The sequence below is a fragment of the Pseudomonas paraglycinae genome (genome assembly GCF_021601625.1).
GTDB lineage: Bacteria > Pseudomonadota > Gammaproteobacteria > Pseudomonadales > Pseudomonadaceae > Aquipseudomonas > Aquipseudomonas paraglycinae.
The window spans coordinates 286,637-344,307 of the sequence record NZ_BQHR01000004.1 but is presented as its reverse complement, the minus strand read 5'-3'; the positions used below and the strand labels follow the sequence as shown (position 1 = coordinate 344,307).

General features: G+C 61.9%; 41 protein-coding genes (2 of these 41 running past the window's edge). 12 read left to right on the top strand and 29 right to left on the bottom strand.

The features are described from left to right. Together L6D82_RS08270 and L6D82_RS08265 are read right to left on the bottom strand one after the other, a co-directional pair. Nucleotides 1–908, bottom strand: the 5' portion of a protein-coding gene (locus L6D82_RS08270) for a J domain-containing protein (protein ID WP_236188680.1). The gene continues 739 nt to the left of window position 1, outside the view; only the first 908 of its 1,647 coding nucleotides appear in the window; the start codon lies at nucleotides 906–908; the stop codon falls past the left edge of the window. 149 nt (nucleotides 909–1,057) lie between these two features. Beyond that, the gene (locus L6D82_RS08265) at nucleotides 1,058–1,483 is read right to left on the bottom strand and encodes a YciI family protein (RefSeq protein WP_085604104.1); all 426 of its coding nucleotides are present in this window, start codon (nucleotides 1,481–1,483) and stop codon (nucleotides 1,058–1,060) included. Between the two features lie 270 nt (nucleotides 1,484–1,753). Here L6D82_RS08265 and tpx point away from each other — a divergent pair, with 270 nt between their 5' ends. From tpx to L6D82_RS08230, 7 genes are all read left to right on the top strand, one after another. Beyond that, entirely contained in the window at nucleotides 1,754–2,254 is a 501-nt protein-coding gene (gene tpx, locus L6D82_RS08260) for a thiol peroxidase (protein ID WP_102686276.1), read from the top strand. A gap of 175 nt (nucleotides 2,255–2,429) precedes the next feature. Next, nucleotides 2,430–3,737, top strand: coding sequence for an MdtA/MuxA family multidrug efflux RND transporter periplasmic adaptor subunit (locus L6D82_RS08255; protein ID WP_102686275.1), 1,308 nt, complete (start codon nucleotides 2,430–2,432; stop codon nucleotides 3,735–3,737). After that, nucleotides 3,734–6,838, top strand: coding sequence for an MdtB/MuxB family multidrug efflux RND transporter permease subunit (locus L6D82_RS08250; RefSeq protein ID WP_236188678.1), 3,105 nt, complete (start codon nucleotides 3,734–3,736; stop codon nucleotides 6,836–6,838). Before L6D82_RS08255 ends, L6D82_RS08250 begins: the two co-directional genes overlap by 4 nt. Continuing rightward, the gene (locus L6D82_RS08245; protein WP_236188676.1) at nucleotides 6,835–9,942 is read left to right on the top strand and encodes an efflux RND transporter permease subunit; all 3,108 of its coding nucleotides are present in this window, start codon (nucleotides 6,835–6,837) and stop codon (nucleotides 9,940–9,942) included. The genes L6D82_RS08250 and L6D82_RS08245 overlap by 4 nt, the downstream gene beginning before the upstream one ends. Continuing rightward, complete coding sequence (locus L6D82_RS08240) at nucleotides 9,939–11,408, top strand: efflux transporter outer membrane subunit (RefSeq protein ID WP_236188675.1); 1,470 nt, start codon at nucleotides 9,939–9,941, stop codon at nucleotides 11,406–11,408. The genes L6D82_RS08245 and L6D82_RS08240 overlap by 4 nt, the downstream gene beginning before the upstream one ends. 189 nt (nucleotides 11,409–11,597) lie before the next feature. Then, nucleotides 11,598–13,679: a putative bifunctional diguanylate cyclase/phosphodiesterase gene (locus L6D82_RS08235; RefSeq protein WP_085745833.1), complete on the top strand. Its 2,082-nt coding sequence runs from the start codon at nucleotides 11,598–11,600 to the stop codon at nucleotides 13,677–13,679. A gap of 85 nt (nucleotides 13,680–13,764) precedes the next feature. Then, a complete protein-coding gene (locus L6D82_RS08230) occupies nucleotides 13,765–14,511 on the top strand; it encodes an SDR family oxidoreductase (protein WP_007955033.1) in 747 nt (248 codons plus the stop codon). Between the two features lie 174 nt (nucleotides 14,512–14,685). On the opposite strand, the gene mapR is transcribed toward L6D82_RS08230, so the two are convergent. The 3 genes from mapR to L6D82_RS08215 all read right to left on the bottom strand — a co-directional run bounded on the left by mapR (nucleotide 14,686) and on the right by L6D82_RS08215 (nucleotide 18,252). After that, nucleotides 14,686–16,095, bottom strand: coding sequence for a GntR family transcriptional regulator MpaR (gene mapR, locus L6D82_RS08225; RefSeq protein ID WP_039772397.1), 1,410 nt, complete (start codon nucleotides 16,093–16,095; stop codon nucleotides 14,686–14,688). A 282-nt stretch (nucleotides 16,096–16,377) separates the two neighbouring features. Next, entirely contained in the window at nucleotides 16,378–17,808 is a 1,431-nt protein-coding gene (ccoG, locus tag L6D82_RS08220) for a cytochrome c oxidase accessory protein CcoG (protein ID WP_236188674.1), read from the bottom strand. 195 nt (nucleotides 17,809–18,003) lie between these two features. Continuing rightward, nucleotides 18,004–18,252, bottom strand: coding sequence for a DUF3203 family protein (locus tag L6D82_RS08215; protein WP_007952135.1), 249 nt, complete (start codon nucleotides 18,250–18,252; stop codon nucleotides 18,004–18,006). Between the two features lie 123 nt (nucleotides 18,253–18,375). Here L6D82_RS08215 and L6D82_RS08210 point away from each other — a divergent pair, with 123 nt between their 5' ends. After that, a complete protein-coding gene (locus L6D82_RS08210) occupies nucleotides 18,376–18,912 on the top strand; it encodes an MgtC/SapB family protein (protein WP_085745831.1) in 537 nt (178 codons plus the stop codon). Here the strand turns inward: L6D82_RS08210 and L6D82_RS08205 are convergent, their stop codons facing one another. Next, nucleotides 18,913–19,071 carry a hypothetical protein gene (locus tag L6D82_RS08205; RefSeq protein ID WP_165369575.1) on the bottom strand — a complete coding sequence of 53 codons (159 nt, stop codon included), beginning with the start codon at nucleotides 19,069–19,071 and terminating at the stop codon, nucleotides 18,913–18,915. A 218-nt stretch (nucleotides 19,072–19,289) separates the two neighbouring features. Between L6D82_RS08205 and L6D82_RS08200 the strand changes: the two genes are divergently transcribed. The 3 genes from L6D82_RS08200 (at nucleotide 19,290) to glgB (ending at nucleotide 27,041) form a co-directional block, all read left to right on the top strand. Further along, the gene (locus tag L6D82_RS08200; protein ID WP_236188673.1) at nucleotides 19,290–21,287 is read left to right on the top strand and encodes an alpha-1,4-glucan--maltose-1-phosphate maltosyltransferase; all 1,998 of its coding nucleotides are present in this window, start codon (nucleotides 19,290–19,292) and stop codon (nucleotides 21,285–21,287) included. Between the two features lie 178 nt (nucleotides 21,288–21,465). Continuing rightward, nucleotides 21,466–24,807, top strand: a complete 3,342-nt coding sequence (treS, locus tag L6D82_RS08195; protein ID WP_236188669.1) for a maltose alpha-D-glucosyltransferase — start codon at nucleotides 21,466–21,468, stop codon at nucleotides 24,805–24,807. A 2-nt stretch (nucleotides 24,808–24,809) separates the two neighbouring features. After that, nucleotides 24,810–27,041, top strand: a complete 2,232-nt coding sequence (gene glgB / locus L6D82_RS08190) for a 1,4-alpha-glucan branching protein GlgB (protein WP_236188667.1) — start codon at nucleotides 24,810–24,812, stop codon at nucleotides 27,039–27,041. Between the two features lie 52 nt (nucleotides 27,042–27,093). Here glgB and L6D82_RS08185 read toward each other — a convergent pair whose 3' ends face one another. The 18 genes from L6D82_RS08185 to L6D82_RS28845 all read right to left on the bottom strand — a co-directional run bounded on the left by L6D82_RS08185 (nucleotide 27,094) and on the right by L6D82_RS28845 (nucleotide 50,033). Further along, the gene (locus L6D82_RS08185; protein ID WP_236188663.1) at nucleotides 27,094–28,164 is read right to left on the bottom strand and encodes an autotransporter domain-containing protein; all 1,071 of its coding nucleotides are present in this window, start codon (nucleotides 28,162–28,164) and stop codon (nucleotides 27,094–27,096) included. Nucleotides 28,165–28,554: 390 nt separating this feature from the next. Continuing rightward, nucleotides 28,555–29,352 (bottom strand): endonuclease/exonuclease/phosphatase family protein, encoded by a 798-nt coding sequence (locus tag L6D82_RS08180; protein ID WP_236188655.1) that lies wholly within the window; start codon nucleotides 29,350–29,352, stop codon nucleotides 28,555–28,557. Nucleotides 29,353–29,443: 91 nt separating this feature from the next. Then, on the bottom strand, nucleotides 29,444–30,205 hold the full coding sequence (locus tag L6D82_RS08175; RefSeq protein ID WP_085745826.1) for a PIG-L deacetylase family protein: 762 nt from the start codon (nucleotides 30,203–30,205) through the stop codon (nucleotides 29,444–29,446). 177 nt (nucleotides 30,206–30,382) lie between these two features. Next, nucleotides 30,383–31,042, bottom strand: a complete 660-nt coding sequence (locus L6D82_RS08170) for a glycosyltransferase family 2 protein (protein ID WP_085745825.1) — start codon at nucleotides 31,040–31,042, stop codon at nucleotides 30,383–30,385. After that, on the bottom strand, nucleotides 31,039–31,638 hold the full coding sequence (locus L6D82_RS08165; protein ID WP_085745824.1) for an SAM-dependent methyltransferase: 600 nt from the start codon (nucleotides 31,636–31,638) through the stop codon (nucleotides 31,039–31,041). Before L6D82_RS08165 ends, L6D82_RS08170 begins: the two co-directional genes overlap by 4 nt. Next, nucleotides 31,635–32,393 (bottom strand): PIG-L deacetylase family protein, encoded by a 759-nt coding sequence (locus L6D82_RS08160; protein WP_236188654.1) that lies wholly within the window; start codon nucleotides 32,391–32,393, stop codon nucleotides 31,635–31,637. The genes L6D82_RS08165 and L6D82_RS08160 overlap by 4 nt, the downstream gene beginning before the upstream one ends. Then, nucleotides 32,390–33,388: an acyl-CoA dehydrogenase family protein gene (locus L6D82_RS08155; RefSeq protein ID WP_236188653.1), complete on the bottom strand. Its 999-nt coding sequence runs from the start codon at nucleotides 33,386–33,388 to the stop codon at nucleotides 32,390–32,392. The genes L6D82_RS08160 and L6D82_RS08155 overlap by 4 nt, the downstream gene beginning before the upstream one ends. Nucleotide 33,389: 1 nt before the next feature. Next, the gene (gene glgX, locus L6D82_RS08150) at nucleotides 33,390–35,549 is read right to left on the bottom strand and encodes a glycogen debranching protein GlgX (protein WP_129972792.1); all 2,160 of its coding nucleotides are present in this window, start codon (nucleotides 35,547–35,549) and stop codon (nucleotides 33,390–33,392) included. 221 nt (nucleotides 35,550–35,770) lie between these two features. Then, complete coding sequence (locus L6D82_RS08145) at nucleotides 35,771–36,103, bottom strand: DUF2934 domain-containing protein (protein WP_085745820.1); 333 nt, start codon at nucleotides 36,101–36,103, stop codon at nucleotides 35,771–35,773. A gap of 29 nt (nucleotides 36,104–36,132) precedes the next feature. Then, nucleotides 36,133–38,910, bottom strand: a complete 2,778-nt coding sequence (locus L6D82_RS08140) for a malto-oligosyltrehalose synthase (RefSeq protein WP_236188652.1) — start codon at nucleotides 38,908–38,910, stop codon at nucleotides 36,133–36,135. Continuing rightward, nucleotides 38,907–40,985 carry a 4-alpha-glucanotransferase gene (malQ, locus tag L6D82_RS08135; protein WP_236188651.1) on the bottom strand — a complete coding sequence of 693 codons (2,079 nt, stop codon included), beginning with the start codon at nucleotides 40,983–40,985 and terminating at the stop codon, nucleotides 38,907–38,909. Before malQ ends, L6D82_RS08140 begins: the two co-directional genes overlap by 4 nt. Then, nucleotides 40,982–42,784 (bottom strand): malto-oligosyltrehalose trehalohydrolase, encoded by a 1,803-nt coding sequence (gene treZ, locus L6D82_RS08130; protein ID WP_236188648.1) that lies wholly within the window; start codon nucleotides 42,782–42,784, stop codon nucleotides 40,982–40,984. The genes malQ and treZ overlap by 4 nt, the downstream gene beginning before the upstream one ends. Before the next feature lie 18 nt (nucleotides 42,785–42,802). Then, entirely contained in the window at nucleotides 42,803–44,389 is a 1,587-nt protein-coding gene (gene glgA, locus L6D82_RS08125) for a glycogen synthase GlgA (RefSeq protein ID WP_236188644.1), read from the bottom strand. Between the two features lie 529 nt (nucleotides 44,390–44,918). After that, complete coding sequence (locus L6D82_RS08120) at nucleotides 44,919–45,872, bottom strand: D-2-hydroxyacid dehydrogenase family protein (protein ID WP_236188643.1); 954 nt, start codon at nucleotides 45,870–45,872, stop codon at nucleotides 44,919–44,921. A 13-nt stretch (nucleotides 45,873–45,885) separates the two neighbouring features. Further along, complete coding sequence (locus tag L6D82_RS08115) at nucleotides 45,886–46,911, bottom strand: alpha/beta fold hydrolase (RefSeq protein WP_236188642.1); 1,026 nt, start codon at nucleotides 46,909–46,911, stop codon at nucleotides 45,886–45,888. 85 nt (nucleotides 46,912–46,996) lie between these two features. Next, a complete protein-coding gene (locus L6D82_RS08110; RefSeq protein WP_011333971.1) occupies nucleotides 46,997–47,431 on the bottom strand; it encodes a YqaA family protein in 435 nt (144 codons plus the stop codon). Next, nucleotides 47,431–47,877, bottom strand: a complete 447-nt coding sequence (locus L6D82_RS08105; RefSeq protein ID WP_007957572.1) for a DUF411 domain-containing protein — start codon at nucleotides 47,875–47,877, stop codon at nucleotides 47,431–47,433. The genes L6D82_RS08110 and L6D82_RS08105 overlap by 1 nt, the downstream gene beginning before the upstream one ends. A 164-nt stretch (nucleotides 47,878–48,041) precedes the next feature. Further along, the gene (locus L6D82_RS28845) at nucleotides 48,042–50,033 is read right to left on the bottom strand and encodes a methyl-accepting chemotaxis protein (RefSeq protein WP_236188638.1); all 1,992 of its coding nucleotides are present in this window, start codon (nucleotides 50,031–50,033) and stop codon (nucleotides 48,042–48,044) included. Between the two features lie 383 nt (nucleotides 50,034–50,416). Here L6D82_RS28845 and L6D82_RS08095 point away from each other — a divergent pair, with 383 nt between their 5' ends. Then, nucleotides 50,417–50,950 (top strand): hypothetical protein, encoded by a 534-nt coding sequence (locus L6D82_RS08095; RefSeq protein WP_085745811.1) that lies wholly within the window; start codon nucleotides 50,417–50,419, stop codon nucleotides 50,948–50,950. A gap of 40 nt (nucleotides 50,951–50,990) precedes the next feature. Here L6D82_RS08095 and L6D82_RS08090 read toward each other — a convergent pair whose 3' ends face one another. The 5 genes in view from L6D82_RS08090 to L6D82_RS08070 are tightly spaced (at most 15 nt apart) and all read right to left on the bottom strand, a layout consistent with a single transcriptional unit that may run on beyond the window. Next, on the bottom strand, nucleotides 50,991–51,935 hold the full coding sequence (locus L6D82_RS08090) for a GNAT family N-acetyltransferase (protein WP_236188636.1): 945 nt from the start codon (nucleotides 51,933–51,935) through the stop codon (nucleotides 50,991–50,993). Further along, nucleotides 51,935–53,224, bottom strand: coding sequence for a phenylacetate--CoA ligase family protein (locus L6D82_RS08085; RefSeq protein ID WP_085745809.1), 1,290 nt, complete (start codon nucleotides 53,222–53,224; stop codon nucleotides 51,935–51,937). Before L6D82_RS08085 ends, L6D82_RS08090 begins: the two co-directional genes overlap by 1 nt. Further along, nucleotides 53,208–55,658 (bottom strand): aldehyde dehydrogenase family protein, encoded by a 2,451-nt coding sequence (locus tag L6D82_RS08080; protein ID WP_236188633.1) that lies wholly within the window; start codon nucleotides 55,656–55,658, stop codon nucleotides 53,208–53,210. Before L6D82_RS08080 ends, L6D82_RS08085 begins: the two co-directional genes overlap by 17 nt. A gap of 1 nt (nucleotide 55,659) precedes the next feature. Continuing rightward, nucleotides 55,660–56,790, bottom strand: a complete 1,131-nt coding sequence (locus L6D82_RS08075) for a LuxE/PaaK family acyltransferase (protein WP_236188632.1) — start codon at nucleotides 56,788–56,790, stop codon at nucleotides 55,660–55,662. Between the two features lie 15 nt (nucleotides 56,791–56,805). Continuing rightward, nucleotides 56,806–57,671 carry the 3' portion of an MFS transporter gene (locus tag L6D82_RS08070; protein WP_236188630.1) on the bottom strand. 382 nt of this gene lie beyond the right edge of the window, so only the last 866 of its 1,248 coding nucleotides appear in the window; its start codon lies beyond the right edge, outside the window — the gene reads right to left on this strand; its stop codon occupies nucleotides 56,806–56,808.

Sequence of the window (57,671 nt, the reverse complement as noted above, 5' to 3'; positions counted from 1 at the left end):
TCGCTCAGGCGTCGGGCCAGTGCGCGGCGGGCGCTGAACGAGCCGGTGCCCAGCAGCAGGCGGGCGGCGCGGTGTTCGGGGGTGACGGCGGGCTCCGTGGCCAGTTGTTGCTGGTGAGCCAGGAAAAGCGGCGCATTCTGGCGAGCCAGCAGGCGTTGCCATTCGCCGTCAGGGCAGGGATTTCCGGTGCAGCCGTGCCAGCCCTGACCGGTTCGCACCCGTTCGAAAATCTCGGGAAACCAGACCGGGGCATCCAGCAGCAAATGGCTCAGGGCACGGTTGAACCATTCCTGATGTTGCTGAATCGCCAACCAGTTGAAATCCGCGCAGCGGGCATAGGCCTGGAGAAATCCGTCGACGTCTTCCCGTTCGAGCGCATCACGCATCGGTTGCGCAATGCGCGCGCGTTGTTGATCCAGCAACAGGTCAATCGATATTTCGTCCAGCTCCAGGCGTTGCCAGGCGCTGAACCAGAAGAAGGTCGGGATGGCCCAGTCCACCAACGTCTGCGAAGTCTCAGGGTGTTCAATGCAATGATGCAGCACCGTGTCTTCGAAGAAATGTGCGCAACCCTGTTCGAGGGTGACGGCATGGCGATGATTCAGCTCTTCAACGCTGAGCCCGTCCAGCGAGCGGGTCGCCAGTTGCAGGGCATCGACCTCGACCACGGTGAGGCCGCTCAGGTCCCAGGATTCTTCAATACCCTGTTCCTGCTCTTCATCCTGATTCTGCTCGTGATACTGCTGCCATTCCTTGTACGCCAGCGCCTGCTCATAGGCATCACGCAGCCGCTGGAAACCCTCGGGGTCGTCGTCGGGGCGGGTCTGTTTGAGCAGGACGGCATATTGGCGTTTGATAGTGCGCACATCGGCGTCGGCCGACAGGCCAAGGACGGTCCAGCAACTCATTGCGATGACAACTCCATAACAACCGCGACGCGATCCAGTGGTGGCATTGTGATGTTGCGCACCCTACCTGTTTCGCGTCGAAAAGTCCTCGTGTCTCGCTCAGTCGTCATCGGCCATGCAGAAAATGCTCACGCTCCCGATTCGGGGCCTCAGTGTTTTTTGGCTTGTTCGCGGATGCGTTCTTCCTGCTCGCGCAGTTCCGGGGTGAACTCGGCGCCGAAATCTTCCGGGCTGAAGACCTGGCGAATCTCGATTTCCGATTCAGTGCCCGGCATGGGATTCGGGCAACGCTTGACCCACTCGATGGCCTCCTCTTTCGACTTCACGTCCCAGATCCAGTAACCGGCGATCAGCTCCTTGGTTTCGGCGAACGGGCCGTCGATCACGCTGCGGTTTTCACCGCTGAAGCGCACACGGGCGCCCTTGCTGCTGGGGTGCAGGCCGTCGGCGGACACCAGAATGCCGGCCTTGGCCAGTTGTTCGTTGTAGTTGCCCATGTCGGTCAGCAATTGTTCGCTGGGCATCACGCCGGCTTCGGAGTCGTGGCTGGCTTTGACAATGATCATGAAGCGCATGGTGTTTCTCCGCAGATAGGTGAGGGATTCATGGCTTAGTCGAACGGCCGGGGTCTGAATCGACAGGTCGTTAAAGAAAAGACGCAGACTTGCGTTTTAACAAGCATCACCCTCTTTGAGGGCGGGGATGTGGGGCTACTGGAGAATGTGTATCCAGTTTTGCGTGCCAGCACATGACAATTTCAGTCCAGGCATAGGTCGTCGGACAATTTCGTGGTTAACTTCTGCCTCTTGCATGCTTTCCCAACAACGTTAAGAAGGACTCCGTTCATGGCTCAAGTCACGCTCAAAGGCAACCCGGTTCAAGTCAACGGCCAACTGCCACAAGCCGGTTCCAAGGCGCCAGCCTTTTCCCTGGTAGCCGGCAATCTGTCCGACGTCACCCTGAAAGACTTCGCCGGCAAGCGCAAAGTGCTGAACATCTTCCCAAGCGTCGACACCCCGACCTGCGCCACCTCCGTGCGCAAGTTCAACGCCCAGGCCAACGACATCAGCAACACTGTTGTGCTGTGCATCTCGGCTGACCTGCCGTTCGCCCAGGCTCGCTTCTGCGGCGCCGAAGGTCTGGAAAACGTACAAAACCTGTCGACCCTGCGCGGCACCGAGTTCCTCGAGAACTACGGTGTGGCCATCTCTGACGGCCCGCTGAAAGGCCTGACCGCCCGTGCGGTGGTTGTACTGGACGAAAACGACAACGTCCTGCACAGCGAACTGGTCAAGGAAATTGCCGAAGAGCCTAACTACGAAGCGGCACTGTCCGTTCTGAAATAAGCGCTTTTACAATTGTTAACGGCCTGGCTCTGTCCAGGCCGTTTTCATTTGTGTATCAGTGTTTTGCCTCACACCTTGAAACGTAAGTGGAAGGTAAATTGCCGGTAAAGCTGCTTTGCTAAATCCCCACCAGTGCTTATCGTTCAGCCTCCCGTAAAAGAAGCCCACGCGCCCAATGGTTAATCACTCCATGCAATCGTCTTCCCGAAACTCCCGTCGCTGGCTGTTGAGCCTGCTTGTCCTGCTGGTCATTGCCGGTCTGTGCTGGAAATTCTGGCCCGCCGGTTCGACCCACAAGGAGGGCGGCGAGAAGGCGCAGGCCGGTCACACCGGCCGTTCGGGGATGATGCGTCCGGGCTTCGGCGGTGCGGCAGGGCCGATTCCAGTGCGCGTGGCGCCGGCGGTCACCGGGGACTTCCCGCTGTACTACAAGGCCCTGGGCACGGTGACGGCGCTCAACACCATCAATGTGCGCAGCCGGGTCGGTGGCGAACTGGTGAAGATTTATTTCGAGGAAGGGCAGATGGTCAAGGCCGGCGACCTGCTGGCAGAGATCGACCCGCGCCCCTACCAGAACGCCTTGCTTCAGGCCGAAGGCACCTTGCTGCAGAACCAGGCGCAGTTGAAGAACGCCCAGGTCGATGTCGAGCGTTATCGCGGTCTTTACAAGGAAGACAGCATCGCCAAGCAGACACTGGACACCGCTGAAGCGCTGGTCGGCCAATACCTCGGCACCGTGAAAACCAATCAGGCGGCGGTCAACGACGCCAAGCTCAATCTCGAATTCACCAAGATCCGCGCACCGATTGCCGGTCGCGTCGGCCTGCGTCAACTCGACGTCGGCAACCTCGTGGCGGCCAACGACACCACGTTCCTGGCGGTCATCACTCAGACCCAGCCGATCAGCGTGGCCTTCACCCTGCCGGAAAACAGCCTGGAAACCGTACTCGCCCGCTACCGCAGCGGCGCCAAACTGCCGGCCGAGGCCTGGGATCGTGGCGACACCAAACTGCAAGCCACCGGTGTACTGCAAAGTCTCGACAACCAGATCGACGTGACCACCGGCACCCTGAAATTCAAGGCGCGCTACGAGAACCGCGATCAGTCGCTGTTCCCCAACCAGTTCGTCAACGTTCACCTGCTGGCTGACACCTTGAAAGGTGTGGTGCTGGCGCCGTCGGCTGCCATCCAGTTCGGCACCAACGGCACCTTCGTCTACGCGCTGGACGGCGACAAGAAAGTCACCATCCGCCAATTGAAGATTGGCGCCAGCGATGGTGAAAACACCGTGATCACCGAAGGCCTGGCCGCCGGCGACCGCGTGGTGCTGGAAGGCACCGACCGCCTGAAGGAAGGCAGCGAAGTGGAAGTGGTCAATGACAGCAAGGATGTGCCGACCACTCCGACCGAACACCTGCAAGGCAAGTCCGCCGCCACCGCGCCTGACGCCACCGTCACTGACAAGGCCAAGAAGGGCGCATGAACATTTCGCGTCTGTTCATCCTCCGCCCGGTCGCCACCACGCTGAGCATGCTGGCCATCGTGCTGGCCGGTCTGATCGCCTATCGCCTGCTACCGGTTTCGGCTCTGCCGCAGGTCGATTACCCGACCATCCGGGTCATGACTCTGTATCCGGGCGCCAGTCCGGACGTGATGACCAGCGCCGTCACCGCGCCGCTGGAGCGTCAGTTCGGGCAAATGCCGGGCCTGACGCAGATGGCGTCGACCAGTTCTGGCGGCGCGTCAGTGCTGACCCTGCGTTTCAGCCTCGACATCAACATGGACGTCGCCGAACAGCAGGTGCAGGCCGCGATCAACGCCGCGACCAACCTGTTGCCGACCGACTTGCCGGCGCCGCCGGTGTACAACAAGGTCAACCCGGCGGACACCCCGGTGCTGACCCTGGCCATCACCTCGAAAACCATGCTGTTGCCCAAGCTCAATGATCTGGTCGATACGCGCATGGCGCAGAAGATCGCCCAGATCAGCGGCGTCGGCATGGTCAGCATTGCCGGCGGTCAGCGTCAGGCGGTGCGGATCAAGGTCAACCCTGAGGCCCTCGCGGCCAACGGCCTGAACCTGTCGGACGTGCGCACGCTGATCAGTGCGTCCAACGTCAACCAGCCCAAGGGCAACTTCGACGGCCCGACCCGGGTGTCGATGCTCGACGCCAACGACCAGCTGACGTCGCCCAAGGATTACGCCAACCTGATCCTGGCCTACGCCAACGGCGCGCCGCTGCGGCTCAAGGATGTCGCGCAGATCGTCGACGGCGCCGAAAACGAGCGTCTGGCAGCGTGGGCCAACCAGAATCAGGCTGTTCTGCTGAACATCCAGCGTCAGCCGGGCGCCAACGTGATCGAAGTGGTAGACCGGATCAAGGCGCTGCTGCCGAGCATCACCGACAACCTGCCGGCCGGTCTCGACGTGGTCGTGCTGACCGACCGCACCCAGACCATCCGTGCCTCCGTCACTGACGTGCAGCACGAATTGCTGATTGCCATCGCGCTGGTGGTGATGGTGACGTTCCTGTTCCTGCGGCGTGCCAGTGCCACGATCATTCCGTCGGTGGCCGTGCCGCTGTCGTTGATCGGCACGTTCGGCGTGATGTACCTCGCCGGATTCTCGGTTAACAACCTGACGCTGATGGCATTGACCATCGCCACCGGTTTCGTGGTCGACGATGCGATCGTGATGCTGGAAAACATCGCGCGTTTCATCGAGGAGGGCGACAGCCCGATGCAGGCGGCGCTCAAGGGCGCGAAGCAGATCGGTTTCACCCTGATTTCCCTGACCCTGTCGCTGATCGCGGTACTGATTCCGCTGCTGTTCATGGCGGACGTAGTGGGGCGGTTGTTCCGCGAATTCGCCATCACCCTGGCGGTGGCGATCCTGATTTCCCTGGTGGTCTCGCTGACACTGACGCCGATGATGTGCGCGCGTCTGCTCAAGCGTGAACCGGAAGCACATGAACAGGGCCGTTTCTACCGTGCCAGTGGCGCGTTCATCGACTGGATGATCGCCGCTTACGGGCGCAAGTTGCAGTGGGTGCTCAAGCACCAGCCGCTCACCCTGCTGGTAGCCATCGGCACGCTGGCCCTGACCGTGTTCCTTTATATGGTGGTGCCCAAGGGCTTCTTCCCGGTGCAGGACACCGGGGTGATCCAGGGCATTTCCGAAGCGCCGCAGTCGATTTCCTTCGCGGCGATGGGCGAGCGTCAGCAGGCGCTGGCCAAGGTGATTCTCGAAGATCCGGCGGTGGAAAGCCTGTCGTCCTACATCGGTGTCGACGGCGACAACGCCACGCTCAACAGCGGCCGGCTGCTGATCAACCTCAAACCCCATGGCCAGCGTGATTTGACCGCCACCGAAGTGATTGCCCGCCTGCAACCGCAGCTGGACAAGCTTGTCGGCATCCGCCTGTTCATGCAGCCGGTGCAGGATCTGACCATCGAAGACCGCGTCAGCCGCACGCAGTATCAGTTCAGCATGTCGTCGCCGGATTCCGAATTGCTCAGCCTGTGGAGCGGCCGTCTGGTCGAGGCCCTGGCCCAGCGCCCGGAACTGACCGACGTCGCCAGTGATTTGCAGGACAAAGGCTTGCAGGTGTTCCTGGTGATCGACCGCGACGCCGCTTCACGGCTGGGCGTGTCGGTGTCGAACATCACCGATGCGCTGTACGACGCGTTCGGCCAACGGCAGATTTCGACAATTTACACCCAGGCCAGCCAGTACCGCGTGGTGCTGCAAGCACAGGCCGGGGAGAAGATCGGCCCGCAGGCGCTGGATCAGATTCACGTCAAGACCACCGATGGCGGTCAGGTGCGGTTGTCGAGTCTGGCCCACGTCGAGGAGCGGCAGGCGCAACTGGCGATCACCCACATCGGCCAGTTCCCGGCGGTGATGATGTCGTTCAACCTCGCGCCCGGCGTGGCGCTGGGGCATGCGGTGGACATCATCGAGCAGGTGCAGAAGGACATCGGCATGCCGATCGGCGTGCAGACCCAGTTCCAGGGCGCCGCCGAAGCGTTCCAGGCATCGCTGTCGAGCACCTTGCTGCTGATTCTGGCGGCGGTGGTGACGATGTACATCGTGCTGGGCGTGCTTTACGAGAGCTACATTCACCCGATCACCATCCTGTCGACCTTGCCGTCGGCGGCGGTCGGGGCCTTGTTGGCGTTGCTGCTCAGTGGCAATGACCTGGGGATGATCGCGATCATCGGCATCATCCTGCTGATCGGTATCGTGAAGAAGAACGCGATCATGATGATCGACTTCGCCCTCGACGCCGAACGCACTCAGGGTATGGCGCCGGAGCAGGCGATCTATCAGGCGGCGCTGTTGCGTTTCCGGCCGATTCTGATGACGACGCTGGCTGCGCTGTTCGGCGCTGTGCCGTTGATGCTGGCCACCGGTTCCGGCGCTGAATTGCGTCAACCGCTGGGTCTGGTGATGGTCGGCGGGTTGCTGGTGAGTCAGGTGCTGACGCTGTTCACCACGCCGGTGATCTACCTGTACTTCGATCGTCTCGGCCGGCGCTGGGGCCGTGCTCCTTCGGCCGCGGAGCCGGTGGAACAGCCATGAACCTGTCCGGTCCTTTCATCAAGCGTCCGGTGGCGACCATGCTCCTGAGCCTGGCGATCATGCTGCTGGGCGGTGTGAGCTTCGGCCTGCTGCCGGTGTCGCCGCTGCCGCAAATGGACTTCCCGGTGATCGTGGTGCAGGCCAGCCTGCCCGGCGCCAGTCCGGAAGTCATGGCGTCCACCGTGGCCACGCCGCTGGAGCGCTCGTTCGGCGCCATTGCCGGCGTCAATACCATGAGCAGTCGTTCCAGCCAGGGCTCGACCCGGGTCATCCTGCAATTTGATCTCGACCGCGACATCAACGGCGCGGCGCGGGAAGTGCAGGCGGCGATCAACGCCTCGCGCAACCTGCTGCCGAGCGGGATGCGCAGCATGCCGACCTACAAGAAGGTCAACCCGTCGCAGGCACCGATCATGGTGTTGTCGCTGACGTCGGACGTGCTGGAAAAAGGCCAGCTCTATGACCTGGCGTCGACGATTCTGTCCCAGAGCCTGTCCCAGGTGCAGGGCGTCGGCGAAGTGCAGATCGGCGGCAGTTCCCTGCCGGCGGTGCGCATCGAACTCGAACCCCAGGCGCTGAACCAGTACGGCGTGGCGCTCGACGATGTGCGCAAGACCATCGCCGAAGCCAACGTGCGCCGGCCCAAGGGTTCGGTCGAGGACGACCAGCGTCTGTGGCAGATCCAGGCCAACGACCAGTTGGAGAAAGCCAAGGATTACGAATCGCTGATCATCCACTACAACGGCGGCGCGGCCCTGCGTCTGAAAGACGTGGCCAAGGTCAGCGACGGCGTGGAAGACCGCTACAACAGCGGTTTCTTCAACGATGACGCGGCGGTGCTGTTGGTGATCAACCGCCAGGCCGGTGCCAACATCATCGAGACGGTCAACGAGATCAAGGCCCAGTTGCCGGCGTTGCAGGCGGTGCTGCCGGCCAGCGTCAAACTGAACCTGGCGATGGATCGTTCGCCGGTGATCAAGGCCACCCTGCACGAAGCGGAAATGACCCTGCTGATCGCCGTGGCGCTGGTGATTCTGGTGGTGTTCCTGTTTCTCGGTAACTTCCGCGCGTCCCTGATTCCGACGTTGGCGGTGCCGGTGTCGCTGGTCGGCACCTTTGCGGTGATGTACCTCTACGGATTCTCGCTGAACAACCTGTCGCTGATGGCGCTGATTCTCGCCACCGGGCTGGTGGTGGACGACGCCATCGTGGTGCTGGAAAACATTTCCCGGCACATCGACGAAGGCGTCAAACCGATGAAGGCCGCGTACCTCGGGGCCAAGGAAGTCGGTTTTACTTTGCTGTCGATGAACGTCTCGCTGGTGGCGGTGTTCCTGTCGATCCTGTTCATGGGCGGGATCATCGAAAGCCTGTTCCGCGAATTCTCCATCACCCTGGCCGCGGCCATTGTGGTGTCGCTGGTGGTTTCCCTGACGCTGACCCCGATGCTCTGCGCCCGCTGGCTCAAACCCCATACGCCGGGCGAGGAAAACCGCCTGCAACGCTGGAGCCGCCGCACCAACGACTGGATGGTCGGCAAATACGCCACCAGCCTCGACTGGGTGTTGCGCCACCGTCGCCTGACTCTGCTGAGCCTGATCATCACGGTCGGGGTGAACGTCGCCCTCTATGTAGTTGTGCCGAAGACCTTCATGCCGCAACAGGACACCGGCCAGTTGATCGGTTTTGTGCGCGGTGACGACGGTCTGTCGTTCAGCGTGATGCAGCCGAAAATGGAAGTGTTCCGCCGCGCCGTGCTCAAGGACGCAGCGGTCGAGAGTGTGGCCGGGTTCATTGGTGGCACCAACGGCACCAACAACGCGTTCATGCTGGTGCGCCTGAAACCGATCAAGGAGCGCAATATCTCGGCGCAGAAGGTCATCGAGCGCCTGCGCAAGGAAATGCCCAAGGTGGCCGGTGCGCAGTTGATGCTGATGGCTGACCAGGACCTGCAATTCGGCGGCGGTCGCGAGCAGACCACTTCGCAGTACAGCTACATCCTGCAAAGTGGTGATCTGGGCGCCTTGCGCGAGTGGTACCCGAAAGTGGTCACCGCATTGCGCGCCTTGCCGGAACTGACTGCCATCGACGCCCGTGAAGGACGCGGTGCGCAGCAGGTGACGCTGATCGTCGACCGCGATCAGGCCAAGCGCCTGGGCGTGGATATGAACATGGTCACGGCCGTGCTCAACAACGCCTACAGTCAGCGGCAGATTTCCACGATCTACGACAGCCTCAACCAGTATCAGGTGGTGATGGAGGTCAATCCGAAATACGCCCAGGATCCGGTGACGCTCAAGCAGGTTCAGGTAATCACCGCCGACGGTGCGCGGATTCCGCTGTCGACCTTCGCCCATTATGAAAACAGCCTGGAAGACGACCGGGTCAGCCACGAAGGGCAGTTCGCCTCCGAGAGCATTTCCTTCGACATGGCCGAAGGCGTGACAGTGGAGCAGGGCAGTGCGGCCATCGAGCGGGCGATTGCCAAGGTTGGCCTGCCCGAAGACGTGATCGCAAAAATGGCCGGTACAGCCGACGCTTTCGCCGCCACTCAGAAGAGCCAGCCGTTCATGATCCTCGGTGCGCTGCTGGCGGTGTATCTGGTGCTGGGTGTGCTGTATGAAAGCTACATTCATCCGTTGACGATTCTGTCGACATTGCCGTCGGCCGGGGTCGGTGCGTTGCTGTCGATCTATGTCCTGGGCGGCGAATTCAGCCTGATCTCGCTGCTCGGGCTGTTCCTGCTGATCGGTGTGGTGAAGAAGAACGCGATCCTGATGATCGACCTGGCGCTGCAACTGGAACGCCATCAAGGCATGGCGCCGCTGGAGTCGATTCGCAGCGCCTGCCTGCAACGCTTGCGGCCGATCCTGATGACCACGCTGGCGGCGATCCTCGGCGCCTTGCCGTTATTGCTCGGCCGTGCCGAAGGCGCGGAAATGCGCCAGCCGCTGGGCCTGACCATCATCGGCGGGCTGGTTTTCAGCCAGGTGCTGACCCTTTACACCACGCCTGTGGTTTACCTCTATCTCGACAAGTTGCGCCATCGTTTCAACAAATGGCGTGGCGTGCGCACCGATGCCGCTCTGGAAACTCCGCTATGACTGACCGTTCGCTTATCAATCTGGCTACCGTTCGCGGCTCGCGTCTGCTGAGCCTGTCCCTGTGCGTGGCGATGCTCAGTGCCTGCGCCGTCGGCCCGGACTACCAGCGCCCGCAGACCGCCGAAATCGCCCAGTACAAGGAAGCCGAAGGCTGGCGTCAGGCCAACCCGAGCGATTCCCTGGCACGCGGTGCCTGGTGGGAACTGTATGGCGACCGTCAGCTCAACGAGCTGATCGAGAAACTCAACAGCTCGAACCAGACCGTCGCCCAGTCCGAAGCCCAGTACCGTCAGGCCCAGGCCTTGGTGCGCAGCGCGCGCGGAGCGTTTTACCCGAGTGTCGATCTGAGCGCCGGCAAGACCCGTTCCAGCCAGGGCACCGGCAGCAGCAGTTCGAGCCTGAGCAGTTCCTCCAGCGGTATCCGTGACACTTACAACGCGCAACTGGGCGTGAGTTGGGAAGCGGATGTCTGGGGCAAGTTGCGTCGTGGCCTTGAAGCCAGTGAAGCCAGCGCCCAGGCGAGCTACGCCGATCTGGCGGCGATGCGCTTGAGCCAGCAATCGGAACTGGTGCAGAACTACCTGCAATTGCGGGTGATCGATCAGCAGAAACGTTTGCTCGAATCGACAGTGGCCGCTTACGAGCGCTCGCTGAAAATGACCATGAACCAGTACAACGCCGGGGTTTCCGGACGGGACGCGGTGGCGCAGGCGCAGACCCAGCTGAAAACCACCCAGGGCGATCTGGTGGACCTGATCTGGCAACGGGCGCAGTTCGAAAACGCCATCGCGGTGCTGACCGGCCAGCCGCCCGCCGAATTCAACATTGCCGAAACCCAGAACATTCCCAAGCTGCCGCAGATCCCGCTGAGCCTGCCGTCGCAATTGCTCGAGCGCCGCCCGGACATCGCTTCGGCCGAGCGCTCGGTGATTGCGGCCAACGCCAACATCGGCGTGGCCAAGGCCGCGTACTACCCGGACTTCAGCCTGAGCCTGAGCGGCGGCTACAGCAGTAGTACCTCGCAGAACCTGATCAGCCTGCCGAACCGCTTCTGGTCGGTGGGGCCGAAAATGACCCTGCCGCTGTTCGACGGCGGCATCCGCTCGGCCGAAGTCGACCGCACCGAAGCCGTGTACGACCAGACCGTGGCCAAATACCGCCAGACCGTGCTCGACGGTTTCCGCGAAGTGGAAAACTATCTGGTGCAATTGAAGGTGTACGAAGACGAAGCGGCCGTGCGCCAGGAAGCCCTCGATGCAGCACGGGATTCGTTGCGTCTGACTGAAAACCAGTACAAGGCCGGGGTGATTGCTTATCTCGACGTGGTGACGGTGCAGGCGACGGCGTTGAGTAATGAACGCACTGTCCTGAATATCCTGCAGAGCCGTTTGATTGCCAGCGTGCAGTTGATCGCAGCGTTGGGCGGTGGCTGGGACGGGCAGCTGGAAACCACTGATAACCGGTGAAACCGAGCTGGTAACGATCTGCTCAAGACCCTGAATTAGAGCCTTGTCAGACGATCAAACAAGCGTTTCATCGGGTTGATGGCCATTTGATTACTTTGTCAGTGAATTCTTTTACGTAATCAGTACAATCGGCGCATTTGGCCCCGCTGAGAACGGACGCAGTACGGCGGGGTGGTCACGAGAATTCTCATGCTCATCGGTAGCTATTCCTTCACGCTGGTTTTCATTTCGCTGTGTGTGGCGATCCTCGCTTCCTACACCGCGCTCGATCTCACCGGGCGCATTGCCACTGCCAAGGGCCGCGCCGTGCATTTATGGACGGCCGGCGGGGCGTTTGCCATGGGCATCGGCGTCTGGTCGATGCACTTCATTGGCATGCTGGCGTTCAAGCTGCCGATCAGCCTCGGTTACGACATTTCGATCACGGCGCTCTCATTGTTGATCGCCGTGCTGTCCTGCGGTTTTGCGCTGTGGCTGGTCAGCCAGCCGAAACTGCCAGCCTGGCAACTGGCCTTTGGCGCGTTGATCATGGGCGCCGGCATCAGCGCCATGCACTACACCGGTATGGCCGCGATGCGCATGCAGCCAGGCATCGACTACGATCCGACACTGTTCGGCGCCTCGTTGTTGATCGCTGTCGGCGCGTCCGCGGCAGCGCTGTGGATCGCTTTCCGACTGCGTCAACACTCGCCTTACGTGCGGGTGTTTCGGGCCGGGGCGGCGATTGTCATGGGTGTGGCGATTGTCGGCATGCACTACACCGGCATGGCGGCGGCGCGGTTTCCCGACGGGAGTTTCTGCGGCGCGGCACTCGGCGGTCTGAACGGCAACGGCCTCGACAATCTGGTGCTGATCACCACGCTGGCGGTGCTGGCCATCGCGCTGCTGACCTCGATTCTCGACGCGCGTCTGGAAGCCCGCACGGCTGATCTGGCCCATTCGTTGACCGTGGCCAACCGCGAACTCACCCAACTGGCCTTGCACGACACCCTGACCGGCCTGCCGAACCGCATGTTGCTGGACGACCGGATCAATCAGGCGATGAAAAAGGTCAACGAACAGGGCGGCTGTTTTGCGCTGATGTTCATCGATCTGGACGGCTTCAAACCGGTCAACGACGCTTTCGGTCACCACATGGGCGACCAGTTGCTGCGCGAAGTGGCGGTGCGACTGCGTGAGGACTTGCGCAGCCTCGACACGCTGGCGCGGATCGGCGGCGATGAATTTGTCTTGCTGGTGCGCCTGACCGAGCCCAACGATGCGTTGGGTCTGGCGGCGCGTCAGGTCGGCCTGATCGCGCAGTCGTTCCGGGTCGCCGAACATGAACTGCAGATTTCCGCCAGCGTCGGCATCGCCCTGTATCCGGGCAACGGCCAGAACGCGCAGGAACTGCTGATGAACGCCGACGCCGCGATGTATCACGCCAAGGGCGGCGGCAAGAACGGCTACAGCTTCTTCGACGCCTCGATGAACAGCAACGCCCGCAAGCAGCTGCAATTGCTGCAGGACTTGCGGGCGGCGCTTGAGCACGGCGAGTTCAGCCTGCATTACCAACCCAAATTCCATGCGGCCGATGGTCGTCCGGTCGGTGCCGAGGCGCTGGTGCGCTGGGAACATCCGACCCAAGGCATGCTGATGCCGGACAAGTTCATCGATCTGGCGGAGAAGACCGGACTGATCATTCCGATTGGCGAATGGGTGCTCAACGAAGCCTGCAGGCAGATGCGCGAATGGTACGTGCTGGGTTACACCGACTGGCGGATTGCGGTGAACCTGTCGGCATTGCAGTTCTGCCACTCAGGACTGGTGCGCAGCGTGGCCAAGGCCCTGGCCACCCACCATTTGCCGGCCAACAGCCTGACCCTGGAAATCACCGAAACCACCGCCATGAGCGACGCCGATGCGAGCATGACGGTGTTGCAGGAGCTGGCCGACATGGGCGTCGACCTGTCCATCGATGATTTCGGCACCGGCTATTCGAGCCTGATGTATCTCAAGCGTCTGCCGGCCAACGAGCTGAAAATCGACCGCGGTTTTGTCCGCGATCTGGAACACGACAGCGATGACGCGGCTATCGTCTCGGCGATCGTCGCCCTCGGTCAGGCACTGGGGCTGCGCATCGTGGCTGAAGGTGTGGAGACCGACTCGCAGCAGGATTTCCTGACGCAACTGGGCTGCGATTCACTGCAAGGTTATCTGCTCGGTCACCCGATGCCGGCGGATCGCTTTCTGCAGGACATCGCGCGCGGCAAACCATTGGCGGTGAGCTGAGCCGCTAATCGCAGGTCATGCAAAACCCTGCAATGACGGTTATTCTTGCCCCGACTGTCACGTGTGCATCGGGGGAAAGGCCAGCATGGATAAAGTCATTGTGATCACCGGCGGCGGTCGAGGAATCGGCGCCGCCACTGCATTGTTGGCTGCCGAGCAAGGCTACCGGATCTGCATCAATTACCAGACGGACGAACAGGCCGCTCACCACGTGCTCGATCAGGTGCGTGAGCGCGGCGCCACGGCCATCGCTGTGCGCGCCGATGTCAGTATCGAAGACGAAGTGATCGCGCTGTTCAACCGGGTCGACAGCGAACTGGGCCGCGTCACCGCCCTGGTGAACAACGCCGGCACCGTGGGGCAAAAATCCCGGGTCGACGAAATGTCCGAATTCCGCATCCTCAAAATCATGAAAACCAACGTCCTGGCGCCGATTCTCTGCGCCAAGCATGCGATCCTGCGCATGTCGCCCAAACATGGCGGGCAGGGCGGGAGCATCGTCAACGTTTCCTCGGTCGCCGCGCGGCTGGGATCGCCCAACGAATACGTCGATTACGCAGCGTCCAAAGGCGCGCTGGATACGTTCACCATCGGCCTGTCCAAGGAAGTGGCGGGCGAGGGGATTCGCGTGAATGCGGTGCGTCCGGGTTACATCTATACCGACTTCCATGCGTTGAGCGGCGACCCGGATCGGGTCAGCAAGCTGGAGTCGGCGATTCCGATGGCCCGGGGCGGCCGGCCGGATGAGGTGGCGGAGGCAATTGTCTGGTTGCTGTCGGACAAGGCTTCTTATGCCACCGGGACTTTTGTCGATCTCGGCGGCGGCCGTTAATGATCGTTCCCACGCTCCGCGTGGGAATGCAGCCCGGGACGCTCCGCGTCCCTTCCAGAGCTGGAACGCGGAGCGTCCCTTGAGGCATTCCCACGCGGACGGTTCGACGCCTCGACGTGGGAACGATCATCGTCTAGGCGTTGAACTGGTTGCGTGGGAACGATCAGCGGTCTTTCAGAACGACCGCACAATCCGCCCCAACGTTTCCATCGCCTTCTCCGCATCCTCGGTCCACGGGCTGCCGTAGTTCAATCGAATGCAGTTCCTGAATCGCTGGGTCGGCGAAAAGATCGGCCCCGGCGCAATGCTGATCCCCTGCGCCAACGCCATCTGAAACAACTTCAACGAATCCATCTGCGGTGGCAGTTCCAGCCACAGGAAGTAACCGCCGGCCGGTTGGCTGACGCGTGTCTGCGCCGGGAAATAACGGGCGATGGCTGCGAGCATCGCGCTTTGCTGCTCTTCCAGGGCGTAGCGCAGTTTGCGCAGGTGACGGTCGTAGCCGCCGTGTTGCAGGTAGTCGGCGATGGCGGCTTGCGCGGGCATCGAGGCGCACAGCGAGGTCATCAGTTTCAGCCGTTCGATCTTTTGCGCGTAGCGGCCGGCGGCGACCCAGCCGATGCGGTAGCCGGGGGCCAGGCTTTTGGCGAACGAACCGCAATGCATCACCAGACCTTCGGTGTCGAAGGCCTTGGCCGGTTTCGGTGCCTGCTGGCCGTAATAGAGCTCGGCGTAGACGTCGTCTTCGATCAGCGGCACCTGATGCTGTTTCAGCAGTTCCACCAGTTCCTGTTTTTTGGCCTCGGGCATGGTCGCGCCCATCGGGTTCTGAAAACTCGTCATGCACCAGCAGGCCTTGATCGGGTGCCGCTCAAGCGTCTGGGCGAGCACGCCGAGGTCGATGCCGTCGCGCGGGTGCACGGGGATTTCCACGGCTTTGAGCTTCAGGCGTTCGAGCACTTGCAGGCTGGCGTAAAACGCCGGGGCTTCGATGGCCACCAGATCGCCGGGTTCGGTCACCGCTTGCAGGCACAGGTTCAGCGCTTCGAGGGCGCCGTTGGTGATCAGCAGTTCTTCCATCGGCAGCATCAGCCCGCCGACCATGTAGCGCAGCGCAATCTGCCGACGCAGTTGCGGGTTGCCCGGCGACATGTCGGTGACCACCATGCGCGGGTCCATTTCCCGGGCGGCGCTGGCCAGTGAGCGGGACAGGCGTTGCAGCGGGAACAGGGTCGGGCTGGGGAACGCCGAGCCGAACGGCACGGTGCTCGGGTCCTTGATCGACTCCAGCACCGAAAACACCAGTTCGCTGACGTCGACCTTGGTGGACTCGTTGACCTGGCTGCTGATCACCGGCTCCGAGAACGGGCTCGGGGCGTGGGTGTTGACGAAGTAGCCGGAGCGCGGGCGGGCACGGATCAGGCCTCGTCGTTCCAGCAGGTAATAGGCCTGGAATACCGTGGACGGGCTGACGCCGTAAGTCTGGCTTGCGTAGCGCACCGACGGCACCCGCTGACCGGGGCCGAGGACGCCGGAGCGGATCAGTTCAGCGATGTCGTCGGCGAATTTTTCGTAGCGTTTCATCGGGGGCCTTGGTACGTGGTGCTTGGTGTTTTTGTGGTGGGTCAGGGACATCAACCCCTCACCCTAGCCCTCTCCCGGAGGGAGAGGGGACTGATCGGGGGATGCTTCAGAGTTACATCGACCTGATCGTTCTGCTGTGAATCCATAATCGACTCGGTTTTTCAGGTCGATGTATAACGCCAGACATTGCGGTCGGTTCCCTCTCCCTCTGGGAGAGGGCTAGGGTGAGGGGCAGTTGTACTGACACACCACACCCCCCGAAACCGCCGCCATCTTAAAGCCTCAGCGATTCATCGGCGCAACAAACCGGCTCTTCGCCACGCTATAAACCTCAGGCTCATCACTGTCGGCAATCTTGAAGCTCAAGGTCTGCGAGCTGCTGGCCGCACGTTCCGTAGTCATCGCCACCGACACCGGCACATCGACAATTTCGCCCGGCGCCAGGCTCAGCTCAGTCTTGCCTTGCAGCTGGAAGCCGTCGCCATCCACCAGGCTCAGGTTGTAGTCCTGACGCTGCTGGGTTTTATTGATGACCTTGAGGGTGTAGATGTTCTCAATCTGGCCCTGACCGTTCTCACGGAACAGACCACGATCCTTGGTCACGTCCAGCGACACCATCGGCCGTTCCACCAACGCCAGGGCGAGGGCGCCGATCATCACCACCAGCACCGCGACGTAGCCGATCAATCTCGGGCGCAACAAGTGCGTCTTGCCGCCCTGCAACTCACGCTCGGAGGTATATCGAATCAGGCCACGGGGGTAATTCATCTTGTCCATGATCGAATCGCAGGCGTCGATGCACGCCGCGCAGCCGATGCATTCCATTTGCAGGCCGTCGCGGATGTCGATGCCGGTCGGGCAGACCTGCACGCACAACTGGCAATCGATGCAATCGCCGAGGCCGGCTTCGGCCGGTTTCACCTCGCGTTTGCGCGGACCACGGTTTTCGCCACGGGCCACGTCGTAGGAAATCGCCAGGGTGTCCTTGTCGAACATCACGCTCTGGAACCGCGCATACGGGCACATGTGCATGCACACCGCCTCACGCAGCCAGCCGGCGTTGATGTAGGTGGCGGCGGTGAAGAACAGCACCCAGAACAGACTGACGCCGCCGATCTGCAAGGTCAGCAGTTCTTCGGCCAGCGGCCGGATCGGGGTGAAGTAGCCGACGAAGGTCAGACCGGTCAGCACACTGATCGCCAGCCACAGCGTGTGCTTGGCCGCACGCCGGGCCAGTTTGTTCAGGCTCCAGGGCGCCGCTTGCAGCTTGATCCGCTGGTTGCGCTCGCCTTCGGTGATCTTCTCGCACCACATGAAGATCCACGTCCACGAACTCTGCGGGCAGGTGTAGCCACACCACACCCGGCCGGCGAACACGGTAATCGCGAACAGGCCGAACGCGGCGATGATCAGCAGCGCCGAGAGCAGAATGAAATCCTGCGGCCAGAAGGTCGCGCCAAAGATGTGGAATTTGCTTTCGGAAAGGTCCCAGAGCACCGCCTGACGACCGCCCCAGTTCAGCCACACCGTGCCGAAAAACAACAGGAACAGAAACCCCGCGCCGCTCATGCGCAGGGTGCGGAAAAGGCCGGTGAAGCTGCGGGTGAAGATCTGGTTGTCGCTGGTGGCGTGTTTCGCCTTCATTGGGCGCGCCGGTACTTTTTTTATCTGGGGAGATGCTTCTACGGTTCGGACGGGGATTCGTTCGCTCATGGTCGTTCGCTCATCAGCCTCCATCAGGCCAGGGAACTATGAGCGTCGATCTGTTTGCATAACAGACTCAGGTATTTCAATAAAAAGCGTATCAGATGGGTTTCGCACAAACGCCTGCGACAACTTGAAGCAGCCCGTGGGCCGAGGCGCAGACGCCTATCCCAGACGCCTGCGCCGCTTGTTGATCGAGGTCAGTCAAATCACCGAATCACTGTCGTCGGCCTTCAGGTGTTTGCGTCCATCCCGGGCGCCGGCGACGGTCAATGCATCAGCTTCGGCCTCGGTGACGTAGATGCGCCGTCCTTCCACTTCGACGAACGACATGGCTTTTTCGCTATCTGTCCTGACTTCCAGCGTGTCGCAGATCCGGATTTCCTCACCGTTTTCAACGGTGAAAAAACAGACTTTCGATTCCGGATTGCTTTCATCGATACGAAGGGGCATGGGGTTGTCCTTTTTTCACGGGAGTCTGAATCGTTAGGGTGCGCGGTTCTGCAGATCGTTCTACGCAACCGATTAATGGTCGGCGCTGTCCATCCTTTATCAACTCATAACAAGGACTGGCCGATGAACGCCTGGTGGCATGAAGTGTGGGAAACCCTGCAAGCGGAATTCGCCGACATCGGCGACGCCTCGCAGCTGACCCGGATCACCGTGCGCCTGCTGATGGCGGCGATATTGGGCGGGATTCTCGGGTTTGAGCGCGAGCACAAGGGCAAGGCTGCCGGGGTGCGAACGCACATGCTGGTAGCCCTTGGCGCGGCGTTGTTCGTGCTGGTACCGCAATTGTCCGGTTCCCAGGCCGACGCGATGAGCCGGGTGGTGCAGGGCGTGATTGCCGGGATCGGCTTTCTCGGGGCCGGCACCATCCTGAAAAATCATGAAGGCGACGAAGGCCACGTCAAGGGCCTGACCACCGCCGCCGGTTTGTGGATGACTGCCGCCATCGGCGTCGCGGCCGGTCTGGGCCGCGAGGCGACGGCGGTACTCAGTACGTTGCTCGCGTTGGGAATATTCAGTGTCATGCCGCGGATCGTCAGGGTCTTCGAAAAGGATCACATCGAGAAGGACCGCATCGAGAAAGACCACAGCGACCTACGCTGATCAGACGATTACCGGCGGCATGGTCGTGGGTGGTTCTTCCTTCGGTGGTGGCGTGGTGCCAGGCGGTTCCTGTTCGGGAATCGGCTGCGGCTCGGTCTCGGGCAGGGTCGGTTTATCGATGTTCGGATCGGGTGTTTCAGCGGGAATCGGAATAGTCATCGGGTGAACCTCCGTGTGGCACTTGGCGTGGGACGTGCTTAAGTGGATTGACCACTTCACTGCGAAATCGATCCGATTTTGTAGCGCGGCAAATCCCTGTGAACTTTTCCCGGCGACGGCCGCTCGGAACCTGAGAGAGTTCATCATCGGGCGAAGGCCCGGCCGTGACCGCCAAACAGGCAAACGAGCGTCCTTGGGGCGTTAAGGAGAGATGCTCAATGACTGCTGAAAAACCCTCGGAACAGAGCTACAACCCGCATATACCGCTGTCGCAGGCCTTGCTGTTGCCGCGCATCGTCATAGAAAACACCGCGCCGACCCTCGACGGCGGACAGTTTGCTGTCAAGGCGATCGCGGGCCGCGAGATCGTGGTCACCAGCAAGGTGTTCGCCGACGGTCACGACAAACTGGCGGTGCGCATCCGCTGGCGCGAAGAGGGCGATGAGTCGTGGCAGACCGAGGTCATGTCCGATCAGGGCAATAACGGCTGGAAAGGCGTTTTCCAGCCACAGCGCGTGGGCCGTTATCTGTTTCTGATCGAAGCCTGGATCGATCAGTTCGCCAGTTTTCAGTACGAACTGGAGAAAAAGCACACCGCCGCCGTCCCGGTCAGCCTCGAGCTGCAAGAGGGGCGCACCATGGTGCAACAGGCCGCCGAGCGCAGTGAAGGTCAGCTCAGCGAACAACTGGCCGGCCTGCACCACGAATTGTCCGGCCTGCTCGAAACCGAGCAGGTCGCGTTGTTTCTGCACTCGCGCAGTGCGCAACTGATGGCCGAGGCCGATCACCGCGCCTATCTGAGTCTCAGCCCGGAATTCCCGGTGGACGTGGAGCGCGAACTGGCGGAATTCGCCAGCTGGTACGAACTGTTTCCCCGCTCGATCACCGACGATCCCGCCCGCCACGGCACCTTCAATGACGTGCACGCGCGCCTGCCGATGATTCAGGACATGGGCTTCGACGTGTTGTACTTCACGCCGATCCACCCGATTGGCCGCAGCCATCGCAAGGGCCGCAACAATTCCCTGACCGCCGGCCCGGACGATCCTGGCAGCCCGTATGCGATCGGCAGCGAGGAGGGCGGCCACGAAGCGATTCACTCGCAGCTCGGCACCCGTGAGGACTTCCGCCGGCTGGTGGCCGCAGCCGCTGACCATGGTCTGGAAATCGCCCTCGATTTCGCCATTCAGTGTTCCCAGGATCACCCGTGGCTCAAGCAGCATCCGGGCTGGTTCAACTGGCGGCCGGACGGCACGATCAAATACGCAGAGAACCCGCCGAAGAAATACCAGGACATCGTCAACGTCGACTTCTACGCACCGGAAGCGATTCCAAGCCTGTGGGTCGAATTGCGCGACATCGTGGTCGGCTGGGTGCAGGAGGGCGTGAAGATCTTTCGGGTCGACAACCCGCACACCAAGCCGCTGCCGTTCTGGCAATGGTTGATCGCCGATGTCCGTACGTTGTACCCGGAAGTGATCTTCCTCGCTGAAGCCTTCACTACGCCGGCGATGATGGCGCGGCTGGGCAAGGTCGGTTACACCCAGAGCTACACCTATTTCACCTGGCGCAACACCAAGGCCGAACTGGCGACCTATTTCAGCGAACTCAATGAATCGCCGTGGCGCGAGTGCTACCGGCCGAATTTCTTCGTCAATACCCCGGACATAAACCCGGCGTTCCTGCATGAATCGGGACGTCCCGGATTTCTCATCCGCGCGGCGCTGGCGACCATGGGCTCGGGCTTGTGGGGCATGTATTCCGGGTTCGAACTGTGCGAATCGGCGCCGGTGCCGTGCAAGGAGGAGTACCTCGATTCCGAGAAGTACGAGATCCGCGTCCGCGACTTCAACCAGCCCGGCAACATCATTGCCGAGATCGCCCAGCTCAACCGCATCCGCCGCCAGAACCCGGCGCTGCACAGCCATCTGGGCCTGAAGATCTACAACGCCTGGAACGACAACATTCTGTATTTCGGCAAACGCAGCGCAGACGGCAGCAACTTTATTCTGGTGGCCGTCAGCCTCGATCCGCATAACGTTCAGGAAGCGAATTTCGAGCTCCCGCTGTGGGAAATGGGCCTGCCGGACGATGCCACCACCCACGGCGAAGACCTGATGAATGGCCATCGCTGGGACTGGCACGGCAAGTACCAGTTCATGCGGATCGACCCGGCTTACCAGCCGTTCGGAATCTGGCGGATCACTTCTTCCTGATCGACTTGATCGGTTCCTGATCGTTCCCACGCTCCGCGTGGGAATGCCGCCATGGACGCTCTGCGTCCGCTTTGGGACGCGGAGCGTCCCGGTATGCATTCCCCACGCAGAGCGTGGGAACGATCAGCGATCAGCGATCTGCGCAGGGCGCCCTTATTGAATTCAACAGGAGTTTCACATGGCGAAGAAACCCAAGGCTGCCACCTTCATCAAAGACCCGCTCTGGTACAAGGACGCGGTCATCTATCAAGTTCACGTCAAATCCTTTTTCGATTCCAACAACGACGGGATCGGCGACTTTCCCGGCCTGATCGCCAAACTCGATTACATCGCCGAACTCGGCGTCAACACCATCTGGCTGTTGCCGTTCTACCCCTCGCCACGCCGCGACGACGGTTACGACATTGCCGAATACCGTGGCGTGCACAGCGATTACGGGACGATGGCCGACGCCAAGCGGTTCATTGCCGAAGCGCACAAGCGTGGGTTGCGGGTGATCACCGAGCTGGTCATCAACCACACCTCCGATCAGCACCCGTGGTTCCAGCGGGCGCGCAAGGCCAAGCCCGGTTCGGCGGCGCGGGATTTCTATGTGTGGTCGGATGACGACCAGAAATACGACGGCACCCGGATCATTTTCCTCGACACCGAAAAGTCCAACTGGACTTGGGATCCGGTAGCCGGCCAGTACTTCTGGCACCGCTTCTATTCGCACCAGCCGGATCTCAACTTCGATAACCCGCAAGTCATGAAAGCCGTGCTGTCGGTGATGCGCTACTGGCTGGACATGGGCATCGACGGCCTGCGCCTGGATGCGATTCCGTACCTGATCGAGCGCGATGGCACCAACAACGAAAACCTCCCGGAAACCCACGACGTTCTCAAGCAGATCCGCGCCGAGATTGACGCCAATTATCCCGATCGCATGCTGCTGGCCGAAGCCAACCAATGGCCCGAAGACACCCAGCTGTATTTTGGTGATACCGACGCCGAGGGTGTGAATGGTGATGAATGCCACATGGCGTTCCACTTCCCGCTGATGCCGCGCATGTACATGGCGTTGGCCCAGGAAGACCGCTTCCCGATCACCGACATCCTGCGTCAGACCCCGGAGATCCCGGCCAATTGCCAATGGGCGATCTTCCTGCGCAACCACGATGAGCTGACGCTGGAGATGGTCACCGACAAAGAACGCGACTACCTCTGGAACTACTACGCCGCCGACCGTCGCGCTCGGATCAATCTCGGGATTCGCCGGCGTCTGGCGCCGTTGATGGAACGCGACCGCCGCCGCATTGAACTGCTCAACAGCCTGCTGCTGTCGATGCCCGGCACGCCGACCCTGTATTACGGCGACGAAATCGGCATGGGCGACAACATCTATCTGGGCGACCGCGACGGCGTGCGTACACCGATGCAGTGGTCGATCGACCGCAACGGCGGATTCTCCCGCGCCGATCCGGCCAGTCTGGTGCTGCCGCCGATCATGGACCCGCAATACGGCTATCAGTCGGTCAACGTCGAAACCCAGGCCGGCGACCCGCATTCGCTGCTCAACTGGACCCGGCGCCTGCTGGCGGTGCGCAAGCAGTCCAAGGCGTTCGGTCGCGGCACGCTGAAAATGCTCTCGCCGGCCAATCGTCGCGTGCTGGCCTACACCCGTGAATACACCGGGCCGGACGGCAAGCACGAAACCATCCTGTGCGTGGCCAACGTGTCGCGCAGCGCACAAGCGGTGGAGCTCGACCTGTCGGCCTACGTCGGCATGGTGCCGGTAGAGATGCTCGGCGGTAACGCGTTCCCGCCCATCGGCCAGTTGAGTTTCCTTCTGACCCTGCCGCCTTACGGTTTCTACTGGTTCGGCCTGGCGGCGGAAAACCAGATGCCGAGCTGGCACGTCGAGCCGGCGCAGAGCCTGCCGGACTTCACCACTCTGGTGCTGAAAAAGCGCATGGAAGAACTGCTCGAAGCGCCGTCCCGCGCCACCCTCGAACAAGCGATCCTGCCGAGCTGGCTGCAGAACCGCCGCTGGTTCGCCGGCAAGGACGCTGCCATCGAACACGTGAAGCTGGCCTACGGCGTGCGCTTCGGCGATGCGCTGCATCCGGTGTTGTTGAGCGAAATCGAAGTGCAGAGTGGCGGCCAGACCAGCCGTTATCAATTGCCGTTCGGCTTCATTGCCGAAGATCAGGTCGGGCCGGCGTTGCCGCAACAACTGGCCCTGGCCCGAGTGCGTCGGGTGCGTCAGGTCGGGTTGATCACCGATGCGTTCAGTCTCGAAGCGTTTATTCGCGCGGTGCTCGAAGGCATGCAGAGCGGAACGGTGCTGGAATCCAGTGAGGGCGAGATCCGTTTCGAGGCAACGTCGCAACTGGAAAAACTCGGCCTCGGTGCGGAATCCGAAGTGCGCTATCTGTCCGCCGAACAATCCAACAGTTCGGTGGTGATCGGCAACAGTCTGGTGCTCAAGCTGATCCGCAAAGTCGCTTCCGGCGTACACCCGGAACTGGAGATGAGCGCTTACCTGACGGCGGCCGGATTTGCCAATATCTCTCCGCTGCTCGGCTCGGTGATTCGCCGGGACGGGAAGGGCGAAGACAACCTGCTGATGATCGCCCAAGGCTACCTGAGCAATCAGGGCGATGCCTGGGAATGGACGCAGAACAACCTTGAACGGGCGCTGCGCGATGAATTGGCGGACGCCGTGTCCGAGCAGGCGCAACACTACAACGCCCTGGGTGAACTGAAGGATTTTGCCGGCATGCTCGGCCAGCGTCTTGGGGAAATGCATCAGGTGCTGGCAGCGCCAAGCGACAACCAGGACTTCGCGCCGCAAGTCAGTTCGGCCAAGGATGCGCAGGCGACCGGCAAGGATGTCGCGGCGCAGGTCGAGCATGCGTTGAAGTTGCTCAAGCAGCATCAGGGCGAACTCGACGCGGCGGATCAGAAGCTGGTCGGTCGGTTGCTCGACAACAAGAAAACCATCCTTGCCCACGTGCAGGAGTTGGCCAAACAGTCCGCTGGCGGCTTGCGGATCCGCGTGCACGGCGACCTGCATTTGGGGCAGGTGCTGGTGATCAAGGGCGACGCCTACCTGATCGACTTCGAGGGCGAACCGGCGCGGCCACTGGCCGAACGCCGGGGCAAGCACAGCCCGTACAAGGACGTCAGTGGTGTGCTGCGTTCCTTCGATTACGCCGCGGCCATGGCCCTGAATGTGCACAACGTCGACAACAGCCCCGAGGCCGAAGCCGCGCGTCGGCGGGTCACGGAGCGTTACCTGCGTGAAGCCCGGGAAGCATTTCTCCAGGCATATCGCCAAGCGGCAGCTAGTCTTGATCATGCCTGGCAAGATCCTGAAGGTGCCGACGCCGCACTGGCGTTGTTCGGTCTGGAGAAAGCGGCCTACGAAGTGGCCTATGAAGCCGAAAATCGCCCCACCTGGCTGCCCGTGCCGCTGCACGGTCTGTACGGGTTATTGACGGGGCTCAAACCCTTTTCCGATCTTGGTGGAGAGTAGTCATGAGTTTCTCGAACAGGGAACAGGGTCACGCTAAAGAAAGATTGCTGCCCACTGCAAAAGACATTGATGCTTTGGTGCGCGCAGAACATCACGACCCGTTTTCCATTCTTGGCCCCCACGGCGATGGTGCCGGCGGGCAATTTATCCGGGCGTATCTGCCCGGCGCGTTGAGCGTTTCTGTCGTCGATAAAAACAGTGGCGAAGAGCTCGGTCCGCTGGAGGCCACCGAAACACCGGGGCTGTTTGTCGGCCATTTCGAGGGCGCACGGCCGTACCTGTTGCGCACTCGCTGGGCCGGTGGTGAACAGGTCGCGGAAGATCCTTACAGCTTTGGTCAGTTGCTCGGTGAAATGGATTTGTATCTGTTCGCCGAAGGCAATCACCGCGACCTCAGCAGTTGCCTCGGCGCGCAGCTGAAAACCGTCGATGGCGTCGACGGTGTGCGCTTTGCCGTGTGGGCACCGAATGCCCGGCGGGTGTCGGTGGTGGGAGACTTCAACGTCTGGGACGGGCGGCGGCATCCGATGCGTCTGCGGCACCCGTCCGGGGTCTGGGAGCTGTTCATTCCACGGTTGCAGGCGGGCGAGCTGTACAAGTACGAAATCCTCGGCGCCCACGGCATTCTGCCGCTGAAGGCCGACCCGATGGCGCTGGCCACCAGCCTGCCGCCGGACACCGCCTCGAAAGTCGCCTCGCCGTTGCAGATCGACTGGCAGGATCAGGACTGGATGAGCAGCCGTCGCGAGCGCCAGCAGCACAATGCGCCACTCTCGATCTACGAGTTGCATGCCGGTTCCTGGCAATGCGAACTCGACGATCTCGGTGAAGTGGCGCGCCAGTACAACTGGCCGGAGCTGGCCGAACGTTTGATCCCGTATGTGAAGGAGCTGGGTTTCACTCATATCGAACTGATGCCGATCATGGAGCACCCGTTCGGCGGTTCCTGGGGTTATCAGTTGCTGTCGCAGTTCGCCCCGAGCGCGCGTTACGGCACGCCCGAGCAATTCGGCGATTTCGTCAATGCCTGTCACCAGGCCGGCATCGGTGTGATTCTCGACTGGGTGCCAGCGCATTTTCCCACCGACACCCATGGCCTCGCCCAATTCGACGGCACGGCACTGTACGAATACGGCAACCCGCTGGAAGGCTTCCATCAGGACTGGGACACGCTGATCTACAACCTGGGCCGCACTGAAGTGCATGGCTACATGCTGGCGTCGGCGCTGCACTGGTTGAAGCATTTCCACATTGACGGTCTGCGGGTCGATGCGGTGGCGTCGATGCTCTATCGCGACTATTCGCGCAAGGCCGGCGAGTGGGTGCCGAACCGTCATGGCGGTCGCGAGAACCTTGAAGCCATCGACTTCCTGCGGCATTTGAACGATGTGGTAGCGCTGGAGGCACCGGGTGCGCTGGTGATCGCCGAGGAATCCACGGCGTGGCCTGGCGTCAGCCAGAGCACCCAACAAGGCGGCCTCGGTTTTGCCTACAAATGGAACATGGGCTGGATGCACGATTCGCTGCACTACATCCAGCAGGATCCGGTGTACCGCGCCCACCACCACAACGAGTTGAGTTTCGGCCTGGTGTACGCCTGGTCCGAGCGCTTCATCCTGCCGATTTCCCACGACGAAGTGGTGCACGGCAAGCATTCGCTGATCGACAAAATGCCCGGCGACCGCTGGCAGAAATTCGCCAACCTGCGCGCCTATCTGAGTTTCATGTGGACCCATCCGGGCAAGAAGCTGCTGTTCATGGGCTGCGAGTTCGGCCAGTGGCGCGAATGGAATCACGATCAGCAGCTCGACTGGTATCTGCTGCAATACTCGGAGCACAAAGGCGTGCAGAAGCTGGTTGGCGACCTCAACCGGCTCTACCGCGAAGAGCCGGCGCTGCACGAGCAGGACGATGCGCCGCAAGGCTTTCAATGGTTGATCGGCGACGATGCGATCAACAGCGTTTACGCCTGGTTGCGCTGGAGCAAGGACGGCACGCCAGTGCTGGTGGTGGCCAACTTCACCCCGGTGCCGCGTCAGTCGTATCGCGTCGGTGTGCCGTTTGCCGGGCGCTGGAAGGAATTGCTCAACAGTGATGCCGACACCTATGCCGGTTCCAATTATGGCAACGGCGGCGGTGCGTTTACCGAAGAGGTGGCCAGTCATGGGCAGGCTTTGTCGCTGGAACTGAATTTGCCGCCGTTGGCAGTTTTGATCCTCAAGCCCGAGGGCTGACCCACGCGAGATCGTTCCCACGCAGAGCGTGGGAACGATCATGCAGAAGAAGTCACCAGCGCATCCGGACCCCCAGGCTGCCAATCAACCCGTTCAGATCGTTGTCATCCACGTCGCTGCTGTAATCGGCGCTGACATACAGACTCACCGTCGGCGTCATTCTCGCCACCAACCCCAGTCCGACCTCCACGGTCGAGGACTTGCGGCTGCTGCTGATCTTGTCCACCTGATCCAGCGTCACCGTGTCGCCGGTGTACACCGTGTGCCACAGGTTCGTGCGCACGTAGGGCTCAACGGGCAACCCGTTCAGATCGTAGCTGCCTTTCAAGCGCGCACCGACCCGGCCGCTCCACGATGTAATGTCACTGGAAGAGGCGTTGCCCGAGCCTGCGTACGGCGTATCCAGAGTGATGCGCTGGTTGATCAATTGCGCTTGCGGTTCAACCACCCAGTTTTCACCCAGACCGATCGGGAAGCCACCTTCCACCGACAGCGTCATCGCGCTGCCTTCGGTGGCCAGGCGTGCACCTTGCTCGTTACGACTGAAACCGCTGACCCGACCGCCACTGGCCGACAAGTCAACGTGCCAGCCCTGTGGGCCACTCAAGCTGTAGTAGGCGCCCAGGCTCTGACCTTGCAGGTTGAGGGTGTCGGTGTTCGGATCGGCGAGGGCGCGGCTGGTGATCAGTCTGCTGCCATTGGCCTTGATCTGATTGACCCCGCCGATCAGGCCGAGCTGCTGGGTGTGGCCGCTGCTGCTTTTCAGGGTCAGCACGGCGGGACCTTTGAAGTCGCCAGTGCCGGACGTGGCGAAGCCCGGGCTGAGGACGTCGGTTTGCGCCTGGCGGGACGTCTGTCCGTAGAGTTGATCCCAGGCCGAGGGTGCGAGGTCTTCGGTGATCAGCTTTGTGCCGCGCAGATCCGGCTGTGAGCTCAGCCGTTGCGGCCCCGGGGTCACGACCGTGGCGGGGAGGGTCATGACGGGAATGTCCTGGCGATACCAGGGCGTCGCCTCGTCCGCCACAGGACCCGCCTGCGCCTCCATGGACGAGCACAGCAAGATAGAACTTGAAACGGTGCAGAACGTGACTTTGATCTCTTGTGGGGTGAGTGAGGTTTTCATGGAGTTCTACCTTGCTAGCGCATGTGGTATCTCGCCTTGGCGTCTCTCCTACCCCGAACGAGGGGCGACCGAATGGAGCGTGGCGAGCCCGAGGCCGCCCGTTTTGACGAGTGGCCTGAGGTTCGCCCCGAGTAGTATTTCCGGGGGTAGTAAGGTAGAGCTAAGAAGACCGGGGCCCTTGCGTCAAGAAATTGGACGATGAGTGGTCGGGTCAAAACGGGTGATGCAAGCTTATGTTTTTGCGTATTTATCTAAGTGCTGGTTTGTAGAGCCAATGGCTGCGAAAGCCGCGATGCAGAGACGTTTTACAGCCGACAGCCGGTCTGCGAAACCGAATGTGGCAACCGGTTTTGCATGGCTTTTTGGGTGAAGACAGCTGTCAGTATCGCGCTACAAATGCACTTCAACGGCCAGCGGCAAATGGTCCGAGAGATGCGTCCACGGTTTGTTGCCGAGGATCCGCGGGTCGTGGCTGCTGGCATTGCGCAGATAAATCCGGTCCAGTCGCAGCAACGGGAAACGCGCGGGGTAGGTCTTCGCCGGGCGGCCGTGATGGCGTTCGAAGGCTTCGTGCAGGTAGTCGCGGCGGGCGAGGGCGACGTTGCCTTGCAACTGCCAGTCATTGAAGTCACCGGCGATGATCACCGGCGCATCGTCGGGCAGCGATTCGAGCAACTGGCAGAGCAGCTGCAACTGCAATTGCCGATGGCTTTCGAGCAGGCTCAGGTGCACGCAGATCGCATGCACTTCGGCATGCCCCGGCACATCCAGTACGCAATGCAACAGCCCGCGCCGTTCCGGGCCGGTGATCGAGACGTCGAGGTTGCGGTATTCGCGGATCGGGTATTTCGACAACAGGGCGTTGCCATGATGGCCGTCGGGATAGACCGCATTGCGGCCGTAGGCAAAATCGCTCCACATGCTGTCGGCGAGGAATTCGTACTGCGAAGTTTGCGGCCATTCGTTGTAGCGGCTGGAATGCCGCTCGTGTTCGCCCACCACTTCCTGCAGAAACACCAGATCGGCCGAGGTGCTGCGCACCGCTTCACGCAATTCCGGAAGGATGAAACGTCGATTGAGCGCGGTGAAACCCTTGTGCGTATTGACCGTGAGCACCCGCAGGCGATGGATGGCGGACGGGGTCGAGGTCTGTGCGTCGACGGCATGACGCTTGGGATCGCTGGACACGTTCACTCCTCTGAATCATGACTGCCTGTTCATGCGACTGATCCGGGCGCGGGCAGTTCACTTTGAGTGGCTGCCCGCGCCCGACGGACCGTCAATCGACGAAGACGATCTCGTAGGGCAGGCGCATGCGCTCCAGAATCGACTTGGGCAGCAGCGGCGCGATCCCGATCGCCGGTTCGCCATTGAGCTGACTGGCGTAGGCATGGGTGGCGTGGCTCTTGCGCGCAACGGTCCAGGTATCGAGGCGCAGCTTGCGTGCGCGGTGCCAAGGAATCTGCGCCTGATCCCGTTCCGGCCAGTGCCAGGCCCAGACCGGCACATCGTGGTAGGTGGCGCCGACCTGTTGTGCGGCTTTGGCGCTGGCCCGGCCGACCACTTCATGATCAGCGGTGCCGTCGTTACACCAGGTGCTGAAAACCACATCACCAGGACGCAGGTAGCGGGCGATGAATTCGGTCAGTTGAGATTCCTGATCGTGCAGGGCGTTGTCGGTGAAACCGCCGCGCACCCACTTCAGGCTGTGCATCGGCAAACCCAGGCGGCGTAGCGCTTCGACGCTTTCCTGTGGACGGAACACGCTCAGGCGTTTTTCCGACCACTGGCGAGAGCCCGGATGACTGGCGCTGCCATCGGTGATCGACAGCAGTTGCAAGGGATGGCCGAGGCTGGAAAGCAGTTGCAGCAGGCCGCCGCAGGTCACCACTTCATCGCCGGGGTGCGGGGCGATGACCACGGCGCGGGCACCGGGTGGAACCAATGTGTGGGTGTTGATGACGGGAATGTTGTCGAGCTGCGCGGCACTGTTCCAGATCTGCGCCGGCAGGCCGCTCTCGCTGAGGGATAACGGTTTCATGAGTGATACATCCTTGTTGTGTCTCGCCCTCAGTCGTGCGCGCCATGAGAGGCGTGTACGACCCGTGAAGGCTGGTGGATAGCCCTGCAGCGCTCCGAACCCTGGATTGCTGCGCTGCAGAGTATTGCTCAAGAAGGACAGTTCGTCGCGTCACAGATCAAGCTGATCCGCTTTTTTTTATTCAGTCTGTGCCAGCTGTCGCAGATAGTCGCCAAAACCGCCGCGTGCGCGACTGTCCAGACGGGCGCTGGTGATGACTTGCGGGCGATGGCTCCAGGCGATGCTGGCCCCGCAAAGCTCCAGTTGGCGCACCAGCTGCACATCTTCGTCACAGGACAACGGTTCGAAGCCGCCGGCGCGCACGTAGGCTTGCGCGCTGACACCCAGATTGGCGCCATGGATGTGCCGGTGACCTTCACAGGCCTGGTAATGACCGTGATAGCGAATCTGCGCGGCTTCATCGAACGTTTCATGCCAGCGCTCGACCGTCACCGTGCCGCATACCGCATCGGTGCCCAATCCCAGTTGTTCCACCAGCCAGTCTTCGGCGACGCGGCTGTCGGCGTCGGAGCAGGAAATCCAGCGAGCACCCCGATCAAGCAGTTGTTGCGCGCCGATGGCCCGGGCCTGGCCGACATTGCGGGCATCAATGCTCAGCGCCTGCACCGGATACTGGCTGACGATGTGCGCCGAACGGTCGGTACAACTGTCGAGTACCACCAGGACCTCCACCGGCTCACCGGCCAGCATCGGATGCCCGGCGGCGCGCAAGGCGGCGTGCAGGCAGTCATCGAGCCACTCTTCTTCGTTGTGTGCCGGGATCAGGATGCCAATCATCGCAACCCCTCCAGCGCGGCCACCGAACGAGGTTCGCGACTCCAGACTTCCAGCAGAAAATCCGCTTCCTGATGCAGGACCACTCGCGGCAGGTGCAACTGTTCGTGAATCAGGTCGTGAACCTGTCGGGCATTAAGCGGGCAGCCTTCGATAACCGGGCGCCAGTGACAGGCCAGTAATTGCCCGTCTGCCGTCAATGAATCACTGATGCGATGGATGACCTCCGTCAGATCCTGCCGGTCGAGGTAGTAGCCGATTTCGCTGAATACGATCAGGTCGAATTTTTCCGCCGGCCAGTCGCCAGGCAACCGACATTGACGGACTTCGGCGTGGTCGAACAGGCTCAGCCGGGTGCGCGCCAGATTGACCGCGGCGGCGCTTGTGTCGCAGCACAACAGCCGATCACAGCGTTCGGCCAGCGCGGCGCTCAGTTCGCCGTTGGCGCAACCGGGTTCGAAAATCGTCCGGTAATGCGGGCGGGGCAGGGCCGCCAGGGTCACGAGGCGTTTGCGCTGCTCGTACCAGCGCTGGCGAAATCCCCAGGGGTCGTTATTGCCGGCGAACAGGCCTTCGAAGTAGCGATCCTCGACACTCATAGAAAGACCACCTCGAACGGTTGCAGCAGTCGATCGATGACATAGGGTTTGAGCACCGGGGCCAGGCCTGCGTCGGGATCACCCTCCAGCTGGCTGGCGAAGGCGTGCACCGCATGGCGTTTGCGTGCGACCTGCTCCGGTCTGAGCAGGATTTTGCGCGCCCGTTCCCAAGGCACGATGGCGTCTTCGGGCGTTGCCCAGTGCCAGGTCCAGACCGGCAGCTCGTGGCAAATTGCACCCACCCGGCGCGCAGCCTCGACGCTGGCGCGACCGACGGCTTCGTGGTCGCTGTGGCCGTCTTCGCGCCAGGTGGTGAAGATCACGTCGTCGGGTTGCAGGTAGCGGGTCAGGTATTCACACAGCATCGATTCGCGCGCGGCGACCTGGGTGTCGGGGAAGCCGCCGCGCAGCCATTGCACCTGATGCATGGGCAGGCCAAGACGACGCAGGGCTTCGGCGGATTCCTGCGGGCGCACCACGCTCAAGCGCTCCACCGGCCAGCGCTCCGAACCTGGATGGCTGGCGCTGCCATCGGTGACCGAAATCAGTTGCAGCGTGCGCCCCGCGGCGGCGAGCTGTTGCAACAGCCCGCCGCAACCGAGCACTTCATCGTCGGGGTGCGGCGCAATCACCACCGCTCGCGATCCCGGCGGTACCAGATCAAGAATGTCGATACTGTCTACCGCTGCCAGATGACGTGAGCTCTGCCATTCCTGCAGGGAGGTGCCTTCGCCGACAATCGGATTGCGCTTCATAGGGCCCAACCCTCGCGTGGGTGCTGCGAAATCAATCGGCCCAGTGCTGCCAGATCGCGTTCAGCGTGGCTCTGGCGCAGGTAAACCGGCAAGTCGGCCGCCAGGCGGGCAAAGTGCGGATCCTTGCAGAACGGCCCGGCACCGAGCGCCCGACCTGTCTCGCGAATGACCTGTTCGGCGGCATCTTCGACCACGGCGCGTACACGGCGGGCCAGCAACTCGGCGTTGGCGTGGGGATTGCTGTCGATGTCCAGCGCACTGACGCGCAGCGCTTGAGCTGCGGCGTGCAAGGCGCTGTCGACGGCGCCGAGACTGGCCAGCGAATGGGGTTCTTCACGTCGGGCACATTGCTGGCGCAGCTGTTCACCGATTTCCCTCGCGGCGCCGTACCAGCACGCGGCAATCCCGATCCCGCCGTGCCAGAACCCCGGACGTTGCAGGTAGTCGCCAGGATCGCCTATCGCCTGCGCCTCGACTTCGTCGAACAGCACCTCGACGCTGCCGGTGGCCGCCATGCCGACCGCTTGCCAGCCTTGATCGGTGACGGTCACGCCCGGTTGGTCGAGGGCCACGGCCACCAGTTGCTGGCGATCGTCCTCATCCCACGCCGTCAGCAGGGCATGACTGAGCACTGCCGCTCCGGAGCACCAGGCCTTGCGTCCATTCAACCGCACCAGTTGCCCCGAGCGGCTGACCCGCACCCGCGCCTGCGGTGGTTCGGCTGCCCACATGCCCCACGTGCTGCCGGGCGTCGGCGAGCCACCGAGTTGTTCGATGATTGCCAACGCATCGGTATGGCCTTCGTAGAGTTTGCACAGCCCCAGATCGTGCCCACCGACCTCGGACAGCCGTTGCCAGCGCTCCAGCGTACGACCGCTGCCGGGTAACGGCAGGCGATCGAGGCCGGCCTCGACCAGTTGCCGCAGACACAGGCCGAGGGCGGCAGTGTCGCGGTAGTCCGGCGCGTGCCGTGAGAGATAGACGGGCAAGTCCATGTCAGTCCTCTTCTTCGCGTTGCAGTTCAAACAGCAGCAGCGAGCGTCCGGTGACCGAGTACTCGTGACCGAACTCAAAACGCTCCTGGCCACGGATCGATGGCTGGTTGGTATCGATCATGCACGTCCAGAAACTGCCTTCAGGCACTTCCGGCAAGGTGAAGTTGACGATGTCGTGATGGGCGTTGACCACCAGCAGTAACGTGGCGTCGGCACCCTTGCGGCGGATCCCGGTTTCCTGGGCACGACCGTCAAGCAACATGCCCATGCAGCGGTTCTGCGCGTCATGCCAGTGCTCGGTGGTCATTTCCGTGGCGTCCGGCGCAAGCCAGGTCACGTCCTTGACGCCGATGTCCTCGTTGTATTCGCCGACCAGGAAACGCCCGCGTCGCAGGATCGGGTAGGCCAGGCGCAACTTGATCAGGCGTTTGACGAATTTCAGCAGCGCCTTGCCGTCCTCGCTCAGGTCCCAGTTGACCCAGCCGATCTCGCTGTCCTGGCAATAGGCGTTGTTGTTGCCGTCCTGGGTGCGGGCGAATTCGTCACCGGCCACCAGCATCGGCGTGCCTTGGGACAGCAGCAGGGTGGCGAAGAAATTGCGCATCTGCCGGTGGCGCAGCGCGTTGATTTCCGGGTCATCGGTAGGGCCTTCGACGCCGTGGTTCCAGGACAGGTTGTTGTTGCTGCCGTCCTGATTGTTTTCGTCGTTGGCCTCGTTGTGCTTGTCGTTGTACGACACCAGATCGTTAAGGGTGAAACCGTCGTGAGCAGTGACGAAGTTGACCGAAGAATAAGGCCGGCGACCGCGCTGGTTGAACATTTCCCCGGAGGCGGTCATGCGGCTGGCGAAGTCGGCGAGCTGCCCATCGTCGCCTTTCCAGAAGGCACGTACGGTGTCGCGGAACTTGTCATTCCACTCGACCCAGCCCGGCGGGAAGTTGCCGACCTGATAGCCTCCGGGGCCGCAGTCCCAAGGCTCGGCGATCATTTTCACCTGACGCAGCACCGGATCCTGGCGGCAAGCAACAAGGAAACTGTGACGTTCATCGAAACCGTCGTGATAGCGACCGAGAATGGTCGCCAGATCGAAACGGAAGCCGTCGACGTGCATTTCGCTGGCCCAGTAGCGCAGCGAGTCGGTGACCATTTGCAGCACGCACGGATGGCTCAGATCGAGGGTGTTACCGGTACCGGAATCGTTGATGTAAAAGCGCTTGTCGTCCGGCATCAGGCGATAGTACGAGGCGTTATCGATCCCGCGCATCGACAGGGTCGGGCCTTGCTCGTTGCCTTCGGCGGTGTGGTTGTAGACCACGTCGAGAATCACTTCGAGATTGGCATCGTGCAGGTGCGCGACCATCTCCTTGAACTCGGCGATCTTGCCGCTGGCCAGATAACGAGGGTCCGGGGCGAAGAACGCGATGCTGTTGTAGCCCCAGTAATTGGTCATGCCTTTGTGCAGCAGGTGCTGATCGTTGACGAAGGCATGGATCGGCAACAGTTCGACGGTCGACACCCCGAGTTTGCGGATGTGCTCCAGCACATCGTCGACCATCAACCCGGCAAACGTGCCGCGCACATTCTCCGGCACCGAAGGGTGGCGCATGCTGATGCCGCGCACGTGGGTCTCGTAAATGATGGTCTTGTCCCACGGCACGCTGACGCGCTGGTCGTGGCCCCAGGTGTGGGCCGGGTCGATGACCTTGCACTTGGGAACGAAAGGCGCGCTGTCGCGCTCGTCGAAACTGAGGTCGGCGTCGGGGTGGCCGATGGTGTAGCCGAACAGCGCCTCGGACCATTTCAACTCGCCCACCAGTTGCTTGGCGTACGGGTCGATCAGCAATTTGTTGTGGTTGAAGCGGTGGCCGTTGGCCGGGTCGTACGGGCCGTAGACCCGGTAGCCGTAAATCAGGCCCGGATGTGCATCGGGCAGGTAGCCGTGGTAGATCTCGTCGGTGTATTCCGGCAGCTCGATGCGTTCGAGTTCGACTTCGCCGGCATCGTCGAAAATGCACAGCTCGACCCGGGTGGCGTTGGCGGAGAACAGCGCGAAGTTCACCCCCAGACCATCCCAGGTCGCGCCGAGCGGGAAGGGCAGGCCTTCACGGATGCGCGAGGGTTCGGCGTGCGCGGTGGGCTCGGCTTTCTTTGGACGGGTCATAGGTGCTCCTGCAAGTCAGTAAGTCGGGGTGAACATCAATCTTCTGTGGGAGCGAGCCTGCTCGCGATGGCTTTGTACCTGTTGACACCCGCGGTGGATGTCCAGCCGCAATCGCGAGCAGGCTCGCTCCCACAAGGGAATGGCGAGTTTTCGAGGACGAACGAGCCCTCGGTGGCGAGCGAACCCGCCACACGGTTATTCAAATCAATGGTTCGGGGGCGTCAGACCGCAGGCGGCTTGCGCGGCGCGCGGGGCTTTTTCTCGGTGGCTTTTTCGCCCGGGGGAATCACTTTCGCGGCACCGGCAGGCTTGGCCTTGGCCGTCGTGGCCTTGGGTTTGGCAGCAGGTGTCTTGCCATCAACGGCTTTGCTGGTGGCGGTCTTGCCGGCGGTTTTACTGCCGGCAGCCTTTGGCGATTTTTTCGGTGCCAGCGCCTCGGCTTCGGCGAGTTTGCGCGCCATCTCCCAGTGGCGCGATTCCTGGCCTTCGGGTTTACCTTCGGATTCCCAGATCTGATAGGCGAATTCGCGGATGCGTTTATCGTCGGTACTCATCGCAATGCTCCTGAACTGAACTCATGCTGCTAGACGTGTTGGATAAGCAGATTGACCGGGAAATCCCCCAGCGCGGTGCTGACCTGCAGCTCCCTGTTTTTTGTGACTGCGGTGCTCGAAAAAAGTCCCTTCAGATTTTCGTCAGAGGCGTCGAACGGTAGAACGACCCGTGTATCGCCCCAGCGCAGCGCGTCAACCATCGGCACAGCACTGTTTTCCAGCAATGTTGCGCAACGGATCGGCACGATCAAGATGATCCGTCGCTCCCCATGCTCACGGGCAAACGCGAGCACGTTGTGCGCCTGGCTGCCCAGTACCTCGAGGGCCTGGTACGAACCCTGGCGAAACAACTCGGTGTCGTCGGCGCGCAGGCGCAGCACCTGGGCGATCAATGCTTGCTTGATTCGCCCGTCGCGCCAGTTGACCAACAGTTCCTGAACCGGAGCGGGAGCCTCCAGCGCCTGCTGCCGGGCGGCGTAGTCCACTGGCCGGCGGTTGTCCGGGTCGACCATGCTGAAGTCCCAGAACTCGTTGCCCTGATACAGATCCGGCACCCCCGGCACGGTCATGCGCAGCAAGGTTTGCGCCAGACCGTTGAGAGCGCCGGCGGCAGCGATGCTGTTGACGGTCTTGGCGAGCGCACCGCGCAGCAGTTCGCCTTCGGGGGCCAGCAGCAGTTGTTCGGTGAACGCCTGAGCCGCGTTTTCGTAAGCCTCGTTCGGCGCACTCCAGCTGCTTTGCAGCTTGGCTTCGCGCAGGGCTTTCTGCTGCCACTGCCAGACGCGTTTGGCGTAGTCGGCGAAACCGGCCTGATCGTCGTCGCGCAGGTCCAGCGGCCAGCTGCCGAGCAGCGCCTGATAGAGGATCAACTCGTCCGCCGACGACGGCAGTTCATCGTCATCGCGCAGCGGCCGAGCGAGCGCGCGCCACAGCTCTATCTGCTCGGCATACCAATGGCTGCGTTCGCTGAGCACGGCCAGCCGCGCGCGAGTGTCTTCGCCGCGTTTGTGGTCATGGGTGGCGGTGGCCAGCAGGTTATCGGGGAAGCTCGCCAGACGTTGCTGGTTCACCGCGTGAAAGTCGCTGACCGGCGCGCTGAACTGCTCGGTGTTGTAACCGACGTCATTGCGCGACAGCAGCACTGCCGAGCGATACAGCGCGGTGTCTTCCACGGCTTTGGCCGCGGCCGGCGAAGTGAGCTGCTGAAAACGCACGCAGGCATGCTTCAGAATCTTGCGCGAACGGCCACGGGGTTTGCGCCTCCACGGCTGGCCGCCAAGCCAACCGGCTACGGAGTCCAGCACCGGCCAATCGGCTTCGCTCAATGTCTGCCGCGCACCGTCCATGGCCTGCTGGAAAAACACCTCGTCCCGCGCCGAGCGGCCCATCGGGGTGATGTAGGTGCGATAGACCGGGAAGTGCACGATCAACGCCTGCAACACCCGACGAATCGAGCCGAGCGTGAGGTCGCGGGTCATCAGGTCATCGCGCGCCACTTGCAGCAGGGCCTGGGCGACGCTTTCGCAATCGCTGGCCAGCGAGCCGTTGAGGATCTGCTGGCGCGCCAGTTGCGCTTCTTCGATAAACGCGGCGGGACGCTCGGTGCGGCGCTTCCACAAATCGCCCAGCACATGTTCGCCGTCCGGATCGTGTTGCAGCAGCGACAGCTGGTTCATGAATTCGTAGCCGGTGCTGCCGTCCACGGCCCAGTCGGTGGGCAGGGTTTCGCCGTCGCCGAGGATCTTCTCGACATAGATCGGCAAGTGCCGGCCCGGCGCCAGATGGTCGAGCCGACGGCGCAGTTTGCGGCAGTAGCCGCGCGGGTCGGCTAGACCGTCGATGTGGTCGATGCGCAGCCCGTCGATCAATCCCTCGCCGATCAACTGGAAAATCTTTTGGTGGGTCGCTTCGAACACTGCCGGACGCTCGACGCGCAAACCGCCGAGTTCGTTGATGTCGAAGAAGCGCCGCCAGTTGATGTCATCCGCCGCCGTGCGCCAACTCGCGAGGCGATAGCTTTGCCGCTCCAGCAATTGGTGCAGGCGTTGAAAACCTTCTTCGGTCTTCGAATCGTAATGCGTCAGGTTGCGCTGAATGGCCTGGAGGATCTGCGGGTCCCTGGCCAGTTGCTGAAGTTCTTCCTTGAGCGGGATGGCCAGCGAACGGGCATCGGTCTGATAACTGAGCGCGCTGAAGCGGTCGGCGAGGGCCTTGAGCGCTTTGTTCGGGGCGTCATCGGATTTGAGCAGTTCGCCGTAATCGCCGGGGCAGATCGGGAAGTGATGCTCGTAATGCTCGACGTGGAACGTGCCGCTCTCGGCGTTGAAAACCAGCGGCAGGGTCGCGTCCTGGAGCGCGACGCCGTAATCGCTGCCGAGAAACGGCAGCAGCAACTGGCCTTCCATCAACGGGTCAGGGGAGTGCCACTGAATGTCGAAGAACTCGCCGTAGGGGCTGAGCCGGCCCCATTCCAGCAGGTCGAGCCACCACGGGTTGTCGCCGCCACCGACCGCCATGTGATTGGAGACGATGTCGAGGATCAGCCCCATGCCGTGTTCGCGCAGGCTGGCGACCAGACGGCGCAGGGCCGGCTCGCCGCCAAGTTCCGGATTCACCCGGGTCGGGTCGACCACGTCGTAGCCATGCATGGAGCCGGCGCGGGCGGCGAGCAGCGGTGAGGCATAAATGTGGCTGATGCCGAGTCGGGCGAAGTACGGCACCAGCGGCACCGCCTGATCGAGGGTGAAACCGCGATGAAATTGCAGGCGGACCGTGGCGCGCAATATCTGGATAGGCAATGCACTCATTGGTCACGCTCGGCTGCCTGAAGGCGGGCACACGCCAATAGTTCCAGACGTCTTGCTGCGTCGACACCGTCGAGCAGCGCCTCGCTGGTAGCCGGCAAGCGGCGCGACCAGTTCGGGTGGGTGTCGATGGTGCCGGGCAGGTTGGCCTGTTCGTCGAGGCCCAGCGCGTCTTCCAGTGGCAACAGCACCAGCGGCGCGCGGGTGTGACCGAGGAAGCGGACAGCGGCATCGACCACTTGATCAGCCTCGTGGGATTCCTCGCGAAAGTTTTGCGGGTCCTGACTCAACGCACCGCGCAGGCCTTCACGCTCGCGTTGGCGGTAACGGCGCCAGTCGATTTCGCCGTTGGCATCGATCAGCCCTAGACGCGCATTCCAGTCGATGTCGCGGCCATGCCACCAGCCGTTGAGTGTTGGCAGATCGTGAGTGCTGGTGGTGGCCAGAGCGTTGTCCGGCCAGTCGAGGATGGGTTTGAAATGGGTGTTGTCCTGTTCGAACAACAGCACGCGCATGCCGAGCATGGCCCGGGCGATCAGTTTTTCCCGCAGGCCATCGGGTACGGTGCCGAGGTCTTCGCCGAGCACGATCGCTTGATGGCGATGGGATTCGAGGGTCAGCAAGCGCAGCAGGTCGTCCACCGGGTAATACAGGTAGGCGCCGTCCGCCGGGAGTGCGCCGTTGGGGATTACCCATAGCCGTTGCAGGCCCATGACATGGTCGATGCGCAGCCCGCCGGCATGGGCGAAGTTGGCGCGCAGCATGTCGATGAATGCGCGAAAGCCGTTACGCACAAGACCTTCCGGGGAAAACGCGGAAATGCCCCAGCCCTGGCCCGAGCGATTGAGGATGTCCGGTGGTGCGCCGACGGTCAGCGAGGCCAGCAGTTCGTCCTGAAAGCTCCAGGCCTGACTGCCGGCGCCGTCGGCACCCACCGCCAGGTCGGCGATCAGGCCGATGCCCATGCCGGCGCTGCGAGCGGCGGTCTGGGCGCGTTCCAGGCAGCGGTGGATCAACCACTGGCAGAACGCGAAGTAGCTGATGCGCTCGGCGTATTCTTCGGCAAACGCGCCGAGGGCGGCGCCGCGCGGGTCGTGCCAGTGTTCCGGCCATTGGCGCCAGTCGAGGTTTTCGCCACGGGCGGCGCGCATTTCCTGGATGGCTTCGAAGCGGCAGTGGTTTTCCAGCGCTTCGCCGCCGGCATCACGAAAGCTGGAGAAGTCGGCGTGCAACGGGTGTTCGCCGCTGATGAAGCCGTCGTACAAGGCTTGCAGCAGTTTCAGTTTGGCCTCGGCGGCTTTCGGCCAGTCGATCAGTTTCAGGTTTTCCAGTTGTTCGAACTGATCGTTCAGGCCAGCTGCGTCAATCGCATCGCGCAGCGCGCGCTCGCCGAGGATCGCGCCCGGTGCGGCGTACAGCGGATTGAGAAACAGCCGACTGGACGGCGAGTAAGGGCTGTAGCGCCCGGTGTCGGCGCTGAACATCGCGTGCAGCGGGCTGATCGCCAAGGCATCGGCGCCGCGCTCGCCGGCCACCCGGGCCAGTTCTTCCAGGGCCTGAGTGTCGCCGAAACCGCCATCGCCGGGACGGCGCAAGCCATAAAGCTGCACGCTCAGGCCCCACGCGCGCGGGATCGGACTGTCCACCGCGTCACCCACGCTGAAGCAGCGTTCCGGTGCCACGGCCAGGGTGAATTGTTGATCGGCGATATGCACTTGCTGGTAGCCGACCGGAATTTCGCCAGGCAGCACGGCCTCGGCATCCAGTTTGAGGCTCAGGCGCGAGCCGTCTTCAAGGTGAATCTCGCAAGGGGTTTCGGGTTCGAAATAACGGGCAAGGTCCACGCCCACGCCAACATCGGCAGTGAGCAGTGGCGGCAGATGGCGATTTTCCTGTACCTGTTGCAGTTCAAGCAGGCTGGCGTCGATTTCCTGGGCGGTTCCGGCCGGGTGACCGAGGCCGGTCAGCACATTGCGCAACACCGCCGGGGCGACTTTTTGCGCTCGCCCGTTGGCGTCGATCCAGTCGACGGCAAGGCCGGCTCGGCTGGCGAGAATTTCCAGTTGCGCATCGCTCATAGGCGCTCTCCATCCAAGGGTGGCAAAGGGGTTGCGGCCGTGAGGCTGACGAGCGCGCAATACGGGGGCAGTTGCCCCTCATCCGACAGGCCTGCGTCGGGTGGCTGGCGAAACAGCCACACCGAATCAGTCTGTGGAAGGTTGACCACTGGCGTATCGCTGAGGTTCAGGTCGATTCGCAGCTCGCTGCCATCGCCCAGGCGCCAGCGCGCGCTGACCGCCCCGGGCCCCAGCACCTGGGCGCCGAGTGCCTGCGTTCCGGACAGGTTGGGAATGATGTATTGATGGCGCAATTGCAGCAGTTGGCGGTACAGCGCCAACGTCTCCCGTTGCCGAGGCGTGCCGTTACCCGTCAGGCGAGGTTGTGAGGCGTGAAAGGTCTGCTCGGCGTTGGGGTCGGGAATCTGTTCACGCTTGTGCGGATCCGAGAAGGCACTGAATGCCGCGAACTCATTGCGCCGACCTTCGCGCACCAGTTTCGCCAGTTCGCCATGGTGGCTGGTGAAAAACAGGAACGGTTGTTCGGCGGCGTATTCGTCGCCCATGAACATCAGGGGAATCATCGGCGACAGTAACAGCAGCGCTGTCGCAGCATCCACTGCGCGCGGGTCGGACAATTGATGCAAGCGTTCGCCGAAGGCACGGTTGCCGATCTGGTCGTGATTCTGCAGGAACAGCACGAATGCGGTGGAGGGCAGATGCTCGCTTGGCTCGCCGCGGGGTTCGCCGTGGCGGGTGATATGCCCCTGAAACACGAAACCCTGGCTCAGGCAGCGGGCCAATTGCTCGGTGGGTTGCAGTGCATAGTCCGCGTAATAGGCGTCAGTTTCACCGGTCAGCAACACGTGCAGGGCGTTATGGCCGTCGTCGTTCCACTGCGCGTCATAGTTTTCCTCCAACAGGCTCGACTGGTTGAGTTCGTTCTCGATGGTCAGCCACACATGGCGGGCGGGGTCGATCTGCTGACGTATGCGATGTGCGAGTTCAGGCAGAAAGTCCGGGCTTTGTATGGCATGCACCGCGTCCAGTCGCAGGCCGTCGAAACGGTATTCCAGCAGCCACATCAAGGCGTTTTCGACGAAGAAGTCCCGCACTTCGCGACGACGAAAGTCGATGGCCGCGCCCCACGGTGTGTGTTTGTCTTCGCGGAAAAAGCCCTTGGCGTAACGATGCAGGTAATTGCCATCGGGGCCGAAGTGGTTGTAGACCACGTCCAGAATCACTGCCAGGCCATAACCGTGGGCACTGTCGATCAAATGTTTGAGTTGTTCCGGCGTGCCGTAACTGGCCTGCGGCGCGTAGTGCAGCACGCCGTCGTAGCCCCAGTTGCGATCGCCGGGAAACTGCGCGATCGGCATCAACTCGATGGCGGTGATGCCGAGCTCCGCGAGGCGTGAGAGATGCTGCTCGACTTCGGCAAATCCGCCGAGCGCGCCGACATGCAGTTCATAAATGACCGCTTCATTCCAGGGGCGCCCTTGCCACGTGGTGTTGCGCCAGGAATAACGGTGCGGATCGACCACCACGCTGTGGCGGTCGAGATCACCGTCCTGCGCCCTGGAGGCCGGGTCGGGCACCTCCAGTTCGCCATCGATGTTGAAACGGTAGCGGCTGCCGGCAGGGCAGCGGGTCTTGATGACAAACCAGCCCTCGCCTTGGGGCAGCATGGGCAGGGACTGGCCGTTGTCCAGCTCGACGCTGACGTAAAATGCATCCGGCGCCCACAGCGCGAATTGGGTGTGCTCGGCATCCAGCATGATCGCGCCGTGGGGCCAGCTTTCAGGTGTCCGTGACGGCATCGTTGAAAACCTCCCTGGTTATTTGTGGTGCGTTTTACCCAGCGCCTTGGCCACCAGTTGTTCGTAGAGTTCGGCGTAGGGTTCGACGGCCTTGCACCAGTTGAACGGCGCAGCCATCGCCCGGCAACGCATGGCGTGCAGCAGGTCCGGGAAAGCAAACACCTTGAACGCGCGGCTCAGGGCTTCGCGGTAGCTGTCCGCGGTCGATTCGTTGAACAGGAATCCGGTGACGCCGTTTTCGATGGTGTCGGCCAGCCCGCCGGTATTGCGCGCCACCGGCAGCGAGCCGAAGCGCTGGGCGTACATCTGGCTCAGGCCGCACGGTTCATAGCGCGATGGCATCAGCAGGAAATCGCTGCCGGCAAACATCCGGCGGGCGTCGGTCTCATTGAAGCCGATGCGCACGCCGATCTGGCCGGGGAAGCGCAGCGCCAGTTCACGCATGGCCTGTTCTTCTTCCGGTTCGCCACGGCCGATGATCGCGATCTGGCCACCGTTCTGGACGATGTATTCCGATACCGCTTCGGTCAGGTCGAGGCCTTTTTGATAGACCAGACGCGAGACCACGGCAAATAGCGGGCCTTCGGAATCTTGCAGACCGAACAGTTCGCGCACATGGGCGGCGTTCACCGCTTTGCCTTCCCAGTCACCGATGCCAAACGGTGCAAACAGATGTGGATCGGTGGCGGCATCCCAGCTTTCATCGATGCCGTTGGGAATGCCGCTGAGCAAACCTTGCTGGGTCTTGGCGGCGAGAAAACCGTCCAGACCGCAGCCGAAATCCGGAGTGGTGATTTCCTGCGCGTAGGTGGCACTGACCGTGGTGATGTGGCTCGAATAGGCCATGCCGGCCTTGAGGAACGACATCTTGCCGTAGAACTCCATGCCTTCCTGTTGCAGGGCATGGGCGGGAATCCCGAGTTCCGGGCACGAGCCCAGGCTGGTCACGCCTTGATAGGCGAGGTTGTGAATGGTGAACAAGGTCGGCGTGCGTTGCCCGCGCCAGTGCATGTAGGCAGGCGCGAGACCGGCCGGCCAGTCGTGGGCGTGCACCAGATCCGGGCACCAGTGGATTTGCGCGAGGTTGGCGGCGATATCGGCAGCCGCAAGACCCAGACGGGCGAAACGAATGTGGTTGTCCGGCCAGTCGCGACCGTTGTTGGCGCCATACGGGCCGCCGTCACGGGCGTAGAGTTCAGGGCAGATCAACACATAAATCACCAGACCGTCGGGCATGTCCATGCGCCCGATCTTACTGGGCGGCAGCGCGGCGTGCCCACCCAGTTCGCCGATGATGTGGATCGGATTCTCGCTGTTCATCACTTGCGGGTAACCGGGGATCAACACCCGGACGTCATGCAGGTGCGCCATGGCGCGGGGCAGGGCGGCAGAGACGTCTCCCAGACCGCCGGTCTTCACCAGATCGGCGATTTCCGAGGTCACGAACAACACTTTCTTCTTGTTCGGGTTCTGACTGGCCACTGGCGTCAGCGTCTTGGTGCCCGGGACGCTGATCGATCGGCTGCCGGGAACGCTTACGGTGCTCGAGTCACCCATCGGCTGATGAGCCCGTTCTCCCTGAATATCCAATGCCGCACTGATCATATGAATCTCCCGTCTTTTTTGATCTGATTCTTGTCTTGAACAAGCGATGTCCATGGCCAGGTCCTGTGGCCGGGCGCAAACGCGCCACGCATCGGTGAGCAAACGCTACCCAACACGTGCAAGCAGAATGGGTGAGGGGGCCATTGCAAGACTTGAACCAGTCGCTTTGGCCCTGCCTATCAGATGACCCGCCGCGATCTGCAAAAGTTTCGACGAATTTTTGACTTTATGACCGGCCGGTTTTACCCCGCGAAAACCAGTCTAGGCCAGATCCTAGAGCGGGCCAGGGCAATCGGATGAATTGTTCGACAATCTGTTGCGGGCTCACGAAATCCGTGGCTTTGGGAAGGCGGGCGCCCCGACGAAGTGCATGTTTGGCAGGGTTGATGATGCAAAATGGTGACCGGCCGGTCACGATTTTGGGCGTCGGGAAAGTGCGAGCGCACTGTTGCGGTGCGCACAGTTGTGTTGGCGGGCGGACAGCGGATGCTGCTTCACGGGCAGGAATTGCCCGCGAAGGCGAGGAGGCTCAGTTGAGCAGGCGGATCGGTTCTCCAGCTGACCAGGCTTGAATGTTGTCGATCATCTGCGAAAAGAACAGCTCATAGTTCTGGCGGCTGACGTAGCCGACATGGGGCGTGGCCAGCACGTTATCGAGGGTGCGAAACGGGTGCAGGGTCGGCAACGGCTCCTGATCGAACACGTCGAGGGCTGCACCGCCGAGGCGCTGTTTCTGCAAGGCCTTGATCAGCGCCGCCTCGTCGACAATCGGTCCGCGCGCGGTGTTGACCAGCAGCGCGGTCGGCTTCATCCAGTCCAGCGCCTGGGCATCGACCAGCCCCCGGCTGCGATCACTGAGCACCAGGTGCACCGACAGCACGTCAGACTGTTCGAACAATTGCTGCTTGCTGACATAAGTGACGCCGGCCTGCTCGGCGCGCTCGGCGGTGAGGTTTTCGCTCCAGGCGATCACGCGCATGCCGAACACCTGACCGAACTGCGCCACCCGTTGACCGATGCTGCCGAGCCCGAGAATGCCGAGGGTCTTGCCGTGCAGGTCGCCACCGAGGCCTTGCTGCCACTGGCCGGCGCGCAAGGCATTGGCTTCGTTCAGCAGATTGCGGGTGGCGGCCATGATCAGCGCCCAGGTCAGTTCCGGCGCCGCGTGTTTATAGCTGTCGGTGCCGCAGACCTTGATCCCGAGGCGAGCAGCGGCCGGCATGTCCAGCGCCGCGTTGCGCATGCCACCGGTGACCAGCAGCTTCAGATTCGGCAGGCGTTTGAGCAGGTCTTCATCGAAGCGTGTGCGTTCGCGCATCACGCAGATCACTTCGAACTGGCCCAGACGTTCGGCCAGCGTGGCGTTGTCCGCCGGGTACTCATGGACGAAGGTGACTTCGCCGAGACTGTCGAGCACCGACCATTCAACTACGCCCCGCGCGACGTCCTGCCAGTCATCGATCACCGCAATCTGCACCGCCATCAGCGTTACCTCTTCAACGAACGGGATTGGTTTTGTCCAGCCAGCCGAGCAGTGCCTCGTGGAATTTCGCCGGCTCTTCCATCTGCGGCGCGTGGCCCATGCCGGGGAATTCCACCAGCGTGGACTGAGGAATCAGTTTTGCCACCTGCTTGCCCAGCACCTCGTAGTGGCCGATTTTGGCTTTCACTTCGGGCGGCGCAATGTCCTTGCCGATGGCGGTGGTGTCGGAAGTGCCGATCAGCAGCAGGGTCGGCATCCTCAGGTCCTTGAACTCGTAGTACACCGGCTGGGTGAAGATCATGTCGTAGATCAGCGCCGAGTTCCATGCGACCTGAGTCTTGCCCGGGCCGTTGCTCAGGCCCGCGAGCATGTCGACCCAACGGTCGAATTCGGGTTTCCAGCGGCCGTCGTAATAGGTCGTGCGTTCATAGTCGCGAATGCCCTGGGCGGTGACTTTCAATTCGCGCTGATACCACTGATCGACGCTGCGATACGGCACGCCGAGGGCTTTCCAGTCTTCCAGGCCGATCGGATTGACCAGCGCCAGTTGCTCGACCTGATCCGGGTATTGCAGCGCGTAACGGGTGGCGAGCATGCCGCCGGTGGAGTGGCCGAGCAGGGTGGCTTTCTGGATGCCCAGCGCCTTGAGCAGTTTCTGGGTGTTGGCCGCCAGTTGCTGGAAGGTGTACTGGTAGTGATCGGGTTTGCTGGAGGTGCAGAAGCCGATCTGGTCCGGGGCGACCACCCGGTAGCCGGCCTCGCTCAGGGCCTTGATCGAACTGTCCCAGGTCGCGCCGCAAAAATTCTTGCCGTGCATCAGCACCACGGTGCGTCCGTTGGCCTTGCCATCAGCGGCGACGTCCATGTAACCCATCTGCAGCGACTTGCCCTGGGACTGAAAGGCAAAGTGCTTGAGGGTGTAGGGATAATCGAAACCTTGCAGCTCCGGCCCGTATTGCGGGCCTTCGGCGTGAGCAAGCAGGGGCAGGGCGGCGGTCAACACCAGGCCGGGCAGCCAGCGGGTCAGCGACACAGACATAGGACAACTCCACAAGAAATCGGCCGATGCTGGAACGGCCGGATTAGGGCGACGTTAAACACAGGCAATCCCCGGGCCGGATCGTTCAACCGAGCCAGCCAAGGGTGAGCATCGCCAGCACCCCGTAGCGGGCGCCTTTGGCGAGAGTGACGATCAGCAGGAATCGCCCAAGAGGTTCGCGCATGACCCCGGCGATCAACGTCAGCGGATCGCCGATCACCGGCAGCCAACTGAGCAGCAGGGACCAGTGACCATAGCGCTGATAGTGAACGCGGGCGCGCGCCATATGCTTCGGGCTGACCGGAAACCAGCGCCGGTCCTGAAACCGTTCCAGCCCGCGCCCCAGCCACCAGTTCACCAGCGAACCCAGGACATTGCCCAGCGTCGCCACGGCCAGCAGCCCCCACAACCAATAACGGTCGCTGACCAGCAGCCCGACCAGCACGGCCTCCGATTGCAGTGGCAATAACGTCGCCGCACCGAATGCGGCCAGGAACAGCCCGAGATAACCCGCCGTCATCAATGGGCCGGGTAATCCGCCACCACCACATCGGCACCGTCTTTCTTCAGGCCGATCACCTGATACGCATCGCTCATGCCGTCCATTTCCATGCCCGGCGAGCCCATCGGCATGCCCGGTGCGGCAACGCCCAGCAGGTCGTCACGTTTGCTCAGGGCCAGCACCTGTTCCGCCGGAACATGGCCTTCGACGAATTTGCCGTTGATGATCGCGGTGTGGCAGGACGCCAGACGCGGCGGCACGCCGTGTTGTTGCTTGAAGCTGCTCATGTCGGATTCGACGTGGTCTTCGACCTTGAAGCCATTGGCTTCCAGGTGGCTGATCCACTTTTTGCAGCAGCCGCAGTTGGCGTCGCGGTGGACTTCGATCGGGATAAGGTCGGCGGCTTGCGCCAGGGAGGAAATGAACAGGGCGCTCAGGGCGGCCAGACGCAGGTGGTTTCGCATGGAGGGCTCTCGGCTCAAAGGAGGAACGGTCAAAAAAGGAAGGCATTTTGACCTGTTTTTCCTGCCGGGCATCAACGGAGTGTTTCCAAGTGATACGGGGCAGGCCTGCCAACATGATCGTAGATCAAAGCTGACAGGCCACTGAGCGCAAGATGACAAAACCGTCAGCGAACCTTGAAGCGCCCCATGATCGCGCTCACCCGGCTGTTGGCTTCCAGCAGCTGACGGGTGTTGAGTTCGCTGGCCTGGCCGCTTTCCACCAGCTCGTCAACCATGTGGCGGATCTGCACCATGCTGCGGTTGATCTCTTCGGTGACCGCGCTTTGCTGCTCGGCGGCGGTGGCGATCTGGGTGCTGAGGCTGTTGATGTGGCTGACCGAACCGGCCATCTCGTCGAGGCCACTGTTGACTCGCGCAGTGGCGTCCGCGGCTGACTGACAACTGGCCTGGGTGTTTTCCATGGCGCTGACCGACGAGCTGACGCCCTGGGTCAGGCGGCTCAACATTTCGTTGATTTCCGAGGTGCTGGCCTGGGTACGGGCGGCGAGGGCACGCACTTCGTCTGCCACCACCGCAAAACCACGGCCCTGTTCTCCGGCACGCGCTGCTTCAATTGCCGCGTTGAGCGCCAGCAGGTTGGTCTGGCCGGCGATGGCGCCGATCACGCCGAGGATTTCGGTGATGCGCTGGGCGTCCTGCTGCATGCTTTCGACCTTGTGGGTGGCGCTGGCCACTTCGTCGATCAGTGCGACCACGCTGCTTGACGCTTCGCCAACCACCACTCGCGAACGGTCGGCGTTTTCGTTGGCGCGCTGGGTGAAGGCTGCGGTTTCAGCGGCATTCTGGGCGACGCTTTCAGCGGTCGAACTCATCTCGTTGATGGCGGTGACGGTCTGGTCGGTTTCCGAAGCGTGGCGCAGCAGAATCTGACTGGTGTGCGCCGAGGTGCGTTGCAGATTGTCGAGGCTCGAAGCCATGGCGCCGGTGGCCTGGGTGACCTCACCGATCATGTTCTGCAGGTATGCGATGAAGGTGTTGACCGAATGCCCGATGGCGCCGAGCTCATCTTCAGCGCGGATGGTGATGCGCCGGGTCAGGTCGGCATCGCCGCTGGACAGCGAATCGATGTTGGCTTTCAGCGCTTTCATGCGCGAAACCAGTTGGCGAATCGCGTAGACCTGCAACAGCACCAGCAGGATCACCAGCGGAATCTGCAGCAGGCTCAGGCTGCTGAGCACGTCGTCACGCTGGGCGGTGAGCATTTTGGTCGGCAGTGCGGTGGCGAGGAACCACGGGGTGCCTTCGATCGGGCGCATGAAGAAGGTGCTGGCTTCACCGTGGTTGTCGAATTCGACGCGCTGCGCCTGCTCGCGATTTTGCAGTCCGGCCTTGACCTGGCTGGCGAAGGTCGAGCCGCCGGCCAGTTCGCTGATGTTCTTCAGCACGATCGGCCCGCTGATGCGCGAGCTGTTGCTGATGATCTTGCCGTCGGCCTCGACGATCAGCATTTCGGCGTTGAGGTCTTTTTCCTTGCGCGCCACCAGCTCGTTGAAGAAGCCCAATGTCACGTCGATGGTCGAGACGCCCCAGGCGCTGCCGTTTTTCTGGATGGCCATGGCGCAGTTGGTGCGCGGTTCGGCGCTGGCGTCATCTTTATAGGCAGCGGCCCAGGCGCATTGGCCTCGCGGGGTCTGCATGCCGCCCTTGTACCAGCTCTGGTCGTAATAGTTGGGGGCCGCGTCGCTGTTCCAGAAGGTGTTCACCGCCAGTTTGCCGGAGGCATCGCGGTGCCAGAACGTACTGAACTTGTTGCGTCCGGCCTCACGCTGACCGGGCAGCGGCCAGATGCCGCCGCCGAAGACTTTCAGTTCGCCGTATTGATCCACCAGCCCCGGCAACACGGTGTCGATGGCCGCGCTGTCGAGCAGCGGGACGGTCTGGGTGATGCTGCGCTGTTGCGCCTGGACCTTGTTCAGTTCGCCCTGGATTTGCTCGGCCACTTCAGCAATGCGGTTGAGCACCACTTGCTCTTCGGTGTGGCGCAACTTGGGCGCGACCAATTGGCTGATGCCAACCACGGTGAGCACCGACAACAACAGAATGAACAGAACCAGAAACAGCGTGTAACGAGCCTGAATGGTGCGGAATGCGGGCATGGAAACCGGTCCTTGAGCAGGGATTCTTATTGTGGGCAGTGGAAACAAACAGCGCGGGTTTCCTAACGTATCGTCGGGTCTTCGGGAAGCTTTAGGTACTTTCGTCCTAAAAGAGGCGATCCCGACCAAAGGAACGTATCGGCTCTGATACACGATAACTAACCGTCCCGAACATTAGAGCAATAAACCCACTTTCATCACATTGTCATGAACGCTCTAGTCCCATGTTTATGGGCTGTTGACGGTTTGTATCGTGAATGTACAAAAATTGTAAAAAAGTGCAGAAATGAGTTGGTGCCATTAGTTTGCCGGCCGATACTCCGGGCAACCCAAAAGTCGTTCAACAAGGAATTTTTCATGTTTTCCTCGCAAGGAGCTTGCTCATGACTATCGGATATACCGGTGCCTGGCAACCCAAGGCGGGTTTGCTGGTTCGAGATACAGGAAGCTCGAGCAAACCGGTTTCTCAAAGTGTGAAGGTCAAGCAGATGCTGGCCCTGGTCGGCAACGACCCCACCGCGATCAGTACCGCAGAGATGGACAAGCAGGGTCTGCACAAGAACATCAAGGGTTTCGATCCCACCAATGTTTCAGCCAAGCAATTGGGCAGCCTCAGTGCAATGTTGCGTAGCCGGGGCCTGATTTCCGAGATCACGTCCATGACCTTGCTCAATGCCGGCGACAAGTTCGATCGCTTCGGCATCCAGAAGGATCCGGATGCCAAGTTCAATGCGCTGGAATATTTCGCGACACAACTGGATACCATCCAGAACAACAATCTCAAGGGCAACAAGTACGCGAATACGTTGATCCCCGAGTACAAGAAAGCCATTTACGTACTGCAGAACCTGCAGACTTACGGTCAGGGCGGGGAGCGCAAGCCTCCTACCGATCAAGGTGTCAAAGCCAAGGCATGATAGACAGGGCCCGCCCCGGTAACGGGGCGGGCCCTTTCGTTTATGGGCGATTGCCGCAAGCGTGGAGTTTTGGGAGCAAGGCGACCTGCCGCTGCATCCCGTCATGCAACCGCTGCATTTGCGGGCAATGCAGCGTCAAGGATTTTGGCTGGAAACCGCGATGAAAAAGCGCCAGCCATCCTGCACTTCTGTCATCGGGCGCCAGCCCGCTGAACACGAACCCCATCGTCGATAACCGGCGCCAGGCATTGTCAAACCCTTGTGCCAGCCTGAGCCTGATCGAAATCAGCCAATGTCCGGGCAGTTGTTGCAGCTGCTTGATCAAACTGTCGTCCACTTCACTGAAAATCCCGTCATATCGCCCCCATCGCTGTTCCAGCTGCGCCGGTGCGCCGACCCAGGGCGACACGTTCGACCGCGTTCCGAACACGTCGCACATCTGCTGCATGAACTCACGGCATTCGTCCGGCCAGGTCAAGGCCGGCAGCGGGCGCTGATAACCATCGACCGGGGCGTAACCCAGTACCAGCGATTCCGTCACCGCGCCGCCAAAGGGCGACGGTGCATGGTCGGGCAACAAGCCGGTGTTGTGAAAACCAAGGCCGGCAGCCATTTTCTGGGTGTAGGGATGATGGGTCATTTGCTTGATCGTGACCCCCTGATATCCCAGCGCCTGCGCATGGATCAGCAACTGTCGACTCAGTTGCGTGGCGACGTTCTGCCCACGGATCTGCGGATCCACCACGCTCAGTGCCAGTTCGGCGAGGGACGATTCTTTGTCGAGAATCAATGTGGAATGCCCAGCCACTTGACCGTTCGCCACCGCCACCAACGAGTGCCAGCGGCCGTCGGCATGGTTCTGGCTGATCATCCGGGGCAGATACACATGCGGCTGGGCGTAATGGTCGCCGTAGATCTTTCTGAACAGGCGACTGACCGCCGGAGCGTCACTGGTGCGGTAGCCTCGCAGGGTGATCGCTTCCATCAGCAAGGCTCCTGGCCAGTGCCGTTGTAGACGCGCCGATCGAGCACACGTTGACGCTTGCCGGAGCGTGGATGGCGTGCCAGTTCCTGAACCTTGCAGCAGCGAATCCGCAATACCAGCAGGTGATCGGCGCTCAGTTGCTTGATCAACGGATAGTCTTCGATCAAGGCACTGTGCAGCGTCTGGTCGGCCTCAGCGTTCACAGGTGTCAGGGCGTCCGGCGCCCAGTGCAGGCTCAGGATATCCATGGCGCCGTCCTGCTCGATCACCAGTTGCCAATCATCGCTGCCGGTGACGCGCCATACGGTGTCGCCGATCGATTGCGGCAGCAGGTTCAGTATGCCCACCCGCACGCGCTGGCTGTCGGCGCAGCGGCCCATCAACGCGAACTTGCGCCGGGGCGTTCCCGACGGCTCTCGCCAGCAAGCACGATCGCCCACCGGGTAGCGGATCAGCGGCATCAAACGGCGCGTGAGATTGGTCATCACCAGGCGCCCGACCCGGTCGCATTCATCGATCACTTCACCGGTGTGCTCGTCGAGAATTTCCAGCACACCGTGACTTTCGGGGATCCGATGCTCGCCCAGGGCACAGTCACGATGGCTGGCGCCAATGAATCCGGCATCGACACTGGCGTAGCCGATGGAGGCCACCCGGGCCTGGGGAAACACTCGCGCCAGCCGCTGCAACTGAGCATCAAACAGGCTTTCACCGGCGTAGAGCAGAGTGGTGACTTCCTTCAGAACCCGGCCGTGTTGTTCGAGCCATGCTGCGAAAGTCAACAGGTGGGCAGGCACGCCGGCCAGGACATTGATCCGGTGTCGGGCAATCGCATCGGCCAGGACACTTGGGTCGATATGGCCGGTGAAGGGAAACTCGATAACCTCCGCTTGCACATGCGCCAGCGCATCGTGGGTGAAGATGAAACTGGCATACAGGTCGCCGACGAAAAACAGGTTGGCGACGCGGTCGCCGGGGCTCAACTGCGAGCCGAGACTGCGACCGAAGTCCGCCACCAGCGTCTGCCATTCCTCGCGCCGGAACAGTGAAAACTTGCCGGCACTGGTAGTTCCTCCCGTTTTGAGGATCAGCGCGTCATTCAAAGGCGCCGTCATGACAGGCCAGTGGTCGAGGTCATGACTGCCTTTCCAGTAAGCAACGGGGTCAATCACCGGCAATTGTTCCAGCGATGTGACGGGCAGGGAAACGTCGGCGAAGTGGTTCGCATAAAAGCCCGAATGCTCTCGTGCAAACGTGACCAGTTCTTGCAGTTCAAACCCTGTGTTCATGAGCGGCTCCTTGCCTGTTTGCGCGGGGACCGACACCCCGATTGTCGATCAGCAGCGGTGTCTTGCCGCTGTGTTTGTTACGGGTAAATCCGTCGCTGCGGCAGACCTCCACGTCCACGGTCAGAAGACCCGTCTGGATGAGCGTGGCCAGCGTCGGATACTCCAGCAGGCGACGCTGAACATCATCGGGTTGCCGTGGACTGCGAAAGCGCATGCGCTCGAGTCCGTCGGGGGCATGTTCGAGGATCAGCTGGAACTCGCTCTGCAGGTGCTCCGCCAGTAGCGCCAGGCAGATGAAGTCCGTGCCGATGCGCATCAACCTGCCGTGACGTTGCAGCAGTTCGAAACGCGGCGTGGGCAGCCCGCAGTCACACAGACCCGGAATCCAGCGACCGCTGTCTCCGACGTCGTAGCGCTGCACGTCCTGCCCTTCACGTTCGATGGAGGTGAATACCAGACGCCCGGTTTCACCGCCGATCACCGGCCGATCGGCCTCGAATTCGACGATTTCCAGGTGCTGGATATCGCTCATCAGATGAAACACGCCATCGCCGGTGGCCGGGCAGGCATGGCCGAGCGGCCCGGCGTCGACACTGCCGTAAACGGCCGATCGGATCAGCCCGACGCCACAGTCGCGCATCAGCGCGAGGCTTTGTTCACCGGGGTGTTCGCCGCCGAGGAAGACCTTTTCGATCCCGCCATATTCGCGCAGCCGTGCCTGCTCATTGAGGAACAGACGGTTCAGGGAGCTGGGCATGCCGACCAGCACAGTGACGCGTTGGTCGATGATTATCTGCGCGATCTCGCGGTAATCGTCATCGGCCGGCGCGCCCATCGGCAGGTGCGTGGTCCCCAACGTTTCCAGCACTTTGGAAAAACTGAAGAAACCGCCATACAGCCCGCCACTGAAGAACAGGTTCATCACCCGGTCGCGGCTCGGGTCGAGACCCGCCGCGAACAAACCGTCGGCGGTGGCGCGCATCTGTCGATCAAAATCGCGGTAGCTGTAGCCGGCCAACGCCGGGGTGCCGCTGCTGCCGCCGGAGCGGAAGTACAAGCGGGCCGCCGGATGGATCGGGCGGGTGACAAAGGTGTCTTTGCTCATGATCGGCAAATCGGCCAGGCAGGGCGGTGTCGGCAGCGGATCAAGCGTGGCGCGGGTTATCAGCGCCGTGGCCGGCAGGCTGACCGACACGCGCCGGCTCAAGCGTTGCAAGGCATACACACCGTCGTGGGGTTCGCCTTCGTAGCCGTCGTGAATCAATTGCACCGGGGTAACCCGTGTAACGCCCGCAGCGATCAGCGTTTGAGCCAGTTCGGCCATTTCGTGTTCGGCACACATCAGCGCGGCGCTTTGCAGCACGTTTCGCCAAGGCAAGAGCACCTCGCAGGCTTGCGAGCGCGACAGGGGTTTAAGCAACAGGCTGCGAAACAGCGGCGAGGGGCCGAGTGTCTGGTCGTGGCTCCAGATGACGCGCCAGTCCGGTGTTTGCCAGACCTGACCGCTGACACCGGCAAAGCTGTGAGCCAGTCGCGCCATCGCCGTGCGGGTGGTGATTTCCGAGGCCTCCTGAATCGACGGCAACAGGGCTGGCCAGTGTCGGGCGCGGCGTTCGAACGCCTCGGCAAGGCCCTCGCCGATTGAACGCAAAGTGTTTTCATCGTCACTGTCCACCAGCAGCCATTGCGGGCTGGAGCAGGCCTGCTGATCGAGGCGGCAGACTTCATCGGCCACGGCGTCCAGGGCTTGCGGCGTGACCGCTGCCGGTGTCAGGTAGATGAAGCTGATGCGGTGGCCCCAGTCGATCCAGCGACAGCCGGGCGCCAGTTGCTGGCGGATGGCTTGCAGTGCTGATTCACCGCCCCACGCTGAAACGCCGTTGGCCTGTTGGCACAGTTGACCGATCTGGGCCGTGCTGGCCGGAACGACGGCGACATGCGCGGCGATCTGGCCGGTCGCATCGCACTGCGCCAATTCATGAAGTAATTGCGCCGTCACACCCTGATCGCTGCTGCTGGGGCGCAACCAGTTGACGTTGCCGGCCAGCAGGCCTTCGATCACCGCACAGAAAGCCAGCAGCGGCGCATTGCCGGGGGTGATGTGGACCACCAGGCCCAGCGGGCTCCAGCGTTCAAAGCGTGACTGGCGATAGTCGAGGCGACGCAGGCTGCCCGGTTGCTCGCCGAGCTCGCGCTCAAGCTTGCACCGAAGGCCAGCGGGTTGGCAGAACTCGATCAGTGACTGACGTTGCTCGGGATCGATGGGCAATGCCGTGTCCGGATCTTGCAGACGTTTGGCAAAAGTGGCTGCTGCAGCAAGCACAGTCGCTGTATCGAGCGCCCCGGCCAACCGTTGTGGCAAGTCCGGATAAAGTTGTTCCAGTGCGAATTCCAGAGTGCAATCGTTGTGAAGCTTTCCGTTGATCAGGTACATATCAATACTTCCCCAGCAGTTCAGAGGCGGCCAGGGCGCAGCTTCGACCGGCCGTGGTGGCGGCGCGGCCATGCAGTTCGAACCAGTCGCCGGTCAGCCCGCAGTCGCAACTGGCGCCTGGATGCAGGGTGGCAAGATCGCTCATGACCACCGCGTGCGCGGGGCTCGATGAGATGTAAGGCGAGACAAAACTCAGCAAGCCCTGACGGCCATAGGGCTGAACCGAAAAGTCGGCGGGATGGCGCACGAAAACCTTCGAGTAGACGGGTACATGGAAACGGTGCTGAGCACACTCTAGATAAGGCACCGCATGCTCGACGGCGCCGTAGCCGTCACGGCAGCGGGACATCTCGATGCCCAATTGGCGGTGAATGCGCTCGTACAGTTGCTGGCGGGGAATCTCTTGCGCCGCGTGGGTTTTCCAGCCGCCGCCTAACAGCGTCAACGAGCCTTGCGCCAGTTGCAGATCAGCCATCCCGGTCGCCTGCATGCGTTGCAGGGTCTGCCAGAGAAACGCCGGGAAGCCGAAGATCCGTACCGGCAAACCTTCTTCGGCGAAGGACTGCAAGGCAGCGATCACGCCAAAGCCGTCGAATTCATGACCACCGCCCGTACGGCGCAGTGCGTAGGCCACACGATTGACGGGGGCGAAGCGGCATAGAAACTGATCGGTAAATGACGTTCCCAGGCTGATGCTGCCCTCGGGTTCATAGCTCAGCAGCAGGTAGTTGCACGGAGTGTGCGGGGTGTCCCAGTCATAGTGCTGGAAAATCCGCTCGACCATGTTCTGGGCCGCCCCCAGGCTGCGTTCGTCGTAACGCATGCGGCTTTTCTCGCCACTGGTGCCGGAGGAGGTGAGTTCCAGCGCGTCCATCCCGGTGGGGCTGAGCAGGACCTGGCGCTTGAAATAACTGGCGAAGATCGGCGGAAGGCGTGACCAGTCATCCAGATGGTCCAGGTCACCTGCGTTCAGGCCGTTGGCATTCAACCAGTGTTCGTATCCCGGAGTGTGCTGGCTGTGAAACCGGCTGATTTCGGCCATGGCCTGGTTAAACAGTCCGTCCGGCACGGAATCCGGGCAATAGGGTTGCGTCAACGCGCAGAGCGCGTTGCTGTGGGGGAAGTGAATCATCAGGCGTCCTTGTCGTTATGTTGAAGAGGCGGAATCTGCCGGGACGTGTGGCAGAAACCGGTACAGCAGGGGCAGGCTGAGCAGACCGCCCAGTGCCGCCCAGAGGGCGAAGGATTCGACACGGCTACCGCCGCCGATGGCAGCGATCAGCGAACCACCTATCCCCATCACGGCAATCGAGATCATGCCGATTGCTGCAGACACCAGGCCTTTACTGTCATCGCTGGAAAACAGTGCGAGCCGGTACAGCGCGGCGTTGCTCATGCCCAGCCCCACGGCGTACAACGCAAGGCCGGTCATCAAGCCTGCAAGGGACAGGCTGCTCAGTGCAGTGACGATCAGGGTCAGCAAACCCAGGCAGAACGGCCAGAGCGCCAGACGAATCAGTTGCGGCAGATCCCGCAAGGCCAGCAGTCGATCAAGGATCAGATTGCCGACAATGACTGCCGAGAACACCGGAATCTGCCACAGCGCATATTCGCGCGTGGTCAGTCCCAGTAACTGGACGAGCAGCAGCGGCGCCAGTCCGATCCAGGCAATCAGCGGCAGGCTCATCAAGCCCAGCGCCAGGCAGATGCCGACAAACCGGTGATTGCGCAGCAGTGCAAGGTAGCGACTGCTGATCTGGCGAAATGAGAAAGGAATCGGTGCTTGTTGACTACCATCGTGGCGGACAACGCCGATCGTTTCCGGCATGCAGACATGCAGTCCGATCCAGGTCAGTGCCGCGATCAGGCCCAGACCGAGAAACAACTCGCGCCAGCTCAGCCACTCCAGCAGCAGACTGCCGAGCAGCGGGCCGAGCAGGGGCGAAAGCAGGGCGACATTGCCCAGCAGCGCCATCAGGCGCACCGCATCGGCCTCGCAGAAGACTTCCTGAA

Bases quoted from the DNA above. Each gene is read 5' to 3' on its own strand.
- L6D82_RS28845 (WP_236188638.1), bottom strand. From the start codon at position 50,033: ATGCCCGCATTCCGCACCATTCAGGCTCGTTACACGCTGTTTCTGGTT.
- ccoG (WP_236188674.1), bottom strand. From the start codon at position 17,808: ATGAGCGAACGAATCCCCGTCCGAACCGTAGAAGCATCTCCCCAGATA.
- L6D82_RS08235 (WP_085745833.1), top strand. From the start codon at position 11,598: ATGCTCATCGGTAGCTATTCCTTCACGCTGGTTTTCATTTCGCTGTGT.
- L6D82_RS08175 (WP_085745826.1), bottom strand. From the start codon at position 30,205: ATGAAACCGTTATCCCTCAGCGAGAGCGGCCTGCCGGCGCAGATCTGG.
- L6D82_RS08115 (WP_236188642.1), bottom strand. From the start codon at position 46,911: ATGTCTGTGTCGCTGACCCGCTGGCTGCCCGGCCTGGTGTTGACCGCC.
- L6D82_RS08080 (WP_236188633.1), bottom strand. From the start codon at position 55,658: ATGTACCTGATCAACGGAAAGCTTCACAACGATTGCACTCTGGAATTC.
- L6D82_RS08210 (WP_085745831.1), top strand. From the start codon at position 18,376: ATGAACGCCTGGTGGCATGAAGTGTGGGAAACCCTGCAAGCGGAATTC.
- L6D82_RS08200 (WP_236188673.1), top strand. From the start codon at position 19,290: ATGACTGCTGAAAAACCCTCGGAACAGAGCTACAACCCGCATATACCG.
- L6D82_RS08170 (WP_085745825.1), bottom strand. From the start codon at position 31,042: ATGATTGGCATCCTGATCCCGGCACACAACGAAGAAGAGTGGCTCGAT.
- L6D82_RS08240 (WP_236188675.1), top strand. From the start codon at position 9,939: ATGACTGACCGTTCGCTTATCAATCTGGCTACCGTTCGCGGCTCGCGT.
- tpx (WP_102686276.1), top strand. From the start codon at position 1,754: ATGGCTCAAGTCACGCTCAAAGGCAACCCGGTTCAAGTCAACGGCCAA.
- L6D82_RS08255 (WP_102686275.1), top strand. From the start codon at position 2,430: ATGGTTAATCACTCCATGCAATCGTCTTCCCGAAACTCCCGTCGCTGG.
- L6D82_RS08110 (WP_011333971.1), bottom strand. From the start codon at position 47,431: ATGACGGCGGGTTATCTCGGGCTGTTCCTGGCCGCATTCGGTGCGGCG.
- L6D82_RS08145 (WP_085745820.1), bottom strand. From the start codon at position 36,103: ATGAGTACCGACGATAAACGCATCCGCGAATTCGCCTATCAGATCTGG.
- L6D82_RS08215 (WP_007952135.1), bottom strand. From the start codon at position 18,252: ATGCCCCTTCGTATCGATGAAAGCAATCCGGAATCGAAAGTCTGTTTT.
- L6D82_RS08090 (WP_236188636.1), bottom strand. From the start codon at position 51,935: ATGGAAGCGATCACCCTGCGAGGCTACCGCACCAGTGACGCTCCGGCG.
- L6D82_RS08085 (WP_085745809.1), bottom strand. From the start codon at position 53,224: ATGAACACAGGGTTTGAACTGCAAGAACTGGTCACGTTTGCACGAGAG.
- L6D82_RS08120 (WP_236188643.1), bottom strand. From the start codon at position 45,872: ATGGCGGTGCAGATTGCGGTGATCGATGACTGGCAGGACGTCGCGCGG.
- L6D82_RS08155 (WP_236188653.1), bottom strand. From the start codon at position 33,388: ATGGACTTGCCCGTCTATCTCTCACGGCACGCGCCGGACTACCGCGAC.
- L6D82_RS08075 (WP_236188632.1), bottom strand. From the start codon at position 56,790: ATGATTCACTTCCCCCACAGCAACGCGCTCTGCGCGTTGACGCAACCC.
- glgB (WP_236188667.1), top strand. From the start codon at position 24,810: ATGAGTTTCTCGAACAGGGAACAGGGTCACGCTAAAGAAAGATTGCTG.
- L6D82_RS08250 (WP_236188678.1), top strand. From the start codon at position 3,734: ATGAACATTTCGCGTCTGTTCATCCTCCGCCCGGTCGCCACCACGCTG.
- L6D82_RS08165 (WP_085745824.1), bottom strand. From the start codon at position 31,638: ATGAGTGTCGAGGATCGCTACTTCGAAGGCCTGTTCGCCGGCAATAAC.
- malQ (WP_236188651.1), bottom strand. From the start codon at position 40,985: ATGAGCGATGCGCAACTGGAAATTCTCGCCAGCCGAGCCGGCCTTGCC.
- glgX (WP_129972792.1), bottom strand. From the start codon at position 35,549: ATGACCCGTCCAAAGAAAGCCGAGCCCACCGCGCACGCCGAACCCTCG.
- mapR (WP_039772397.1), bottom strand. From the start codon at position 16,095: ATGAAACGCTACGAAAAATTCGCCGACGACATCGCTGAACTGATCCGC.
- L6D82_RS08230 (WP_007955033.1), top strand. From the start codon at position 13,765: ATGGATAAAGTCATTGTGATCACCGGCGGCGGTCGAGGAATCGGCGCC.
- treS (WP_236188669.1), top strand. From the start codon at position 21,466: ATGGCGAAGAAACCCAAGGCTGCCACCTTCATCAAAGACCCGCTCTGG.
- L6D82_RS08095 (WP_085745811.1), top strand. From the start codon at position 50,417: ATGACTATCGGATATACCGGTGCCTGGCAACCCAAGGCGGGTTTGCTG.
- L6D82_RS08245 (WP_236188676.1), top strand. From the start codon at position 6,835: ATGAACCTGTCCGGTCCTTTCATCAAGCGTCCGGTGGCGACCATGCTC.
- L6D82_RS08185 (WP_236188663.1), bottom strand. From the start codon at position 28,164: ATGAAAACCTCACTCACCCCACAAGAGATCAAAGTCACGTTCTGCACC.
- L6D82_RS08160 (WP_236188654.1), bottom strand. From the start codon at position 32,393: ATGAAGCGCAATCCGATTGTCGGCGAAGGCACCTCCCTGCAGGAATGG.
- L6D82_RS08265 (WP_085604104.1), bottom strand. From the start codon at position 1,483: ATGCGCTTCATGATCATTGTCAAAGCCAGCCACGACTCCGAAGCCGGC.
- L6D82_RS08140 (WP_236188652.1), bottom strand. From the start codon at position 38,910: ATGAGTGCATTGCCTATCCAGATATTGCGCGCCACGGTCCGCCTGCAA.
- L6D82_RS08205 (WP_165369575.1), bottom strand. From the start codon at position 19,071: ATGACTATTCCGATTCCCGCTGAAACACCCGATCCGAACATCGATAAA.
- glgA (WP_236188644.1), bottom strand. From the start codon at position 44,389: ATGATCAGTGCGGCATTGGATATTCAGGGAGAACGGGCTCATCAGCCG.
- L6D82_RS08105 (WP_007957572.1), bottom strand. From the start codon at position 47,877: ATGCGAAACCACCTGCGTCTGGCCGCCCTGAGCGCCCTGTTCATTTCC.
- treZ (WP_236188648.1), bottom strand. From the start codon at position 42,784: ATGCCGTCACGGACACCTGAAAGCTGGCCCCACGGCGCGATCATGCTG.